Origin of the sequence: uncultured Pontibacter sp. (genome assembly GCF_947495565.1) — a bacterium.
Lineage (GTDB): Bacteria > Bacteroidota > Bacteroidia > Cytophagales > Hymenobacteraceae > Pontibacter.
The window spans coordinates 461,372-519,042 of record NZ_CANLZM010000001.1; the positions used below are offsets into that span (position 1 = coordinate 461,372).

43 protein-coding genes and 2 pseudogenes (2 of these 45 running past the window's edge) are annotated in these 57,671 nt (G+C 45.9%); 23 read left to right on the top strand and 22 right to left on the bottom strand.

Annotated features, from left to right (window positions below; translation table 11 throughout):
* Positions 1-1,047, top strand: partial view of a Na+/H+ antiporter NhaC family protein gene (locus tag Q1B04_RS01920; protein WP_299754844.1) — the 3' portion only. It extends 303 nt beyond the left edge of the window; 1,047 of the gene's 1,350 nt are visible here — the last part of the coding sequence; its start codon lies beyond the left edge, outside the window; it ends in the stop codon at positions 1,045-1,047.
* Positions 1,048-1,305: 258 nt separating this feature from the next.
* Here Q1B04_RS01920 and Q1B04_RS01925 read toward each other — a convergent pair whose 3' ends face one another.
* The 3 genes from Q1B04_RS01925 to Q1B04_RS01935 all read right to left on the bottom strand — a co-directional run bounded on the left by Q1B04_RS01925 (position 1,306) and on the right by Q1B04_RS01935 (position 4,527).
* Positions 1,306-1,974, bottom strand: coding sequence for a hypothetical protein (locus Q1B04_RS01925; RefSeq protein ID WP_299754846.1), 669 nt, complete (start codon positions 1,972-1,974; stop codon positions 1,306-1,308).
* A 246-nt stretch (positions 1,975-2,220) separates the two neighbouring features.
* On the bottom strand, positions 2,221-3,522 hold the full coding sequence (locus Q1B04_RS01930; protein ID WP_299754849.1) for an NCS2 family permease: 1,302 nt from the start codon (positions 3,520-3,522) through the stop codon (positions 2,221-2,223).
* A gap of 237 nt (positions 3,523-3,759) precedes the next feature.
* A complete protein-coding gene (locus tag Q1B04_RS01935; protein WP_299754852.1) occupies positions 3,760-4,527 on the bottom strand; it encodes a S1/P1 nuclease in 768 nt (255 codons plus the stop codon).
* A 198-nt stretch (positions 4,528-4,725) separates the two neighbouring features.
* Between Q1B04_RS01935 and Q1B04_RS01940 the strand changes: the two genes are divergently transcribed.
* A complete protein-coding gene (locus tag Q1B04_RS01940; protein WP_299754854.1) occupies positions 4,726-5,160 on the top strand; it encodes an acyl-CoA thioesterase in 435 nt (144 codons plus the stop codon).
* Between the two features lie 9 nt (positions 5,161-5,169).
* Here the strand turns inward: Q1B04_RS01940 and Q1B04_RS01945 are convergent, their stop codons facing one another.
* The gene (locus tag Q1B04_RS01945) at positions 5,170-7,596 is read right to left on the bottom strand and encodes a transglycosylase domain-containing protein (RefSeq protein WP_299754856.1); all 2,427 of its coding nucleotides are present in this window, start codon (positions 7,594-7,596) and stop codon (positions 5,170-5,172) included.
* A gap of 202 nt (positions 7,597-7,798) precedes the next feature.
* Here Q1B04_RS01945 and Q1B04_RS01950 point away from each other — a divergent pair, with 202 nt between their 5' ends.
* The 4 genes from Q1B04_RS01950 to glgX all read left to right on the top strand — a co-directional run bounded on the left by Q1B04_RS01950 (position 7,799) and on the right by glgX (position 13,403).
* A complete protein-coding gene (locus tag Q1B04_RS01950) occupies positions 7,799-8,191 on the top strand; it encodes a hypothetical protein (protein WP_299754858.1) in 393 nt (130 codons plus the stop codon).
* A gap of 396 nt (positions 8,192-8,587) precedes the next feature.
* On the top strand, positions 8,588-10,045 hold the full coding sequence (locus Q1B04_RS01955; RefSeq protein ID WP_299754860.1) for a potassium/proton antiporter: 1,458 nt from the start codon (positions 8,588-8,590) through the stop codon (positions 10,043-10,045).
* Between the two features lie 73 nt (positions 10,046-10,118).
* Positions 10,119-10,886: an oxygenase MpaB family protein gene (locus Q1B04_RS01960; RefSeq protein ID WP_299754863.1), complete on the top strand. Its 768-nt coding sequence runs from the start codon at positions 10,119-10,121 to the stop codon at positions 10,884-10,886.
* A gap of 375 nt (positions 10,887-11,261) precedes the next feature.
* Positions 11,262-13,403, top strand: a complete 2,142-nt coding sequence (gene glgX / locus Q1B04_RS01965) for a glycogen debranching protein GlgX (RefSeq protein ID WP_299754865.1) — start codon at positions 11,262-11,264, stop codon at positions 13,401-13,403.
* A gap of 161 nt (positions 13,404-13,564) precedes the next feature.
* Here the strand turns inward: glgX and Q1B04_RS01970 are convergent, their stop codons facing one another.
* Both Q1B04_RS01970 and Q1B04_RS01975 read right to left on the bottom strand, forming a co-directional pair.
* Complete coding sequence (locus Q1B04_RS01970) at positions 13,565-14,068, bottom strand: ankyrin repeat domain-containing protein (RefSeq protein WP_299754868.1); 504 nt, start codon at positions 14,066-14,068, stop codon at positions 13,565-13,567.
* A gap of 133 nt (positions 14,069-14,201) precedes the next feature.
* Positions 14,202-15,035, bottom strand: coding sequence for an alpha/beta hydrolase (locus tag Q1B04_RS01975; protein ID WP_299754870.1), 834 nt, complete (start codon positions 15,033-15,035; stop codon positions 14,202-14,204).
* Positions 15,036-15,369: 334 nt separating this feature from the next.
* Between Q1B04_RS01975 and Q1B04_RS01980 the strand changes: the two genes are divergently transcribed.
* The 3 genes from Q1B04_RS01980 to Q1B04_RS01990 all read left to right on the top strand — a co-directional run bounded on the left by Q1B04_RS01980 (position 15,370) and on the right by Q1B04_RS01990 (position 19,917).
* Positions 15,370-16,185, top strand: a complete 816-nt coding sequence (locus tag Q1B04_RS01980) for an alpha/beta hydrolase (RefSeq protein ID WP_299754873.1) — start codon at positions 15,370-15,372, stop codon at positions 16,183-16,185.
* Complete coding sequence (locus Q1B04_RS01985) at positions 16,172-18,139, top strand: PAS domain-containing hybrid sensor histidine kinase/response regulator (protein WP_299754875.1); 1,968 nt, start codon at positions 16,172-16,174, stop codon at positions 18,137-18,139. The genes Q1B04_RS01980 and Q1B04_RS01985 overlap by 14 nt, the downstream gene beginning before the upstream one ends.
* Positions 18,140-18,387: 248 nt before the next feature.
* Positions 18,388-19,917, top strand: a complete 1,530-nt coding sequence (locus Q1B04_RS01990) for a DUF3943 domain-containing protein (RefSeq protein ID WP_299754877.1) — start codon at positions 18,388-18,390, stop codon at positions 19,915-19,917.
* 91 nt (positions 19,918-20,008) lie between these two features.
* Here Q1B04_RS01990 and Q1B04_RS01995 read toward each other — a convergent pair whose 3' ends face one another.
* Positions 20,009-20,293, bottom strand: a complete 285-nt coding sequence (locus Q1B04_RS01995) for an STAS domain-containing protein (protein ID WP_299754984.1) — start codon at positions 20,291-20,293, stop codon at positions 20,009-20,011.
* Positions 20,294-20,613: 320 nt separating this feature from the next.
* On the opposite strand from Q1B04_RS01995, the gene Q1B04_RS02000 reads away from it, so the two are divergent.
* The 4 genes and pseudogenes from Q1B04_RS02000 (at position 20,614) to Q1B04_RS02015 (ending at position 23,403) form a co-directional block, all read left to right on the top strand.
* The gene (locus Q1B04_RS02000) at positions 20,614-21,096 is read left to right on the top strand and encodes a response regulator transcription factor (protein WP_299754986.1); all 483 of its coding nucleotides are present in this window, start codon (positions 20,614-20,616) and stop codon (positions 21,094-21,096) included.
* Between the two features lie 12 nt (positions 21,097-21,108).
* A pseudogene (locus Q1B04_RS02005) lies at positions 21,109-21,255 on the top strand (LuxR C-terminal-related transcriptional regulator); the annotation flags it as partial.
* 645 nt (positions 21,256-21,900) lie between these two features.
* The gene (locus Q1B04_RS02010; RefSeq protein WP_299754879.1) at positions 21,901-22,257 is read left to right on the top strand and encodes a hypothetical protein; all 357 of its coding nucleotides are present in this window, start codon (positions 21,901-21,903) and stop codon (positions 22,255-22,257) included.
* A 135-nt stretch (positions 22,258-22,392) separates the two neighbouring features.
* Positions 22,393-23,403, top strand: a pseudogene (locus Q1B04_RS02015) (chemotaxis protein CheB).
* Positions 23,404-23,510: 107 nt separating this feature from the next.
* Here Q1B04_RS02015 and Q1B04_RS02020 read toward each other — a convergent pair.
* Entirely contained in the window at positions 23,511-25,637 is a 2,127-nt protein-coding gene (locus Q1B04_RS02020; protein ID WP_299754882.1) for a PAS domain-containing sensor histidine kinase, read from the bottom strand.
* Positions 25,638-26,377: 740 nt separating this feature from the next.
* Here Q1B04_RS02020 and Q1B04_RS02025 point away from each other — a divergent pair.
* From Q1B04_RS02025 to msrA, 3 genes are all read left to right on the top strand, one after another.
* Positions 26,378-27,931: a GAF domain-containing protein gene (locus Q1B04_RS02025; protein WP_299754884.1), complete on the top strand. Its 1,554-nt coding sequence runs from the start codon at positions 26,378-26,380 to the stop codon at positions 27,929-27,931.
* A gap of 67 nt (positions 27,932-27,998) precedes the next feature.
* Complete coding sequence (locus Q1B04_RS02030; RefSeq protein WP_299754886.1) at positions 27,999-32,099, top strand: chemotaxis protein CheB; 4,101 nt, start codon at positions 27,999-28,001, stop codon at positions 32,097-32,099.
* Positions 32,100-32,261: 162 nt separating this feature from the next.
* A complete protein-coding gene (msrA, locus tag Q1B04_RS02035) occupies positions 32,262-32,795 on the top strand; it encodes a peptide-methionine (S)-S-oxide reductase MsrA (protein ID WP_299754889.1) in 534 nt (177 codons plus the stop codon).
* A gap of 169 nt (positions 32,796-32,964) precedes the next feature.
* Here the strand turns inward: msrA and Q1B04_RS02040 are convergent, their stop codons facing one another.
* The 4 genes from Q1B04_RS02040 to Q1B04_RS02055 form a co-directional block, all read right to left on the bottom strand.
* Entirely contained in the window at positions 32,965-33,231 is a 267-nt protein-coding gene (locus Q1B04_RS02040; protein WP_299754892.1) for a hypothetical protein, read from the bottom strand.
* A gap of 297 nt (positions 33,232-33,528) precedes the next feature.
* A complete protein-coding gene (locus Q1B04_RS02045; RefSeq protein ID WP_299754894.1) occupies positions 33,529-34,602 on the bottom strand; it encodes an ABC transporter permease in 1,074 nt (357 codons plus the stop codon).
* Complete coding sequence (locus Q1B04_RS02050) at positions 34,599-35,987, bottom strand: ABC transporter permease (protein ID WP_299754896.1); 1,389 nt, start codon at positions 35,985-35,987, stop codon at positions 34,599-34,601. Before Q1B04_RS02050 ends, Q1B04_RS02045 begins: the two co-directional genes overlap by 4 nt.
* Before the next feature lie 4 nt (positions 35,988-35,991).
* The gene (locus tag Q1B04_RS02055; RefSeq protein WP_299754898.1) at positions 35,992-37,722 is read right to left on the bottom strand and encodes an ABC transporter substrate-binding protein; all 1,731 of its coding nucleotides are present in this window, start codon (positions 37,720-37,722) and stop codon (positions 35,992-35,994) included.
* Positions 37,723-38,226: 504 nt separating this feature from the next.
* Here Q1B04_RS02055 and Q1B04_RS02060 point away from each other — a divergent pair.
* The 3 genes from Q1B04_RS02060 to Q1B04_RS02070 are packed head-to-tail and all read left to right on the top strand — an operon-like array spanning position 38,227 to position 42,587.
* Positions 38,227-39,705, top strand: a complete 1,479-nt coding sequence (locus tag Q1B04_RS02060) for a hypothetical protein (RefSeq protein WP_299754900.1) — start codon at positions 38,227-38,229, stop codon at positions 39,703-39,705.
* A 17-nt stretch (positions 39,706-39,722) separates the two neighbouring features.
* Positions 39,723-41,216, top strand: a complete 1,494-nt coding sequence (locus Q1B04_RS02065; protein ID WP_299754902.1) for a hypothetical protein — start codon at positions 39,723-39,725, stop codon at positions 41,214-41,216.
* Between the two features lie 36 nt (positions 41,217-41,252).
* A complete protein-coding gene (locus Q1B04_RS02070) occupies positions 41,253-42,587 on the top strand; it encodes an MFS transporter (RefSeq protein WP_299754904.1) in 1,335 nt (444 codons plus the stop codon).
* A 122-nt stretch (positions 42,588-42,709) separates the two neighbouring features.
* Here the strand turns inward: Q1B04_RS02070 and Q1B04_RS02075 are convergent, their stop codons facing one another.
* Together Q1B04_RS02075 and Q1B04_RS02080 are read right to left on the bottom strand one after the other, a co-directional pair.
* Positions 42,710-44,371 (bottom strand): amidohydrolase, encoded by a 1,662-nt coding sequence (locus Q1B04_RS02075; protein ID WP_299754906.1) that lies wholly within the window; start codon positions 44,369-44,371, stop codon positions 42,710-42,712.
* 8 nt (positions 44,372-44,379) lie between these two features.
* Positions 44,380-45,153: an AMP nucleosidase gene (locus Q1B04_RS02080; protein WP_299754908.1), complete on the bottom strand. Its 774-nt coding sequence runs from the start codon at positions 45,151-45,153 to the stop codon at positions 44,380-44,382.
* Between the two features lie 91 nt (positions 45,154-45,244).
* On the opposite strand from Q1B04_RS02080, the gene Q1B04_RS02085 reads away from it, so the two are divergent.
* Positions 45,245-45,697 carry a type I restriction enzyme HsdR N-terminal domain-containing protein gene (locus tag Q1B04_RS02085; protein WP_299754910.1) on the top strand — a complete coding sequence of 151 codons (453 nt, stop codon included), beginning with the start codon at positions 45,245-45,247 and terminating at the stop codon, positions 45,695-45,697.
* 67 nt (positions 45,698-45,764) lie between these two features.
* On the opposite strand, the gene Q1B04_RS02090 is transcribed toward Q1B04_RS02085, so the two are convergent.
* The 3 genes from Q1B04_RS02090 to Q1B04_RS02100 all read right to left on the bottom strand — a co-directional run bounded on the left by Q1B04_RS02090 (position 45,765) and on the right by Q1B04_RS02100 (position 49,903).
* Complete coding sequence (locus Q1B04_RS02090) at positions 45,765-47,639, bottom strand: LTA synthase family protein (RefSeq protein ID WP_299754911.1); 1,875 nt, start codon at positions 47,637-47,639, stop codon at positions 45,765-45,767.
* Positions 47,640-47,767: 128 nt separating this feature from the next.
* Positions 47,768-48,880, bottom strand: a complete 1,113-nt coding sequence (gene ald, locus Q1B04_RS02095) for an alanine dehydrogenase (RefSeq protein ID WP_299754913.1) — start codon at positions 48,878-48,880, stop codon at positions 47,768-47,770.
* A gap of 237 nt (positions 48,881-49,117) precedes the next feature.
* The gene (locus Q1B04_RS02100; RefSeq protein WP_299754915.1) at positions 49,118-49,903 is read right to left on the bottom strand and encodes a DUF1573 domain-containing protein; all 786 of its coding nucleotides are present in this window, start codon (positions 49,901-49,903) and stop codon (positions 49,118-49,120) included.
* A 190-nt stretch (positions 49,904-50,093) separates the two neighbouring features.
* Here Q1B04_RS02100 and Q1B04_RS02105 point away from each other — a divergent pair, with 190 nt between their 5' ends.
* Entirely contained in the window at positions 50,094-52,502 is a 2,409-nt protein-coding gene (locus tag Q1B04_RS02105) for an alpha-ketoacid dehydrogenase subunit alpha/beta (protein WP_299754918.1), read from the top strand.
* Between the two features lie 164 nt (positions 52,503-52,666).
* Here the strand turns inward: Q1B04_RS02105 and Q1B04_RS02110 are convergent, their stop codons facing one another.
* From Q1B04_RS02110 to Q1B04_RS02125, 4 genes are all read right to left on the bottom strand, one after another.
* Positions 52,667-53,035, bottom strand: coding sequence for a DUF2200 domain-containing protein (locus Q1B04_RS02110; RefSeq protein ID WP_299754921.1), 369 nt, complete (start codon positions 53,033-53,035; stop codon positions 52,667-52,669).
* A gap of 184 nt (positions 53,036-53,219) precedes the next feature.
* Positions 53,220-53,726 (bottom strand): hypothetical protein, encoded by a 507-nt coding sequence (locus tag Q1B04_RS02115; RefSeq protein ID WP_299754924.1) that lies wholly within the window; start codon positions 53,724-53,726, stop codon positions 53,220-53,222.
* A gap of 156 nt (positions 53,727-53,882) precedes the next feature.
* Positions 53,883-54,368 (bottom strand): DUF6252 family protein, encoded by a 486-nt coding sequence (locus tag Q1B04_RS02120; RefSeq protein ID WP_299754926.1) that lies wholly within the window; start codon positions 54,366-54,368, stop codon positions 53,883-53,885.
* A gap of 152 nt (positions 54,369-54,520) precedes the next feature.
* Positions 54,521-55,063 (bottom strand): hypothetical protein, encoded by a 543-nt coding sequence (locus Q1B04_RS02125; RefSeq protein ID WP_299754929.1) that lies wholly within the window; start codon positions 55,061-55,063, stop codon positions 54,521-54,523.
* 69 nt (positions 55,064-55,132) lie between these two features.
* On the opposite strand from Q1B04_RS02125, the gene Q1B04_RS02130 reads away from it, so the two are divergent.
* Both Q1B04_RS02130 and Q1B04_RS02135 read left to right on the top strand, forming a co-directional pair.
* Positions 55,133-56,128 carry an acyl transferase gene (locus Q1B04_RS02130; RefSeq protein WP_299754932.1) on the top strand — a complete coding sequence of 332 codons (996 nt, stop codon included), beginning with the start codon at positions 55,133-55,135 and terminating at the stop codon, positions 56,126-56,128.
* 34 nt (positions 56,129-56,162) lie between these two features.
* Positions 56,163-57,077: a zinc-dependent peptidase gene (locus tag Q1B04_RS02135; protein WP_299754934.1), complete on the top strand. Its 915-nt coding sequence runs from the start codon at positions 56,163-56,165 to the stop codon at positions 57,075-57,077.
* Positions 57,078-57,339: 262 nt separating this feature from the next.
* Here Q1B04_RS02135 and Q1B04_RS02140 read toward each other — a convergent pair whose 3' ends face one another.
* Positions 57,340-57,671: the 3' portion of a sigma-54 dependent transcriptional regulator gene (locus Q1B04_RS02140; RefSeq protein ID WP_299754937.1), read on the bottom strand. It continues 835 nt past the right edge of the window; the window shows 332 of its 1,167 coding nt (coding positions 836-1,167); the start codon falls outside the window, past its right edge; the stop codon is at positions 57,340-57,342.

A 57,671-nucleotide genomic window follows, 5' to 3' on the forward strand; every position in this document is an offset into this window, starting at 1 on the left:
GGGCTGAGCGTGCTGCCGGTGCAGTACCTGGGGCTGGGCGTGTTTCTGCTGGCGGCTTTCCTGTCTACGGCAACGGGCACGTCTGTAGGAGCTATTGTGGCGCTGGGGCCTATAGCGGTAGGGCTGGCAGAGCAGAGCCATACTTCGCTGCCTTTGCTGCTGGGCACTTTGCTTGGCGGTGCTATGCTAGGCGATAACCTCTCTTTTATCTCCGATACCACCATTGCCGCTACACAATCGCAGGAGTGCAGCATGCGCGACAAGTTTAAGGTGAATATACTGATTGCCGGCCCTGCTGCTCTTGTAACCATTGCTTTGCTGTTGTTTACCGGCTGGAGCACAGCGGCAAACGCAGACGCTCTTGTGCCGGAGCTTCAAATTTTTTCTTTCTGGCAGATCGTGCCTTACCTCTTGGTGATTGGGCTGGCAGTAAGCGGGGGGAATGTTTTTGCTGTGCTTATCATAGGTACGCTGGCTTCCGGCGCAGTAGGGCTGGGGCAGGGGCAGCTGGAACTGTTGCCGTTTGCCCGTAGCGTTTACGAAGGCTTTACAGGCATGACAGAGATTTTTCTGCTCTCCATGCTGACAGGCGGCTTGGCGCAGATGGTAAGCGAGGCAGGCGGCATAGCGTTTTTATTGCAAAAAGTAAGCAAGGCCACACGTGGTTTCCGCTCTGCACAAACCGGCATAATTGCGCTGGTAGGAGGCACAAACACAGCCATTGCCAACAATACTGTTTCTATTGTAGTAACAGGTCAGGTCGTAAAGGAGATCAGCAACAAATATAAAATCGATAAGCGTAAAACGGCTGCCCTGCTAGATATAGCCTCCTGCGTAGTGCAGGGAATGCTGCCTTACGGCGCGCAAATCCTTATTTTGCTCAGCTTCACGAAAGGCGATCTAAGCTTCCTGAATATATGGGCCTATAACTGGTATCTGTACTTGCTGCTGCTTTTCAGTTTGCTGTCTATCTATACTCCTTTTGTAGATCGTTACTTGGCAAGGCAAACAGCGGCAGAGCAAAGCCTGGCAGCCAAGGCCGCTTAACTTATTTTCTCTACCCTTAAAATTACCCGCGACTATTCTAACTTTACTAACCTTAACCAAACAGGGAGGGCAAGCTTTGTCTTCCCTGTTTTTATTTGTGCCAGATCATGTGTGCCTCTTCCCCCAAGCCTCGGCAAGTATGGTTTTTTAGAATGAGAGGAAGCACTTCTTTTACCGATAACCATGACGTATAAAGCAAAAGAACCGCTCAGCATTCTATAGCCAAGCGGTTCTTTTAAAGTCTTTTAAGGAGATTTCTTAAAGCTGCGGTTGCTTTCTGACAGAAGCAAGCTGCTGCTTCAGCTCCTCCACGCGGTTAAGCTCGGTCTGTAGCTCGCGCTTAATTTTTAGCTCGCGCTCGCGTGCACTCTTTTTATACTCGTTCAGCTCAAGCTCCATTTCATCGTAAGCTCTGCGTTTTTCGTTTGCTGTACTTTTGCTGGTCTTATGCTGCACCATCATAACGCCTAAAGCTATCAGTAAGGCAAGTATGATTCCGCTGTTCAGGAGCACGTAAAACTGCTTTGGCAAGTCAATTCCTAACACTGAGATATGCGTAATGTCGTGCATGCTCTGCTGTATCTCCGCCTCTTTCTGCTTCATTTCGTTCTGCATGGTCTGCAGTTGCTGCTCCTGAGCGGCTACATCTTTGCGTGCCTCCTGTAGCTTGGCGTCTGCCTCGGATTCAAAATTCTCCAGTTTCTTGTCTTTGGATGCAACAGTCTCCTGAACGGTTTTCCAGAACGAATCCAGCGTAGTGATCTTCACCACCTTGTAACCCTGCCAGGTGTTAGAGCTGCTTTTCAGCCCTTCGAATTGCTTTTCAAGTTTTGCGTTGGCTGCAGGTGCTTTTTCTGCTTTATTACCCTGTGCCTGTACAAAAGTGGCAGAGCACATGAGTGCGAGGGAGAAAAAGAGTGCCTTCATAATTTAAAGATTTGGTTTGTACTAAATTTTGTATTTCTGCTATAAGCTATTCGGGAGGTGAATATATAGAATTATATCTTTTTAAGCACCTTTACTTACAGGCTTAACCCTGCCGCGTGTCATATATTGTTTAAGATTACTAAAAAATCTGATATGGCAACATCACTACGAACAGAAATATGGCAAAATCAAGTTCACTATGGGGAAAAGTTCCACACTTTCGTCTCCGCCTGCTCCAATTTAGCGCTAAAGCAACAAGGCAAGTATGGCAAAGAAGTCTATGACCCAAAGCGCGATGCTTACCTCTTTCCGCTTGCCAGTTACCATCTTCACAGCTGTCCAGCTTAGAAAGCCCCAGATAATTCCCTGCGTTATAGAGTAGGTAAAAGGGATCAGCACCATAGCCAGAAACGCAGGAATAGCATCATCCATCTTAAACCAATCGATTTTAGTGACCGGGCGCACCATAAACGCACCTACCAGCACCAGGGCAGGGGCCGTGGCTATAGCCGGGATCATGGAGAGCAGCGGCGCCAAAAAGAGGAAAGGCAGGAAAAGCAGTGCACCCACAACCGCCGTCAATCCTGTGCGGCCGCCTGCCTCAATACCAACCGCCGACTCTACGTAAGCGGTGCCAGGGCTGGAGCCTACCAAACCGGCCAGTGTAGTGGCTACGGCATCAGTAGTCAGGGAGCGTTTTACATGGCGCGGCTCTCCGTGCTCGTCCATCAGGTCAGCAGCCTCGGCCAAGCCCACAAACGTGGAGATGCTGTCAAACATATCGGTAAATACAAAAGCGAATATGACCGGTATGATGGAGAGTTGGAAAGAATTGATCAGATCAAGCTGAAACAGCAAACTAAAGTCCGGTGCGGAGGTAATGCCTTGCCAGGTAATCAGTGGCTCTATGTCAGTAGCCCACCAGCGGCCCAGTGGATAAGAGGCTAAGGTAGTAAATAAAATGCCAAGCAAAATGCCGCCCTTCACGTTGCGCACAATCATAACGGCAGTCAGCAACAGGCCGGCCAGAAAAGTAAGCAAGGCAGGCGTCATCGGGCTGACGCCGATGATGGTGGCGGGGTTGGCTACAATAAATTTAGCGTTCGCAAAGCCAATAAGCGTGATGAATAAGCCGATGCCGGCGGCAATAGCAAACCGGAGCGGCCTCGGAATGGCTTTTACAATAAGCGTCCGCACATTAAAGACAGAGAGTATCAGGAAAACGATGCCCGACCAGAATACGGCTCCCAAAGCCACCTGCCAGGTTACCCCCATTCCCAGCACAGCCGAAAACGTGAAGAAGGCATTCAGGCCCATACCGGGTGCTACCAAAATTGGATTCCGGGCATACAGGCCCATCATTAAGCTACTGAAAAAAGAAACTAAAACAGTGGCTGTGAGCACTCCTGAAAACGGCATGCCTGCCTGGGCCAAAATGGTCGGGTTTACAACTATAATATAAGCCGTGGCCAAAAAGGAAGAGACGCCGGCGAGCACCTCCGTTTTAATATCTGTGCCGTGGTGCTTCAGGCGGAAGTATGACTCCATGTTCTGTGCAGGTTGAGGTATTGGTGTTGTGTGAAGGCTTAAAGTTAGGCCAACCTAATGTAAGAAAAAACTCGATCTTTAAAACGGCCTGGTTTTAAGAGTGGTTAAAGCAGGGGTTTCAGCCAAGGCAGCTTTATACTTTCAGTGTGCTGAGGGTAAGGTATACGGCAAAAAAAACAGCCACAGCTGCTCTACTTAAAGCATGCTGTGGCTGTTTGGTGAGTTTATACTTGCGGCTTAGCCGTAGATTTCGTTGAGTAAGCCGGCCAGGCGAACACCTGCTTGCAGCAGACGCTGCTCTACCAGGCTATAGTTCTCGTAAGCATAGCTGTAGCTGATTTTTTTGTCTTCCGGCAGGTTGTACACACGTGGGCGGTAGCTCATCGACTCGTTTGCCCAGTCCCTTACAGAATCAGACTGCCACTGTTTTACCTGCGCCTTGTCCGGCTCTCCCAGGAACCGCACAATCTCTGTGAAGCTCAGGTTTTTACCTGCAATCATGTCCGTGTCCCAAACGCGGTGCAGGTTAGATGGCTGGTAGAACCACTGTACCTTTACCTGGTTTCCGCCCTGATCATCGCCGGTGCCCACATGCAGCGGCTGATGGATATCACCCACCAAATGCACCAGGTACTTCAGGTATTCCTGCTCCTGCGCCTTAGTAAGCTTTCCGGATTTAAGAACTTTCGAGAGTTCCTCTATCTTGCCTAGTACGTCGCCGTTCGGGTTCTTTTCAGACTGCTCATAGGTTTCGCCATCCTGAATAGTCACCCAATGCCAGTCATGGGTATGGTCATAAGTGCTGTCGCTCTTTATGTCATCCATCCAAACAGAAACCTCTGCCAGCGAATTGTTCTCCAGAACCTGCATCACTTTCTTCTTCGCCTTTTTGCTCAGGTGCTGCTCTGCCACCAGCCCAACGGCACGGTGCCCATTTTGTCCCCAAGCAAACACCTGACCAGTAAGCATCAGGCACAGAAAGAAAATACTCGTTAATTTTTTCATTGATAAGTAGATGATGTGTTAATGCTAATGCAAAACAACAAAATTTATGCTAGATGCCGGACAGAGAAAATTATTTTTAAGTTAAATTCTTTGAAAAGGCCAACAGAGCCAGCATTAGTACTATAATGGAAACCTGGTTTAGGAGTTGGGTTTTGGTTAAGTGAAGCTTTTTGTAGCTTTGTGCTAAAGTATAAAACCATGGACAACAAATACGAAGGCAAAGTAATGTGGTCTCATTTAGATGCCAACATGCACATGCGCCACTCCGCTTATGCTGATTTTGCCGCACAGGCACGCATTGTGGTGCTCGATAGGCTAGGTATGGATCTGAAAGCGTTTCAGCACCTGCACATCGGGCCTATTCTGTTTAGGGAAGAGCTGGTATACTTGCGCGAAGTTGGTATAAACGAGCACCTGACCATAACGGTAGAACTGACAAAAAGCCGTGCAGACGGTTCGCGCTGGTCTATCCGGCATGAGGTTTTCCGTGCAGACGGTGTAAAGGCTGCCGTTATCAATGTGGATGGTGCCTGGCTTGATTTGCACAAGCGTAAGCTTACCAACCTGCCGGAGGTGTTGGTGGAGCAGTTTAACCGCCTCAACAAAAGCGAAGATTACCAGGAGGAGGAATAGGAGCGGAACTTAATCCCGCTTTCTTCTTTTCCTTTCCTCTTGCCGCTGTTTGCGTCGTTCTTTCCAGCTCTCTTTCCACTGTTCGTAACTTTGAGCTGCTTTTTCACCGATTTTGTCGAACACCCGCTCCAGGAAATTCTCGCGTGGGGGTTCGGCACGGAAAGACGCACAGTTGAGCGCCTCCTGTACGCGTAGAGGCAGGGGAGCAAACTGGCTATTGTAGTATCCTTTATATGCGGGGTCAAGGGCGATGCGGCGAATGTACTCGCCCCAGATTGGTAGCGCTGTACGTGAGCCCTGGCCTAACTCCAAGGTGCGAAAACGCACTTCTGGACTTTCCCCGCCCACCCAAACACCGGTTACCAGCTGAGGCGTTATACCTATGAACCAGCCATCGGTCTGCTCCTGCGTAGTGCCTGTTTTACCGGCAATGTCCATTTTAAGCCCGTAAGCGGTACGTAACTTAGCGGCACTGCCTTCTTCCACCACGCCCTGCATCAGATGTAGCATGATGGCCGCTGTTTCCTCCGAAATTACTTTTTTTGCTCCTTCACCTGCACGGTGCTCGCGCAGCACACGGCCTTCACGGTCTTCGATTTTGGCTATGTAAACCGGCTTAACCTGCAGGCCGCGGTTGGCAAAAGTGGCATAAGCCGTTACCATTTCCTGGAGCGACAGGTTGGCAGTGCCTAGTGCCAGTGAAGGGACTTCAGGTAGTTTGGATTCGATGCCCAATCGGTGCGCCATGGCTACGGTTTTTGTAACTCCCGCTTTCATGATCATCTGCGCCGATACGGTATTGACAGAGTGCGCCAGTGCTCCGCGCATACTGTACTCTCCGCCATACTGCTCTGTGGCATTGCGCGGCGACCAGTTATCATACTCCGGGTAGGTCATACGCTCGTTCGGGAAGTAATCGCAGGGCTTAAAACCTTGTTCAAGTGCAGTAGCGTAAACAATTGGTTTGAAAGTAGATCCTACCTGCCGCTTTGCTTTAACGTGATCATACTTAAATACATGGTGGTTGATGCCACCTACCCAGGCGCGCACGAAACCAGTCTGCGGCTCCACTGAAAACAAGCCCGTGTTTAGGAAGCGGGAGTAGTAAGCTAGCGAGTCCATGGGGCTCATTTCTTTTTTGCTGTTGCCGCTCCAACCATACACCTGCATCGGTACCGGCTGCTTAAAGGCTTCCAGTATTTCCGCCTCAGATTTACCCGCATCTTTCAAATGCTTATATCTGTCGGAGCGCTGCATGGCCACCTGAATTATGTCAGAATTGCGGCCCCAAGGCGAACGGCCACGCCAGTGGGCATCAAACTGCTTCTGCAGCTGCGCCATGTGCTTACGAACGGATGCCTCAGCGTGGCGCTGCATTCCGGCATCAATGGTGGTATATATTTTCAGCCCATCTTTGTAGAGGTTGTAAGGCTCTCCGTTCTTCTTCTTTTTGCTAGTTGCCCAGTCTACCAGTTCCTGCCGCAGGTGCTCCCGGAAGTATGGCGCAATGCCATCATTATGGGTAGTATAATTATACTTTAGCTTGAGCGGCAGCTGTTTTAGAGAGTCAGCTTGTGCGCTGCTGAGGTATTCATACTTTGCCATCTGGGCCAGTACCACGTTACGGCGTCTGGTGGAGCGCTTCAGGTCCAAGCGGGGGTTGTAGGTGGTGGTGGCCTTCAGCATGCCGATCAGCACGGCAGCTTCTTCGGTTTTAAGGGAGTCGGCGGAGGTGTTAAAAAAACGGCGCGAAGCACGTTCTATGCCATACAAGTTACCGCCCATCGGCACAGTGTTCAAGTATAGCTCCAGCAGCTCCTCTTTAGAGTAAATGCCTTCCAACTTACGGGCAATGATCATTTCGCGCAGCTTGTTGATGGGCATATCCCAGAACATGTAGTTTTTACGCGGGTACAGGTTTTTTGCCAGCTGCTGGCTCAGGGTGCTGCCACCGCCGGAGCTCCCGTTCTGGAGCAGCAGCGTTTTTATAAAAACACGGCCCAAACTGCGCACATCCACACCGCTGTGGTCGTAGAAGCGGGCATCCTCAGTGGCGATCAGTGCATCAATAGCGGCAGGCGAAATATTAGCATACTTCACATTGGTGCGGTCCTGAATGTAGTAGCGGCCCAGCAGCACACCATCGGCAGAATATACTTCGGAAGCCGTGTTGTTGTGCACAGACCTTAGTTCTTTGGAAGAGGGCATGCCGCCTAAAAAACCAGCGTAAACAGCAAAGTAGAACAGTACCAGGAACAGAATCCCGAAAAGGGACAGCTTCAGGAAAATGCGATACAGAAAACGGTAGTCGGAGCGGCGGCTGCTTTCCTGCCACTCTGCCCATTTTTGTTGCCAATACGTTCGGGTAAACTTAGGCTTCTGGCTTTTCCAGAAAGCGGAAAGTTCGCCGTATACCAGCCGCACGAACGGGGCCATAATCCTTGTAACTATAAATTTGAATAGCTTCTTGAGCGTAGCTCTCATGTTCTTTAGTTGGTGCTATTTGGCTTTGGCTAAAATCTGCCGCGCTGCATTCAAACGCAAATGTACAGTTTTTGATGCAACGGCTGTTGTTTAGCAAAGATTGCGCCAGTGCATTGCCCTGCCGAAAAGTTTAAATTGTGTACCTTTGCACCAGATGCTTCACACCAGAAATATACGGTGCCATTGGCTTAGGTTCCCGCTCATGTGGGTTATGCTGCTCTGGTCGCTCACACTGCCGGGCCATGAGGTGCTGGTATACAACTACCTGGTGCAGGGGTCAGTGCAGGAATCAGTAATGCGGTTTAATGCATCCGGTTTAAGGGAGGAGCATCAGGCCCTGAACCCGCAGCAGGTGCAAGCCTTTCCCGATGCCCAAACCGCGCCTGTGCTGGTGCTCAAGCAGGTGCTGCACGTGTCGCCACTGCTCTTGCTGCCGCTGTTTTCCAAAGCCTTTCCTGATGCGGCGCCCACATACGCTTCGCCGGTTTCTGTAGGGCAACTACTGCTGCAGGTTCTGCCTGTTTCGGTGCTTCCCAACGCACCTTAGTACACGCTATACATATTTCTTTTTGGCCTGCTTTTTATCAGTATAAATAGCTGTAAACCAGCTATAGGCAGACTTTCTGTTTAATTTTTTATTATAGTGTGTTTTAGCGCTGTGGCGCTGGTATGTACGCAATACAAGCCGGTGCTGCCTCCAAATTTTTGTATCCATATGGCAGATCTTGCTGTTATAGTTTCTATACTTTCCCTTTTCGGAGTTTTAATCGGTGTAATTTCCCCTAATCTTGGGCTTTGTTGGTACTATGGGAAGAGGAGTCGGTTCAACGTGATCCGTATTTACTTCCTAGTGCTCCTGTTATCGTTTCTACTATTTGCTGTTACCGAAAATATATAGTTTAAAATATAGTATATCAGTATATTAACAAGTATTATTGTAAGTATGAGTTTTACTGTTGAGGACATATTACTGGGCATCTCTATTTTACTTTTCCTGAGTATTCTGGTAAGTAAAAGCCTGGGCAGGCTGGGTGTGCCTGCGCTGGTACTTTTCCTGGGTGTGGGAATACTGGCTGGCTCAGAGGGCATCGGCGGTATCTATTTTGATGATGCGAAGACAGCGCAGTCGCTTGGTACGTTGGCGCTTACGCTCATACTTTTCTCAGGAGGATTGGATACGCGCTGGCAAAGTACGCGGCCTGTGCTCTGGCGAGGCATTACGCTCTCTACGTTGGGGGTGTTAATTACGGCTCTGTTGGTTGGGGTTTTTGCATCTTACCTGCTGGGCTTTACGCTGCTGGAGGGCATGCTGCTCGGGGCCATCGTTTCTTCTACAGATGCGGCTGCGGTGTTTTCCATACTTCGATCCCGCAACATCGGCCTTAAAAATAACCTGCGCCCCACGCTGGAGCTGGAGTCCGGGAGTAACGACCCCATGGCCTATTTCCTGACCGTAAGTTTTACGTTTCTGCTGACCAACTCGGAGGCGAGTCTGTGGGACCTGGTGCCGATGTTTTTCCTGCAGATGAGCATTGGTGCCGTAGCCGGGGTAGCGATGGGCTTTGTAATGGCCTGGACAATTAACCGCATTAATCTGGAGCAGGACGGACTGTACCCGGCCCTCACGCTGGCGATGGTGCTTTTCACGTTCTCCTTTACAAACCTGCTGAACGGTAACGGATTTCTGGCGGTTTATACTTCCAGCGTAATACTGGGCAATAAAAACTTTATACATAAGCGCAGCCTCACCCGGTTTTATGACGGCATAGCCTGGCTCATGCAGATCCTGATGTTCCTTACCCTGGGCCTTTTGGTGTTTCCGTCTCATGTGCTGCCCGTGCTGGGCGTTGGCGTTTTGGTCTCTCTTTTCCTGATATTTGTGGCCCGCCCGATCAGCGTGTTTATAAGTATGGCTTTCTTTAAATCCTCCTGGCAGGATAAAGTATACTTGTCGTGGGTTGGTTTGCGCGGAGCCGTGCCCATTGTGTTCGCCACCTACCCCTTGCTGGCCGGCCTGAACCGCTCTGACATGATCTTTAACATCGTATTCTTTATTGTGCTTACCTCTGTTATGCTGCAGGGCACCACACTTAAACTGGTGGCCGATTGGCTGGGACTGAGCCTGGTGGAGGATGCTACCAAGCGGATGCAACTAGGGGAAGATCTGGGCTATAACGCTAAAAATGAGCTCGTGGAGCTGCAGCTAGGCCCCGAAAGTTCAGGCATCGGAAAGTCACTGGTGCAGCTGCAGTTGCCAAAAACATCGCTGATTGTGCTGATAGACCGCGGTGGCAGGTTTGTAACTCCCAACGGGCAAACGGTGCTGGAGCCCTACGACAAGCTGATGGTAATGGTAGATAACGAGGCGGAGCTAAACGGGGTGCGGGAGATACTGCTTTGAGCAGGGACAAGTAGTGTGTAATTTCAAGTTCGATTCAGTAGCACGATTAAAGGTAAAAGCTTGTTACCCAAGTATGAAATATTTTGTGCAGCAAGGCTCCATTGTCCGCCAGATTTGGGGAAAGAGCGATACCATACTTTTCATATTTGCCGGCGCTTCCGCAGAGTTTGCCCTCAACAAAGCTGTGGACTGGCTGTTCTTTACCGGCCGCCTTCCTGCTGACCCCCTGGGCCGGTTATTCTCGACCGTAGGCTATGCCCGTAAAATTGTTTTCTCAGAAGAGGCAGCCGCACATCAGGCTATTGATAGTATGGCTGCCATACATGCAGGGGTGGAGGCAAAGCGTGGTCTCCGGATTCCAGATTGGGCATACCGCGATGTGCTGTTTATGCTGATTGACTATTCCATTCGCTCCTTTGAACTGCTGGAGCGGAAACTAACCGAGCAGGAGCAGGCGGAGGTGTTTGAGGTTTTTAACCGCGTAGGAGTCCGGATGGGAATCAAAGGCCTGCCCGAAAGCTTTACGGAATGGCAACTGGCGCGGGAGGAGCACCTGCAGCAAAACCTACAGAAAAGCAGCCTTACTTCTGAGCTATACCTTCAGTACAGAAAGCACCTTGGCAATGTACGTTATTGGCTGCTGCTGCAGGCACAGGTGCTGGTAGTGCCGGAGTGTGTGCGGGCACAGTTAAATTTATGGCGTGTGCCCTTGCTAAAACCAGTGCTGATAGCCTATAAACTTAGCCGCGCCCTCAGGGCAGAGTGGCTGCTCAAGGAGCTTATACTTCCACCTGCTTACAAAGCCGAGATAAAGGAGCTGGATGCATTACCGGCTAGTTAATTTCTGGGTTGGTTATTTATGTTAACTAAAGGCAGGTTTACTTTCAAAATTAAAACTGTTACTACTGAGGTAGAAGCAGCAAAGTCATTTTAGCTGCAGAAATAAAGTGCAATTGTTTACCTCCTGTTGACTAAAATCCATATCCTCAAACTTTAAGTCAGGAGGCATTACTCCGGCTAAATCTCTCAATTATTACAGTAAAGGCAGGAGCGCCTCTTAAAATTGCCTCAGTATTCGCTTTCCCAAAAAACAAATTCCTGCTATCAAAGTATAACGGTTGTGCTAATTGTAGAAACTGGTGAAGGCGTTCATAAACTTCTTAAGCCCTAGGACCCAGCAGGCACAGTTTACCTTTAATTTAAATTTCAAGAAGCTATGACGATAAAAAATTATCCCGGAAGCCCGTACCCTTTGGGCGCTACCTGGGATAGAGAAGGTGTTAATTTTGCACTTTTCTCCGAGAATGCCACAAAGGTGGAGCTTTGCCTTTATAAGAGTTCTGAAGATGAAACAGAGTATGACGTCATCAACATGACGGAGCGCACCCACCACATTTGGCATACTTACCTGCCGGAAGCTAAGCCGGGGCTGCTCTATGCTTTTAGGGTGAGCGGGCCATACGAGCCTCAGAACGGACATAGATTTAATCCTAACAAGGTTCTATTAGATCCTTATGCAAAAGCCATTACGCGCACCATTGAGTGGCACGATTCGCTTTTTGGCTATAAGTTAGGAGACCCTGACGAAGACTTTAGCTTCAGCGAAACAGACAGCGCACCCTATATTCCGAAATGCGTGGTGGTAGACCCGACGTTTGACTGGGAAGGTGTAAAAATGCCAAAGATCCCTTATCATAAAACGATCATTTATGAAACGCATGTTAAAGGATTTACCAAGCTGCACCCTGAAATTCCGGAAGATATAAGAGGTACTTATGCAGCACTAGGGCATCCGGTTACTATAAAATACCTCCAAGACTTAGGTATAACCGCCATAGAGCTAATGCCGGTGCACCACTTTATAAACGACAGGCACCTGGCAGAAAAAGGTTTGTATAACTATTGGGGTTACAATACCATTGGATATTTTGCGCCGGATGTTCGCTACGCTAGCAGTGGTACGCACGGAGATCAGGTAGTAGAGTTTAAAGAGATGGTAAAGGCCCTGCATAAGGCCGGTATAGAGGTGATACTGGATGTGGTGTATAACCATACCGCCGAAGGCAACCAGATGGGGCCGACATTATCTTTCCGGGGCATTGATAATGCCGGTTATTACCGCCTGACGCAAGACCAACGCTATTATATGGATTACACAGGCACAGGCAACACCTTAAATGCTAACCTGCCGCAAGTGCTGCGCCTTATCATGGACAGTCTGCGCTACTGGATTCTGGAGATGCATGTAGATGGTTTCCGCTTTGATTTGGCCGCAACACTGGCCCGTGAGCTGCATGAAGTGGACCAGCTGAGCGCCTTCTTCGATATCATCCATCAGGATCCAGTTATCTCGCAGGTAAAACTAATTGCCGAGCCTTGGGATATTGGTGAAGGAGGATACCAAGTAGGGAATTTCCCTCCGGGCTGGGGCGAATGGAATGGCAAGTACCGCGATTGCATCCGGGATTACTGGCGCGGAGCGGATAGTATGCTGGCGGAGTTTGCTGAGCGCTTCACAGGCAGCTCAGACCTGTACAGGGATGACTACAGAAGCCCTACCGCAAGTATAAACTTTATCACTGCCCACGATGGCTTCACCCTAAACGACCTGGTGTCTTACAATCATAAGCGCAATTCTGAGAACGGCGAAGATAACAACGACGGGGAGAGCCATAACCGTTCCTGGAACTGTGGGGTGGAAGGGCCGACTGATGACCAGGAGGTGCTGGAGCTCCGTGCAAAGCAAAAACGCAATTTCCTTACCACGCTTTTCCTCTCGCAGGGTGTACCTATGTTAGTGGCAGGTGATGAGATAAGCCGTACACAGAAAGGCAATAACAATGCCTACTGCCAGGATAATGAGATATCTTGGGTTAACTGGCAAGATGCCGACAAAGACTTGCTGGGCTTCACTCAAAAGCTTGTGAAGTTTTGTAAACACCATCCTGTGTTTAACCGCCGGGGCTGGTTTATAGGGCAGCCAATTAAAGGTGGTAAGCTTAAGGATATTGCGTGGTTTTTGCCGGAAGGTAATGAAATGACTGAGGAAAACTGGTGTCACGATTTTGCCAAATCCCTGGGAGTTTACATGAACGGTAGAGGCTTGCATGCCAAAGGATTAAAAGGCGAGCAAGTTGTAGACGACAGCTTTTATGTGATCTTTAACGCACATTACGAACCGCTGAAGTATAAACTTCCGCCAAAGAAGTACGGAGAAGTATGGTACAAAGTAATTGATACGGATACCGGTATGATGGATAAGAAGGGAGAGAAATTTTCTTATAGTAAAACAGTAGAAGTTGCTCCCCGCTCTGTGGTAGTACTGCAGCAGCCGAAAAATGATGCTCCTTCAGCTTAACCAGATCAAGTATAAATCAAAACGCCCGCTAATTAAGCGGGCGTTTTGATTTATACTTGATCTATACTTTTATGGGACTTGCTTACATATTTTAGCGTTATTCTAACCCCAGCTAAAAGGTGAAGTATGATTATACTTGCTGATACTACTTTCGACCTGATTTAATCCGCCTGCTGTTCGTGCTTTCTGAATAAATCAAGCGCCTCTTCATTACCTTGCTGCACAGCTAAGCCATAAGCCGTAAAGCCCCTTGCATCTTGAATGCTCATATCAGCGCCATACTCCAGAAGTGTTTTAACCAGTGTATTTTTGCCGAACAAAGCAGCAAACATTAGCGCAGTGCCACCATTGCCGGTTTGCTGGTCAAGTTTGGCGCCGTTTTCCAGCAGCAGCCGTGCTATATCGTCGTAGCCTTTAAAGCTGACGCCCATCAAGGCCGTGTTACCGCCGGCATCCTGGGCATTTACATTAGCCTTGGCTTCCAGCAATACTTTTACGGCCTCCGGGTGCTCATTATAACTGGCCAGAATCAGGGCAGTAAAGCCTCGTCCGTCTCTTGTCTCTAGTTCTACTCCTGATGCTATTGCTTGCTTCAGGTGCTCTACGTCTCCTTTGCGGGCGGCATCAAGAAATAAGTCTTCGGGGTGAGTTGAGTGAAAAGTCATGGTAAAGGGTTTGTTAAAAATATACATTGGGTACTACGGAGAAGTATGCCAAAAGGTGATACCCGCAAATGCTTTGGAAAATTAGCTTCCGTAAGATTTAAGGCTTTGCCCTAAAGTATAAAAGCCGGTAAACCTAGGGGGTAAAATGCGCGGCCAGTGCAGCATAAAATTCCTCCTCGTTTTGCAGCCACGGAAAATGACTGGTTTTAGGTATGGTGATATAATTGGCATATGGGTAACGCTCCCTTACATACTTTTTGCTGTCTCCGTAAATATCGTCCTCTCCGTAGGTAATTGTAAACTTAAATCCCTGGTCTATCATGGGCTCTTGTACAGGCTCTTTTAAAAGTGCCAGGTTGGTGCGGTTAATTGCTTTTGCGTTGATCCTGTCTATCATCACCGGAACCGGATCATCTACAGGGTAGCCTTTGTTGCAGTTGAGGCAGAACTGTGTAAATAGATTCTCGTACGCTTTGTCGTTACCTAAAAACCCGAGCGCGGCATTTTTGAGCATGCCAAACCATTCTGACGAGGTAGACTTATTTTTGTTAAACCTGGCTACCTCCAGCACAGTTTCTTTCCATTGGCTGCCGGTTCCGGATGCAGGACTGCACAGAAACATGCTTAGCAGCCTCTGCGGGTTCTGATAGGCATAAAGCTGCGCATACAGCCCTCCCCAGGAGTGCCCGAATAAATGGAATTGCTGCAAATCGAAGCGCTCTGCTATACTATCAATATCGGATATGTAGTCGCCGATGGTATACTTGTTAACATAACAGGGCGAGCTGAGCGTACCGCGCTGATGAAAGGTAATAACCTGAAAATAACGGTTAAGAAATTCTGCCACCGGCCCCAAGCCATCTGGCACACCCGGCCCTCCATGCAGCATAATAACAGTCTCTTTCCCATTGTTTGGGTAACTAACCGTGTATAGCCGGGTCTCTTCGTTTTTAACTAATATTTCCATAATTTTTTGATACGGGAAACAGTAGTTTAGAGTGGCTATCGTTTGAAAATCAGATGAGTAATAGCCAGGAACAGACAACCTACAGTATGTAACTTATGTATACTTTTATGTAGATATAGTTAAACTAAATTTAGTTTATTACTTGTAATTGATAAGTACATGTTAACCAAATATCTCCATGACATAAGTATAGCTAAAGATCAGGTTTACGTATTAACTATGTGATGCTGGGATCATTTAACTGTTAAAGCCTCTGTTGTTCTTTTTTAGCTCACGCTATACTCTTCATTTAAAAAGCTGTATTTCTGGGAAGCTTTATTTAAAATTCGATTTAATGGACTCACTCAAAAGATACAATGTAAAGGTTATTGGTAGGGGAGAGCAGCCTATGGTTTTTGCCCACGGCTATGGCTGCGACCAGAACATGTGGCGCTACATTACACCGGCTTTTGAAGATAACTTCAAGATTGTTCTTTTTGATTATGTGGGTGCAGGTAAATCAGATGAAAGCGCTTACAACAAAGATAAGTACAGCCATTTGCAGGGATACGCCGACGATATGCTGGAAATCTGCCATGCGCTCAAACTTCAGAATATAATTTTAGTCGGTCACTCAGTTAGTTCGATGATTGGGGTGCTGGCAGTTATCAAAGAGCCTGAGCTGTTTGATAACCTCATCATGATCAGCCCTTCTCCTTACTACATAAGCGAAGGTGATTACGTGGGTGGCTTTAGCAAAGACGACATCAAAGACTTGCTGGTGTCGCTGGATAGCAACTACCTGGGCTGGTCTAGTGCCGTGGCACCCGTTATAATGGGCAATGATGACAGGCCAGAACTGGCAGAAGAGTTGACCAACAGCTTTTGCAGAACAAACCCTGACATAGCAAAACAGTTTGCCAAAGTCACTTTTCTTTCCGATAACCGGGCCGATCTACCTCTTGTAAAGATAAGATCGCTGATACTGCAATGCACTCAGGATGCCATTGCTCCGGTTACTGTTGGAGAATTTGTGCATAAAGCAGTACCGGATAGCGAATTCGTTATGGTGGACGCATCCGGCCATTGCCCGCATATGAGTGAGCCGGAGCAAACTATTGCCGCCATCAAAAGCTTTTTAAATCAGCCTTTAAGTGGTGAAAAGAAGTGATATCATAAAGCTGGCTCAGGAGGGCCTGTTGGAAGAAAGTATAGAGGAGCTTTATGATAAAGCGCCGTGCGGCTACTTTTCTACCTTGCCAGACGGTACATTCATTAAAATCAATGATACTTTTCTGAAATGGCTAGGCTTTGAGGCTAGTGAGCTGCTGTTTGCCAAAAAGCTGCAGGACTTACTGCCTATAGGAGATAAGATTTTTTATGAAACGCATTACTACCCGCTGCTGCAGATGCAGGGCTTCATCAACGAAATTAATTTTACGCTAAAAGGGCAAGACGGCAAAGCGATTCCTGTTTTACTGAACAGCACTTTAGTGGTTGATGCAGCAGGTAAGCCAGCGCTTTGCAGGACAACCGTGTTTAACATTACCGACCGCAAAAAGTATGAAATGGAGCTGCTGAAAGCCAAAAACAAGGCTGAAGATGCGTCAAGGGTTAAAGCGGAATTTCTCTCCACCATCAGCCACGAAATCCGGACCCCCATTAATGCCATCATAGGTATCGTGCACCTGATGCGCAACACGGAGCTCACGCCGCAGCAGGTAGAGTACCTCAGTGTTTTAGGTAATTCAACTCAAAACCTGCTCAAACTAATTAATGATATACTTGATTTCAGTAAAATAGAGGCAGGCAAGGTTAGCCTTGACGTGGAGAGCGTTCATATCCGGGAATTGGTGGCGAGCGTGCTGCATGGCTTTGAAGCTAAAGCCGAGGAGAAGGGGCTGCTGCTTAGCAGCAAAGTAGCTAAAAAGATACCTAAGTACCTAGTTTTGGATTCGCTGAAGCTTGTGCAGGTGCTAAATAACCTTATCAGCAACGCCATCAAGTTTACTACCAAAGGCACAGTTACGCTGAAGTTAAAGCTCAAGAAACTAGAAGAAGGTACAGCGACTATTAAATTTGAGGTAGTAGACACAGGCATTGGAATAGCCCCAGATAAACTCGATTTGGTTTTTGAGGACTTTGCGCAGGCCAATGCTAACATCAATCGTACTTATGGCGGAACCGGTCTGGGCCTGGCCATCAGCCAAAGGTTAATTGCCTTGCATAGCAGTAAGTTAAAGGTGAAGAGTGAGCAGGGAGTAGGCTCCTGCTTTTATTTCACCTTAAAGCTTAAAGTCGGTGAAAAGCAACCTTTGGCCAAGCAGCATAAAACTGATAAACGGTCCGCAAAAGGAGTGGAGCTTTTGTTAGTAGAGGATAATAAAATCAACGTTTATGTGCTCACCCAATTCCTGAAAAGCTGGGGTGTGCGCTTCGATACAGTGGATAATGGAGAGAAAGCAGTTGAACAGATTGTGCAGCAAGATTATGATCTGGTGTTAATGGACCTCCAAATGCCTGTGATGGATGGTTATGAGGCCACCAGAAGAATTAGAAGTATGGCTGAAGAGCGTTTTAGTAACGTCCCCATATTTGCCTTAACTGCAACTGCCCAAGTAGATTATGAAAACAGATTAAAAACGTCCGGATTCAATGGCATTCTAACCAAACCTTTTAACCCGGATAAACTCTATAGCCTGATCGCTTCCTACAACTCTGCTGTTGCCGCGGCCAGTGAAATTAAGCCAGTTGATAGCCTTGCTTACAAATCAAACGCATTGTTTAACCTGACCACCTTTGATGATCTGATGTCTGATGATCCGGGAGGAATGTTGGATCTGGTTGACGTAACCATTAATGTACTGAACAATGCTTGGTGTGAACTGAAGCATGCCATCAAAGAGCAGAATAAAGACCGTTTCAGGCGTTGGGTGCAAAACATAGAGACTTGTATGGAACTGCTGCATGCAAAGCAGCTGCATACAACTTTAGAGCAAGGCGCTTCACTGCTTAACCAGGTGCCTGTTGATACGGAGCAACTGGGTTTGGTAGAGCATATCCTCTCCACGCAGTTCAGGCTGATTCTGCAGGGTTTAAAGGAGCGGCTAAGTATAAACGAATAGCTTTCAGGAGCAGAAATTGCGGTAAAATTCTCGAGCAAAGTATAAATCGGTTAGCCGGGTTTAGCTCATACTTGCTGCAATTGGCAAGAGGAAATTGAATACAAACTGCAGGTGCGGGTACGGCATCTTAACTGCCAGTTCAAGTATAAACTAACACCATAATTCCCCTTTTTACGTATGAGGTCGAAGTCTTTGCACAATTGCAGATAAGCAAACAGAAGTGCAAGCATCCGAGCTATCCCTACTATATGAATTCACCCTACAGGTTAATAATTTTCTTACTCTTCACCGTATCTTATGCCGCCTCCGGAGGTACACCTCCTGATATAAAGTATGACTCAGAACTTGAAGACCCAGTTGCCTTACAACTTGGCAGCGCAACAGAGGTGAAACGGTTTTTCATGGCACAAAAGCCTCTTGCAGCTACTCCGCTAAAATTAGCTGCTAAGGCAACTGCAGACATTGAGGTGAAGCGGCAGCCAATCTGGAAACCAGCAGTGCAGGTGCTGGGTATCAACGCTTTGTTTATGGGCTTTAACCGCTATGTGGCCAAGGCAGATTATGGCTATGTAACACTTGGCACCTGGAAGAAAAACCTAAGGTCTGAGCCAGAGTGGGACACAGATAATTTTGGGATTAACTTTATAGGCCACCCTTACCAAGGCACTTTATACTTTAATGCCGCCCGCTCTCAGGGCTATACTTACTGGCAGTCTTTGCCTTTTGCTGTAGCAGGAAGCTTAACCTGGGAGTATTTCGGGGAGAATACGCTGCCATCTTACAACGACCTGATTTACACCCCCATCAACGGCGCCGCACTTGGCGAGGTGCTGTTTCGGGTAAGCTCATTTATTTTGGATGACCGCACGCAGGGTCGCGAACGGGTAATAAGAGAAGTTGCCGCTGGTATAGTTAACCCTGTGCGTGGGCTAAACAGACTGCTGCAGGGTAAAAGCTTTGAAGTTACCGACGGCTCAGATTACGAGCAGGAGCCATTTAACGTAACACTGTTTGCAGGCATACATCGCCTCAACGATCAGCAGAACGATGTTTTCGGGGAGGGAGGGACAAATGCCATGCTCAACATTCAGCTGGATTACGGCAACCCGTTTGACAGTACGAACCATAAAAAGCCTTTCGATTTTTTCAGGCTCCGCACCGAGTTTAGTGTAGGCTCTGATACCTTGGGCAGCAAAATAAACAACGTAACCGGCTATGGTATTCTGACGGGGCGCAACATGCAGCTAGGTAAGATAAGCCTACTGACCGGCATTTTTCAATATTACGATTACTGGAACACCAGAAACTTTGAGTTGGGCGCACTTGGTTTTGGTGGTGGCGTTTTTTCAATGCTAGAGATCAAAGACCGTATCAATCTGTACACAAACGCCCATTTAGGTGTTATTCTGTTGGCAGGTAACAGCACCCGTTCTGCCCCAGAAGCACAGGGTTTACGCAATTATACATATGCCAATGGCCTGCAGAGTAAGCTAGAAAGTACCTTAACTCTTGGTGAGCGCGCAACAGTAGCTTTTATTTATTACCATTTCTGGCTTAATACTTTTGAAGGCCTCAAAGGAAGCAATTCCATTGGTATTTTAAGGCCTAGGCTCACGGTAAAGCTATTCAAGAATGTAAGTTTAGGTTATGAGCATTTTGGCTATACCACCAAACGCCGCTTTGAAGATTTTGCAGATCAGCGTTCTGCTATTACGGAGCAGAAAATATTTGTACAGCTTTTTCTGGAGGCACCCCAGCGGAGAGGTAAGTATAATTAAGTGAGCGTATGGTTTGTATGGCAGCTGTTTTATGATAATCTACAATACTGGCAAGCTTCTACAAAACTGCTCTCGATATGCAATATTGCATTCAAGCCCGCTGCCTTAGAAGTTTAGCGTGGTCTGGCTTTAAATGGTATAAAACCAGCGTTGTTCCCGCCTTTTCAGCTTCAGAGGTTTTACTAAGCAAGCATCGCATGGCAGTGGGGCTAAGTGAGGTCATGTTTTGGCAGTCCAGCAGAATGTATTTGGCTTTGCGTAAAATTTCCTCTTGGCATCGCTTTTCCAACTCCTGTACTAAATCCATATTACACACACCACCCAGGCTCATCACTCCTACATCGTCCATCCGCTGTACCACCACTTCCTTTTTCATCACATCATCTTAGCCAATTAATAAATTACTCAACAAATGTACACTACTGGTACTGTGTAAGCTATGTGTAAATACTTAAATCTTATAGTGTGAAATGCTTAAAAAGAAAGTTTAAATACTTGATTTTGTGGCAATAAAGCTTGGTGGGTGTCAGGGATTACCTAATATGAAGTTGCCCGTTTCAATATCTTACTACTTAAAAGTATAGTTATATTGTAAATAAAGTGAAGCAGCTGCACAGGTACCTATAAGTTGGCTTTTTATTCTTTCATGCTTAAACTAATCTTAAAATGACAAGATAAAGCGCTATCAAATTAATTATTACTGACGATCATGGAATTATCACGGAAAGATTGCGCTCTTTGCTGGAATGCGACAAAGAACTGCAAGTAGTAGGAGAGGCCGGAGTTAGACAGGAGCTCCTGAATTTACTGGACCATACGCCTACAGATGTTGTTTTAATGGATGTGAACATGCCTGTAATGGATGGTTTTGAGACACTGCAGCAGCTGAAAAAACTTCACCCTGAAGTAGCGGTTATTGTGCTCACCATGCTGGACAATGCGCCTACCCTGCGCAGGATGATGGAGAGCGTGGCCATTGGCTATCTGCTGAAAGATACGGGCAAAGATGAGCTTTGCTCTGCCATAAAACTGGCTGTTAAAGGTACACCGTTCATTAGTTCGGGCATGTCTATAAAAATGATGCAGAAGGTGTTGCATCCTTCTAAAGAAGATGAGGCAGAACAAACTAAAAACTCAAGGCTTTCAAAGCGGGAGCTTGAAATACTATCGCTGATATAAGAAGGATACACAGATGCCGAGATTGCAGATAAGCTTTTCACCAGCAAGCGCCCCATTGAGACACACCGGCAGAACATCCTGGAGAAGACCCAGGCTAAAAACACGCCTAATTTTATTAAATACGCTATTCAGCATAAACTCATTGGCCTGGACAGCTGAGAAGTATAAGAAAAGGAGCCACTTAGGTGCGTAAGAATTGATTTTCAGCAACGGAGATTGATGAAATAGGCTCTTTTTCTTAATAAGATTTCATGCAAGTACAAGCCAAAAATAATTGGACTCTCACAGCATAATGTTCCTTCAACAGCATTAGCAGGTAGCAATTTTAGAATTATACTTGCTTTACGGCGCCAGACTGGTAAGGTAAATTGAGTTATAGTTAATTGGTAATTTATCTCTGATAATACTGTTTTACCACGTTGCGTTAAGTATTTCGCGCAAAGGCCTTTCTTATACTAATCAATTCGTTATTCTCACTTGCCTTTTACCGCAGCGGCTGCTAAGTGTTTCTCTATATGGTGGTTTATACTTAGCGCTCTGGCATAAAACGGTATTTCAAGTTAAAAAGACCTAAAAAAGTTTAATGCTATACTTTCGATTGATTTAAAAGCGTAAACTAGCCTAAAGGTTATCTGGTAGTGCAAAAAGCAGCGCTTAACTAATTCAGTACCAGATTAGCTTCATAAAGAGTCGGAGCGGCCATACCTGTTTGGGTGCTGAGGATAGTCCTTCTTCTCTTTTTTTAGAGCTTCTCTAGGCACGTTTCCCTGATCAAAGAAAGTCAACTAATTTTAAGATGAATATATGGCAGCTAAAACAAGTCAGGAGTGTCTTGTGGTTTTAAAAATCAGTGACGAGCCAGGTAAATTTTTGACCTTTTGCTGGTCAGGATTTTCGGGGGAACAGCGCTTGCAGGCCACCAGCAGAAGCTTCGATCCCGATCACAAACATTTCCCTTCCTGCTTTATACCCGGCGCTTTTGTCCGAGTGCTGTTTTTTATTCTGCCCAGCTGCTTTCTCCATACTCTACTCCAAAATGATGCAAAGAACTATTGCTCCTTCGCCTTCTTACCTTTAGCTGATTATATGTGGAGGATATTTGTGAATAAGAAACTGCAGCATTCTAAACCTTACTTGAAACTTAGCTTTCAGCAATTTTAAATTATTGTGGTAATCGAGATAATGTATTTTAAGGTTAGTTTAACTGCAGCAATGTATGTATATAAACCTAAAGCCAAATATTTCTCCAAATAGGCTCTTTACATTAAGTCAGAAGAAAACCCTAAAGTAATAGTAATCGGAACCTCAGCGGGAGGCATGCAAGCCATGACAAGACTTGTATCCAAACTTCCTGCAGACTTACCTGCCGCTGTTTTTTTTGTGCAGCACTTAAGCAGCGACTAATCAGTTCACTTTATTGTGAAAAAGCTAAGTAGTTGTACCAGCTTAACCTGTTAAGTTGCAGAGCACGGAAAAGCCTTTTAATCGGGCACTTTATACATGGCTCCGGCGGACATGCACCTGCTACTTAATGAAAAGGAGATGCGGGTGGTAAGAGGGCCACGTAAAAATCAGTTTCGGCCTTCAATTGATCCGTTGTTCCGGTCGGCTTCTGCTTATCACGGTTCCGATGTAGTAGGCGTGATTTTGACAGGGTTTATGAGCGATGGCGTAATCGGGATGGAATGTATAAAACGCAGTGGCGGCGTAACTGTGGTGCAGCACCCGGGTAATGCTGAATTCTCGCCTTTACCAAACAACGTAATACGCCAGGTAGCGGCAGATTTTATCGAACCTTTAGATGAAATTGCTCATGTACTTATAAAGCTGGCTCACCGGCCTACTCAAAATTCAAAAGCGGTGCCTGCAGACATTAGGCAAGAGGCACTGATTGTTGAACGCATCATAACGAACAGTGCTATGACCAGTATACAAGATTTAGATGATGTAGGCGAATGTGCTGCCTACAGCTGTCCGGAATGCGGCGGCGGTTTATGGGAGCTCTCCCAAGAAGGTACTTTAAAGCGGTTCAGGTGCCACTCCGGACACGCGTACTCGCAATTATCGTTGCTGCAAAGTATGGATAACGCTTTGAAAGAGACAATATGGGTTGCCTTGCGCAGCCTGGAAGAGCGGCGGAATATTCTGATTCAGATGTTTAAGGGAGAATCCTGCAAAGTAAACCAACGTTGGGCTACCATACAGGAGGAACGCGCCGAAGAAATGAAGGTGCACATTCAGCGCCTTCGGGAGTTCCTGGCCAAGTCCACACTTTCTGACGAAGAGCAGCTAAACAGTTTAGGTTAGCTTAAATTCCATACTTTCAGGGAACTACAGGCTTTGCCAATAGTTTTCTGTTACCACCGTATCAACTTAATTTATGAGCTGTAGTACAGGAAGTGTGCAAGGCTGGTTTATACTTCTTTAGAAAAGAACACGCGGAAAGTTGTTCCCTTGCCCAGCTCGCTTTCCACCTCAATTTTGCCACCAGCGTTATCAACTATTTTCTTAACGATATACAGCCCGATGCCAGACCCTTCCACATGGTCGTGCAGGCGCTTGAACATAGAAAACATTTTCTGGACATCATCAGGGTTTAACCCAAGACCATTGTCAGCTACAGAAAGCGCCAGATAATCAGCAGTTTGCTCAGTTGAAATAAGTATGTGCGGCTTCCTTTCCGGAGATTTATACTTTATGGCATTGCTGATCAGGTTGTAAACGATGCTTCGTATATTTTTTGCTGAAAAGGAAATAGCCGCTTGCTGGGTTAGATTTGTCTCAATGATAGCGCCTGCCGATACAATAGCGGCTCTAAGGTCAAGGCATACTCCGGTTATAACTTCCTTCAAGTCGATTGCGGAGGTGTCTTCTCCGGCTTCGCGCTGGATTTTGGCTACCTCCGTCAGCTCTGTTACAACTTTTTTAAACCTGTTTATAGAGGTTTGAATATGAGCCGTCAGCTGCTGAATTTCTATTGAAGAAGCCAGTTGCGGTGGCAGGTGCTCCTGTAGTTCATGCATCAGGCCTTCAATGTTATAAATTGGGGCTTTAAGGTCATGAGAGGCAGAGTATACAAAGTTATCTAAGTCGGCATTGGTGGTCAGGAGCTGTCTGTTCATGGTTTCGATCTCCTGCCTTGCTTTTACCTGCTCACTAATGTCAATCGCTACAGCTATTATACCGGATATAAATCCATGTTCGTCGCGCAAGGGGTGGTAGACAAAGTTGAGGTAAACTGTTTCCAGCTCACCGTTTCGCTCCAGTACCAGAGGAAGTTCATTGGCTACAAAAGGAACCCCGGTTTTTAAAACTTCGTCAAGCAGTAGTTTAAAGCCTTGTTCAGTAGCTTCCGGAATCGCTTGCAGAACCGGCCTGCCCAGCACATCTTCCTGCTTAATGCGCCAAATCTCACAAACAGCAGGGTTGGCAATGTCCACAATATACTCAGGGCCTCTGAGCATTGTAATACCCACAGGGGCCTGCTGGAAAATCTCGTTCAGGTATTCCTGCTTATTCAGTATTTCCTGCCTTGCCTGAACGTTAATAATGGATGTAGCGATATGCCCAGCCAATAAACTATGGAAACCCTGATAATTTTCATTGTACTCCAACCTATCACTTAAACCCGCTATAAAAAAGCCAAGAGGCTGGATTTGGGCAGGACGAAGTATAGGAAGTATAACTGCACGCTTAGCAATTGCTGTAGTTGTATTGTTTGTTATACTATTGCTGCCAGCAGGCAAGTCTATGATGATAGGCTGCCGCGTCTGCTGCACTTCCGCCAGTGGCCATGGTTCAGGCAAGTTCAACAGGTTTATCAGGTCTGGTGTGAGTGAGGGTTGTAATTGGCCCGCTTGGGCTGTGAGCCTGGCTTCTGACCCAATAGCATTGGTTAAATATATGAGGTTGAAAGGCAGGTCGTTAGGGTTTTTATTTAAGATGGCGCAGGCAGTGCTGCTAAGCTCATCCATTGTAAGGGCCTGCGATAAGGCATCTGAAATGTCTTTTAACGTTTTGAGTCTTCTTTGCCCTAATACAAAGCTGGTTTCCTCGTTACAGGCACAAAAAATTCCTGCTACTTCTCCAGCGTCGTTAAAAGCTGGGCTGTAAGAAAACGTCCAGTAAGTTTCTTCGGCATATCCATTTCTCTCCAGGTACAGCAGCAGGTTTTCAGCGTAAAAGTCATTGCTGTTTTCTAAAATATCTTCGGTTAAACCTCCAATCTGATCCCAAACTTCAGCCCATATATCTTTTGCTTTAGCACCTAATGCAGTAGGGTGCTTTTTGCCTAAAGCGGGTAAATAGGCATCGTTATGGAACAAGAACAAATCCTTCGTCCACCAGATAAATATCGGAAACCTTGAGTTTAGCAGGAGCCTGATATTGGCTCTTAAGCTATGTGGCCACTGTTGAGGGTTACCCATCGGATGAGATTCCCAATCAAAACTGCGCATAAGGGCACCCATTTCACCGCCGCCGCTAAATATACTGGCAGTATCCGAATTGGTTGGCGCGGGTAAAGTGCTTGGCTGTGGCATTATCTGATACTATATATAAATTTCAGGTTCCCATACTTTATCCTGAAAGCTAAAGTATGGAGAGTACAAATTGTACTAAACCTAAAGGTAAAGATTTGATTTTAGAAGCAGAATAACTTTACGAAGATAAAGAAGAGGGAGACAATACAGAACTGTCATTTTTTAAGACTGATTATATTACGCTTTCTGCCTTAAAAGTATGGTTTGGCGTTTTCTGGTGAAGATAACCAGATTGTAGGCGGAAAAATTTATAGCTGACAAAGTATAAAATTATCAGTGTTGTCTGGTTGGATGCGATCATTCCGTAGATACTTCCCGCCATTGTTGGTGTTTTCACCAACAATCAAAATGCCCTTGCTGGTGAATACACGCAGCAAGGGCAGGCAGAGCAGTTTAGTAAACTCTAAACAGGCTCATGATAAGTATACCTACTTCCTGTTGCTTTTTATACTTAGTATATAACTATTTTTGTATTTTTCCTGGTAATATATGTTTTACAAAAATACTAGCTGAAAATACATGTATATTAGAGTTTTAACGCGTAAAAGAGGAGCTTCAGAAGCTTATAACATTTTTGTTAATGTTTGGTTTACAGTCTTAGCTTAGCAGCTGTATCTTAAAAGAACGGGTAAGCTTTGTATTTAGTAGGCGGCTTAGGGCTCCGGTATGAGCAGGAGTCTTGCGAATTTTTCGCTTAAAATATTTATTTGCTCTAGTCGGGCCTCATTTTATTGCAGCATATGGATAACCAAACAGCACCCATTAATATAACGATTGAAAAGAATTATGATTCGGAGTTTTGCGGAAGCATACCTCTGCACCTCGTCAATCTGATTCAACCGCATGGTGTGCTGCTGGTGCTGGATAAAAAGGAGCTACGGATTCTGCAGACCAGCGAAAACGTAAGTGATTATCTGGCCATGCCAGCCGATGAGTTGCTGAAAAAATCTCTTGCCGATTTGTTGCCGGAAAGCCAGTTTAAAGAGGTTTTAGATAAAGTAGATGCGCAGGGAGGGCATGATAAGATTCCTTTTATGCTCAACATTATCACCGAAGGGCAGGAAAAGCCTTTCTCTGCTCTCATTCTACCTCAAGATGATTACCTGCTCATGGAGCTGGAGAGAAGCGCACCTTCACCGGAAGAGTCGTTTGTTCGCCTTTACCAGCATATCAAATACATCACATCCATACTTAAGCAAGCAGGCACCCAACAGGAAATTGCCTTGCGTGCCGCCGAAGAGTTAAAGGCTTTCACTGGATTTGACAGAGTGCTTGTTTACCAGTTCGACCCGCAGTGGAATGGCATTGTTATAGGCCAAGCCAAGGAAGATGACATGGATGATTACATGGGCTTGCGCTTTCCGGCCTCAGATGTACCCAAGCAGGCACGTGATTTATACTTTAAAAACCCTTACCGCCTTATTCCTACCCGCAACTACACACCTGTTCGTCTGATTCCAATTGTAAACCCGCTAACCCAGCGATTCACGGATCTTTCGGATAGTAACCTGCGCAGTGTGGCGAGGGTACACCTGGAGTACTTGGGAAACCTGAAGATAACTGCCTCTATGTCGCTTCCCATAATTATTGAGAACAACTTATGGGGACTCATTTCTTGCCACCACAAAACAGCCAAACACCCCGGTTATGAAATGCGCTCTGCAATGGAGTTGCTATCCGGCATTCTTTCGGCACAGTTGGAGGTAAAGCAAAGAGAAGATAACATGGCACGGAGGGTGCGCCTGCGCAGCATACACGTAAAGCTTGTGGAGCAGCTATACACCACCCCACACTTTGCTGACGGAGTGCTTGAAGGCGAGGCAAGTATAAAAGAGCTGCTTTCGTTAACCGGTGCCGCCGTAATGTATGAAGGCAATCTGTGGGTAAGCGGAGCTACTCCAAGTGATCAGGAGATAAAAGAGCTCAGCTCGTGGCTGCGCCGCAATAAAAGCAGCGGCTTGTTCGCTTCTGATACATTACCCCACGATTATCCGCACAGTAAAAGTTACAAAGACATAGCAAGCGGAATAATCGCTCTGCCCATCAATGCTGATCAGGGGGAGTTTATACTTGGGTTCAGGCCTGAGGTAACGCAGACGGTAGAGTGGGGAGGAAACCCGGATAATGCCATACAAATGGAGGCAGACGGCAAGTCGTATCATCCGCGCAATTCATTTGCCACTTACAAAAATGTTGTCAAAAACACTTCGATGCCTTGGCTGCAAGAGGAGATAGAGGCTGCCGAATCACTTCGGAATGCTGTAATAGAAAAGATTATCAAAGAAAGGCATTGATACTTCTTTGCAAAGTAAGCATCGAGTGGAAGTAAGATGTTAAGCGCCAGGAATACGGATTGTATACATGATATCATTGGAACCAGTATCTAAAAAGGAAAACATAAAAGCCGCAACAGATCATTACTTAATAGGTATTGGAGCTTCTGCGGGTGGCTTAGAGGCGATTCATTTACTCTTTGATCATTTTCCTAATAACTCCAGCTACTCATTCGTCATTATCCAGCACCTCTCCCCGGACCACAAAAGTCTGATGGCGGAGCTGTTGTCTAAGCATACACAGATGCAGGTGCAGGAGGCCGAAAACGATATGTATACCAGGCCGAACTGCATCTATGTGCTGCCAAGCGGCAAACAGCTGACGATAGAGCATGGGCGCCTGCGCCTGGAAGACAAAGCCCGCAGCCGTGAGCCTAACTTTGCAATCGACTTATTTTTTGAGTCTATGGCCAAGAGCAGAGGCAAGCTTGCAATAGGCATTGTGCTGTCGGGTACTGGTACAGACGGGACAAAGGGCGTGAAAGCCATAAAAAATGCAGGTGGTATGGTGGTGGTGCAGGACCCTGCCACTGCCAAATTCGATGGGATGCCACGCAGTGCCATAGATGCGGGTGCTGTAGATTTTGTGCTCGCACCTGAAAATATGCCGCAGGAAATAATAGAATACACCCGCAAAATCCCGCTAGTTAAAAGCCTGATAGAGCAGAATGAGCAGAAAGAAGAACAGGTGCTAAAAGAAATACTGGATCTGGTTTGTACGCATACACAAACAGATTTCACTAATTATAAGGAAGCTACCCTTAACAGGCGGATACGCAAACGGATGGATCATCTGCAAGTGAAGGATATGGCGGCTTATCTCAATTACCTTCACGAAAATCCAGCTGAAATAAAGAAGCTTTGCCAGGAGTTCTTCATCAATGTCACCAACTTTTTCCGGGACCCGGAAGCGTTTGAGGTACTGGAGCAGGAGATAATTCCCCGTATCTTATCTGGGAAAGCTGAAAACGAACCCGTTAAAGTATGGGTGGCTGCCTGCAGTACCGGCGAAGAAGTATACGCCATAGCTATACTTTTTCAGGAGGCTTTTGATAAGTTGGGCCGTGAACCGAATGTGAAGCTTTTTGCTACCGATATAGATCAGCAAGCCATTACACTTGCCTCTAAAGGCAATTATCCGCTGTCTATCACCAAGCATGTATCCTCCGAAAGGCTGGAAAAGTATTTCCTTCAAAAAGGAAATCGCTACATAGTTAAGGACGAGATCAGGAAACTGGTAGTTTTTGCGCAGCACGATCTGCAGAAAGACCCGCCTTACAGCCGCATTGACTTGGCTACGTGCCGAAATATGCTCATCTACCTGAATCAGGATTTGCAAAACAAGGTGCTGGCGCTTTTTCCGTATGCCCTAAATCTGGGAGGCTACCTGTTCCTGGGGTCAAGCGAACACATTGGTGCTATGAAATCCTACTTTTATGAAGAGAACCGTAAGTGGAAGATTTTCAGGAAAATAAAAGAAAGCACAGGTATTAAGCAAAGCTACGGCATAACAGATTATACGAGCAATAACAGCCAATCCGGAAAAATGCCGAGTCATAAAAACTTGCCTGAAGTACGCTACAACGACTCTTTTATGGATGCCGTGTCAGAGGATTTTAAAATGACAGGCCTTTACATAGATGAAAACTACCAGCTGCTGCACGGCATCGGTGATATAAGCCGGTTTTTGAAGTTTCCGGACCGGCGCCTCCATTTTAACTTGCTTAAAATGGTGCCCGAAGAGTTAGCTGTTGCGCTTAGTGTGGGAGTCCGGAAGGCGCTGAAGCAGGACCGAAAAGTTGTGGCCAGGCAGGTAGCCGTTAAGATGGGCAAAAAAGAGCAGATGGTGCATATGTCTATCCGTCCTTTAAGCCTGGATAAGGGGCAGTCTAAAGTTATACTTGTGCTGCTGCAGGAGATGGGTGAGGTGGCTCCGCTTCCTAAAGTATCGGATTTAACGTATGTTTCTGACTCTGATTATTACCAGCAGCTTACATCACTGGAGATGGAACTGAAAGAGGCGCGCGAAGGCTTGCAGCTTACCGTGCAGGACCTGAGCACAGCTAACGAGGAGCTGCAGAGCACCAACGAAGAGCTGATGTCATCCAACGAGGAACTGCAAAGCTCTAATGAGGAAATGCAATCGCTGAACGAGGAACTGCATACCGTAAACTCTGAGCATCAGCTTAAAATAAAAGAGCTGCAGGAGCTAAACGAAGACCTGGATAACTATATCCGCAGCTCAAACATAGGGCAGCTGTTCCTGGACCATCACCTAGTCATTCGTAAATTCAGCCCTTCCATAGAAGGTTTGATCAATATAATTGACAGTGATCTAGGACGGCCGATACACCATTTATCGCATAACCTGAAGTACTCCCGCCTGCGAGAGGATATCCAGCAGGTAAACAACACCTCCACGGAAATTGAGCAGGAAGTGGAGACCGTTAATGGTAAATTTTACCTGATGCGCATCATCCCTTACCTCAAGCACGATGGCAACAAAGATGGCGTTGTGATAAGTTTTGTAGATGTAACCACTTTAAAAACACTTACAAATGTGGTGCAGGGTGTGCTCAACAGCTCCCTGAACAGCATCATGGCTTTTAGGGCGGTACGTGACGAAAAGCTGGAGCTAACCGACTTTGCCTGGACACTGCTCAACAAAAAAACGGAAAGTATGGTGGGGCAATCGCAGGGGGAGTTGCTGAACACCAGCGTGCTTGCCGCAATGCCTTTCCTGAAGAAGAGTGGGCTATACCGCAAGTTTGTGCAAGTGATTGATACCGAGCAGGCAATTCATATTGAGCAGCAGCTGGAGATAAAAGGCAAGAAGACATGGTACGAGATTGCAGCTGTTAAAATGGGCGACGGTGTAACCGTGACGATGGCCGATATCACAGAAAAGAAAAACAGCGAAGATAAGGTGCTGATGGCTTACGAGGAGCTGAAGTTAGCCGAGGAAAATCTTATTAAGCTCAATAATGAACTGGAGAAGCGGGTGGCAGAACGTACCCAAGAACTTGCTTCTAGCGAAGAGCGCTTCCGGATGGTGTCGATGGCTACCAATGATGTTATCTGGGACTGGGATATTGTGAATAACGACGTTTGGTGGAGCGACAGCTTGAAAGCTATGCTGGGCTACGATGCAGAGGAAATGGGCAAAGGTGTAGACGCTTGGTTCATGCTGGTTCACCCGAAGGACAGGCAAGAGGTTGAAAAAAGTGTAAATAAAGCCATAAATGCAGGCAAAGAGCAGTGGTCAGGCGAGTATAGACTTAAAAAGCAGGATGGCTCCTATGCTTACGTATCTAACCGCGCGCACATCATGCTCAATGAGTACCAGATGCCTTACCGTGTGCTGGGCTCGTTTATTGACCTTACTAACCTAAAGCAAACCCAAGAGCAGCTGCAGGAAACCAATGAGCACCTGCTGCGCGTGATAGAGGACCTGGATACATTTGTCTACACGGCATCGCATGACCTAAAAGCGCCAATCGGTAATATTGAAGGACTGATGCTGTTGCTGGAAGAGCAGATTAACTCCGCCGGCCCTTTGCCCGGAGAGCCGACACAGCCAGTTTTTGATATGATGAAAGGGGCTATAAGCCGCTTTAAAAACGTGATCAAAGACCTGACTGATATTGTAAAGGTGCAGCGTGACCTGGACGGTAAACCGGAGCAGGTAGAGCTGAAGGAGATTTTTGAGGAGGTTAAGGAGAACATGCAGGAGTTCATTAAAAGTGAAAACGCGCAGTTAGAGGTAAACTTTGATAAGGCTCCGCATATCAGTTTTTCAAAAAAGAACCTGCACAGTGTCTTATATAACCTAATCAGTAATGCTATAAAGTATAAATCAAAGGGACGTGACCCGGAGGTTGTCATAAAATCTGAAAGGGTTGACGGGCATGTGCTGTTAACGGTGGCAGATAACGGATTAGGTATCAGCGAAGATAATATCACCAAGCTGTTCACACTTTTCAAACGCTTTCACTCTCATGTAGATGGCACGGGCATGGGGCTTTACATTGTAAAAAGATTGGTAGAGAACGCCAATGGCTTTATACAGGTAAACAGTCAGGAAGGGCAGGGAACCACATTTAAGTTATACTTTAAAGTATCAGAATAAACCTAACGCCCTTGAATTTATAGGTACTTTTGGAAGCTGTGAGGCAATAACAAGCACCTACAAAGCAAACACTTTAACGTATTAGAAGTTTACTAACCGGATAAGCTGTGGCAGTTTTGCTCCTAAGCTTATCCGTTTGTTTTATATCAATTTATCATACTTATGGAAACAGCAACTTTTGGGAATGGGTGCTTCTGGTGTACAGAGGCGGTTTTTCAGGAATTAAAGGGGGTAGAAAAGGTGATGTCCGGCTACGCGGGTGGCCATGTGGAGAACCCCACATACAAGCAAGTATGCTCTGCCACTACAGGCCATGCAGAAGTGCTTCAAATCACTTACGACCCGCAGCAGATAAACTATCAGGAGCTACTAGAGGTTTTCTGGAGCACCCACGACCCGACCACGCCTAACAGGCAAGGCAATGATGTGGGGCCGCAATACCGCTCCATTATCTTTTACCATAACGAGGCGCAAAAACAGCTGGCGGAAAAGTATAAGCAGGAGTTAGATGCTTCCGGTGCTTTTGATAACCCAATCGTGACCAAAATAGAGCCGCTGGAGAAGTTTTACCCGGCAGAGGGTTACCACATGAATTACTTTAAGACGCATGGGCATGAGCCGTACTGCAGCTTTGTTATCCGTCCGAAGCTTGATAAGTTTAGAAAGGTATTTGCAGGCAAATTAAAGTCAGCTTAACATAAAAGTGCAGGCGAGGCTAAAATCATTATCAGTATAACTTTTATACCTCCTATAAAAGAGCAAAAGCCCTGTAGGGGGGAACTACAGGGCTTGCTTAAACTAAACACAAACAACCAACAAAATTTAATAAATTAAAGGGTAATTAGGGGTTTAAATACCGCTAAGCTTAGTAGCGCACAAATGGCGTCATACTAAAAGATTCATAGTTTTCCGTAAGGCCCACAAAGTAATCTCCTATAAAGATACCTGCACCATTGCTTACTGCGCTGGATCCGGCGTGGTAGGTTACCACGTTGCCGTCTATAGTCGCGTAGCCAGCCGGTTCATCAATTTGAAGCGCAGCCTTTGGTGAATTAAAATTTGGCGAATGCGTAGCCTGTACAGGGCAGGACTCAGCCATTTTTCTGGGCGAAGGGTTTAAAGTCAAATTCATGTGACGATGGGGTTTTGGGTTCTAACACGTTACAAGTATAAGCTTGTGCCCTCTTTCGGAACAGGAATGTTAAATTAGGAAAGTAACATGTTTATTTAGAGGTTTCGGTTATGATTTTAGAAGGATGTTATAACTGTATATATTTCTTGAAGTCTTGTTAAATAAATTTTTGAAGTATAAATAAATGGTATTTAGGGTGTTATTGATGTGGATAGGATTGGTTTACGCTTTAGGATTTTCTCTAATGTATAGAAATATGTAACAGATATAGCTAAGAGATGCGGGAAAGGTAACACTTTAGCGCCTGCCTTTTTGGCTAAATACCTGTGTGAAATAGTAGCTGCAAGTATAAAGCGCCATGATGGTAAGGCTCAACAGCCCTCCCGGAAATACCACTAGCCACCAGGCAGATGTGTTGCTTCTTATACCTGAGATGGTGCGGCCCCAACTTACCAAACTTGTAGGCACACCGATATTGAGAAAGGAAAGGGTAGACTCTAAAGTTAGTAAGCCTCCTAAGCCGAATGTAAAAGCTATAAGAATTGGGCCGGCAAGGTTAGGCAAAGCATGCCTCCAGATCAGCTGAAAAGGTCTGTTTCCGATGCTACAGGCCGCTTCAAAGTATGGCAGCTGTTTTATACGCAGCATTTCAGCGCGAGAAAGCCTGGCAGTGGCAGGCCATATGGTAAAAATCAGAAGCAACGACAACATGAATAGGGAAGGAGGTATGAAAGAGGCCAACGCCAATATCAGCACAAAGCGCGGTATACTTGTTAAAGCCTCTGTCAACCGCATCACCACTTTATCTATGGGGATGGCCATTTTCAGCTTTAAGAAAGGAACAAAGCGCTGCAGTGCGTTTAGCAGAAGCCACATGAGTAGCAGCCAACCTGTAAGTGCGGCCACGGGAAGTATGATATAAGTTAGCTCCATCTCCAACTGGTACACCTGCAGCGGCAGGTAAACCGCAAAGTATAAAACTGCTGGAAAACTAAGTAGCCAAAACAATACGCTGTATCTCGGCTGTTGCAAACTGTCGTTTCCGAAGAAACCGGCTGTAGTGCCCAGTAACATCCCAATTGCCGTTGCGAAGAGCATAACAGGCACACTTATCATAAAGGAGGTTCGGGCACCGTAAAGCACATTCGAAAGCAAGTCCCGGCCTAAACCATCGGTACCTAACGGGTGAACAATGTCCTTAAAAGGGGGGAGGTAAGGATGCGCTAAATCCAGGTAATTTGGAGGGTAAGGCAAGGGGAGCCAAGGCAAAGAAAGCGCTAGCAGCAATAGCAGCATCAGGTATGCCGCTGCTGCTTTAAAGCCTGGTTTAGCCTCCCATAAGTGAAGTATGCTTTGCCAGAACTGCCTCATGCCGTCTTTTGCTTCATACGAGGATCGGCCCAAAAATAAGCTGCGTCAGCCAATGCGTAAGCAACCATCCGCAGCAAAAGCACAAACAGAATAATCGCTACCAGCACAGGGTAATCCCGCGCCATAACCGACTCCACAAGCAAACGGCCAACGCCAGGGATAGCATAAATTGTTTCGATCAGTATAGAGCCGCTGACCAAAGCCGGAATAAAATCAGACACAATTGTGATGATTGGCAGAAGCGCGTTGCGTAAAGCATGCCTTCTGATAACGAGGTGTTCGGGCAGACCTTTGGCTCTGGCCGTGCGGGTGTAATCAGCTTGCAAAGATGCTTGAAGCGAAGTATAGATTTGATTTGTAATGTACGGTAGATTTACGAGCACCAACGCAATAAGAGGCAAGGCCATAAACTGCAACCGCATACTCAGGTTCTGCCAAAAGCTAAGGTTAATAGGTTGGTAATAGCCCATGCCATACACCGGAAACAGCTGTATAAAATCAGGGTTTGCCAATAGCACCAGCAGCAAAATGGCCAGCACCAGCATGGGGATACTATCTATTGCAAAAAGTGCAGGCAGCAGCAGCCGTCTTAGCCACTGCAATTTTTTTTTAGCCATCAGTATACTTAGCTCCAAAGCTAGTATTAGCGTAACGACCATGCTGCACAGCAGGAGCAAGAAAGTGTTTCCGATGCCTTCCAGAATCATTTCCAACACAGGCTGGGAGGTGCGGTAAGAAGTGCTGAAATCTCCGGTAAGTATGCCAACCAGCCAATGATGGTACTGGTTAACTGTGCCGTTCCAGGTTATGCGGGGCACAAGATAAGTATAAGAACTTTGGTTGATATTCAGTGCCTCAATTTTTTCTGAGACTGCTACAGCTAAAGAAGCTACAGCTGGAGATGTACCTAATTTAGATAGTTTATTAATCGCCTTTTGGAGGTCGCTGATGTTGGTACTGTAACGTAAGTCCTGTAAGCTTTTAGATGCGCCTTTTGCGGGATATATTTCTAAAGCCTTAACTAACTTCTCTACCTGCAGGTCAAACGCGGAAATGGCTGGCCAATTACCGTATTTGATGGCAAGTTGCTGTAGTTGTTCCTTTCTGGCGCTTGGCTGCACATTTTGGAGGGTATCTGGTAAGGCGGCAGAAGAGATGCTAAAGTAGAAGAGAGGGAGGTGTTGCCCGGTTTTCTGCTGGAGTTGCTCCCAAGCTGCTTCCCGACTGCTTTGGCTGCTCTTACTGTAAAATCCTGCTTCGGGGTTTAAAAAACGCTCCTCCCCAAACGAGCCCGGAAGCGTTCTGCTCAAGAGAAACACTGCTGTACCCAGCAGCCAAAGTATGGGTATCGCTAAAAGCAGTTTCTTGAGCAGGTGCAGGAGCATAGGTTTACTCTTCTACTTTAAGCGTGAAGGCGCTAACATCATAATTGGGTTTCAGGCCAGAAATCTTGGCATTTGTAAACCGGCGATGAATAGCAATCCGCTCCTTAATGTAGTACATAGGTATGAAAGCGGCCTCTTCGTGCATGATTTCCTGCAGGCGCTTCAGCAGGCTTGCCATTTCTTGGCGTGAGGTGACAGTGCCGTTCACTTTATCTAAAATGCGGTCGCTTTCGTGTGTGCCGAAGCCTGTATAGTTTAAGCCTCCTTCATTTGCATAAGCAGTATGCAGGAGCGGCTTGAAGTTAAATACAAACGGATTGCCGCCAAGCGAGCGGAAAAACAGGTCAAAATCGTGTTGCTTGGACTTGCTTGATAATAGGCTGCTTTCCATGCCCTGCACTTGCACCGGAATACCAATTTGCGATGCGTTTTGCTGCAGTATATTTGCCGCGTTCTCATAGCTGATGCTTCCAGCGCGGTAAATTACATTGATTGTGAGCTGCTCTTTTTTGCCACTGATAATTTTAAACCACCCTTCCTGCTCCTGCTGCCACCCGGCTGCTCGAAGTAGATTAGCTGCTTTGGCAAGGTCAAGGGAATAAGGTTGTATGCTGTTGTTGTAGAATTCTGAAACAGAAGGGGGGATCAGGCCAGCAGTCTGCGTAGCGTAGTTGTCCTGTGTTACTTTCATAGCACTTTTAGCATCCAGAAGGTAAGCAATAGCCTGGCGCGTGCGCTTATCGGATAATTTTGGTTGCCTGGTATTGATTCCGGCGTACACAAACTCATACGCATCGGGGGTGTGCAGCGCATAGTCTTTCAAAAACGCGCTTTGTTGCTTTAGCTGCTTAAATTCGGCAGTTGGTATACTTTCCAGTACATCAATTTGCCTGTTTTTGAGAGCAAGCAGGGCAGTTGTAATATCGGGTATTACCTGAAAGCTGACGCGCTGTGGAATAGCTGTTAGATGTTGTGTGTTAGATGTGTTATTTCCCCACCAGTCTCTTTTGCGCGTCAGCGTCAGGTATTTTCCGTTTTCCCAGTTTTCTAAAGTATAGCCGCCGCTACCCTGCAGTAGTTTCGGGTCTCGCCCAAAGTTGGGAGAGTTATACTTGGCTGCGAATGTTTTTAGTTTTTTATCGTTTTCCAGCTCGGAAATATCTCCGCTCAAAGCAGACACTTGTATGTGCTGCAACAGGTTTTCAGGGTCATACAGATAAGCCGGCAGTATAAAAAAATCACCGGTCAGTAATTCCATTTCGGAAGCATACCCGCTGCACACAAATGTAAAGCGCCGTGGGTTATCTGAATCAATCCTGATATCCTGTATAAACTCTAACTGCGGTTTAAGGCTCTCGTTGTTGAGCAACGGAGCTTTGGCAACCTTCAGCGTAAAAGCGACATCTACGGCTGTTACAGGACTGCCGTTTGTCCACTCCGCTTCCTCCCTTATAGTATAGGTATAAAGCGTGATAGAATCCTGTCGCTCAATAGTAGGCATTTCCTCAGCCAAGAATGGCTTTATTTCATCTGTGCCCAAGTCTGTGCTTAGCAAACTCTGGAACAGTAGATTAACGATCTGTAGGGCGCCGGCATTGCTGTAGCTTACTGGGCTCAGCGTTTCAGGGTCAGCTGCCAGCCTCACCCGCACCTCTTCAGGCGCCCGTTCCGGCTGGCTACAGAAAGTAAGAAACAGAAATAAGAAGCAGGTTAATGCCGTGTAGATTTTTCTCATATACTTGCCCTTTTGCTAAAAGCATTTTAGGGGCAAGATAGGGAAAAGCAAGGATATTACTTGTCAACCCAGGTACTTGTGCCGCCAAAAGCTGAAAGAGTTTCAGTTTGTTCTGCTTGTGTAGCTGTGTTATTTGAACTAGCTGTTGTTGGTGTAGTAGGGTTTACAAATGCTAGAAGAATGGTGATCAATAGCTCTATCATAATTCATTAATTTAAGTGATATGCAAATATTGAGGTATTACAAAATATTAAAAAGGAAGGTTTGTTAAATAAAGTAACTTAGGTGCAATTTATTATGGTTTATATCTTTTTATGATCTTATATCATAACTCTATTTTTGTCAACTATATTGGCTACTAAGCATTTTGTTAAAAATGCTTAAAGTAACTAAATAGGAACAGACATTATCAATTATTTAGGAAATATAGTTAAGATACACTTACTTTATAAAGTATAGTTTAATGAATTTAGTAACTGTGATTTTTAGTATAAATTATATAATTTGGAAGAGCTAATTCAATTGGTTGATGTCTTAAAGAAGAGTTATAATCAAGAGAACTTTTTTAAAAAAGGACGCAAAGATAGCAAAGAGGCAAAGTTTATCTCCTTAATCTCTAGAGGTATGTGTAAGAGTGATAAAATTGCTGCCCGAGAGCTTTATAACTCTTCTCCTAACGATTTTAGGTACAAAATGCTTAAGCATAGAGTTAAAAGCAAATTGTATGATTTATTACTTTTATATGAGTACGAAGACAATGAAGATAATTTGGTTTATAGAAAAGAGCAGCATTGCCAGCAAATCTTATTAAAAGCGAATATACTATTTCGTAATCAAAAATTTCTTCTTGCGGCAGGTTTAGCTAACAAAGTAGTTGTCATTTCAGGGCAATTTTCATTTACAAATCAGCAAATCTTGGCTTACGAGATCATCTTAGCATCTCTAGCATTTACTGGCAAGCAAAGTTCTTATGAAAACCAGTTGGCAGTTTACAACGATTTACTGCAAAAGAAGTTCTCAGAAAGAAAAGCACAAAGTATCTATCAATCCGTAAGAGCCTCTATTTTTAAAAATATAAAAAGCAGAAAGAATACAGTTGAAAGCTTAAAACCAAAGGTTTATGAAGTAAAGAAATTATGGGAGATGGCAGGAACCTATGAGTCGTTTAATTCTTACTATAAATTATCAATGCTCTATTATGAGTTGATAGGGGATTTCGATAAAATCTTGCAGCTGACTTTTTATTCTGAAAATTTACTGATGAATGGTTCTGTTAACCATTATAGATTTGATAGCCTTTATAATAAGTTTATACTAGTTTATGCCCACCTTCGTCTTAAGAAGTATAATTCAGGATTGAATTATGCTAAGGATTTTATTAGATATTTTGATGAAAAAAGTATTAACTGGTTTTCATTTCAAGAAAACTTCTTTTTACTTGCAGTTCACAGTAAAAATTATGAACTGGCAGAAGTTATATTATTTCAGGTTTTTAATAACAGCTATATAGACAAATTATCTGTCTCAACTAAAGAAAGATGGAAAATATATCAAGCCTACTATTTAATGCTAACTCAAAGCTATGTCAATTCTTCTAACTTACTCAATCCCTTTTTACTGTCTCTCCCAGAATATAGTAAAGACAAACAAGGTTTTAATGTTGCCATTCTAATCCTGCAGTTTATTTATTACCTACAAAGGAAAGAATCAGAGGCACTTCTTTACCGTATTGAGAGCTTAAAAAAATATATTCTGGCGCATCTAAAAGAGAACTTCAGCCTCCGGAGTAAATTGTTCTTAAAGCTGCTTATACTTATTGTTACAGAAGATTATGACGCAGAAAGTAGCCGTAAGAAAGGTAAAAAACTATTTCAGAAATTAGCTGATACGCCAATACCGGGCGATGCTTTTGCTGAGATAGAAATTGTGCCTTATGAGCATTTATGGGAACACATACTTGATACTTTACAAACGCACTATTAGTATAGCAAACTTATTTTATGAAGGAGTTACAAAGGCTTGTTAGGATCGTTGACAAATTTAGCCTGCAGCCCAACCCGCTTATTAATCTTCAGAATGAGTCTACACTTGAAACAAAATTATTTCATTTATTGAAATGTGAAGCCGTCTGTTCAGATGAATATGTAGCGAAGCAGTTATATGGCGATGAAAAGCTTTCCAGTAGCTTCAGAACTTTAAAGTCACGCTTCAGAAAAAAAATATTCAATCATTTACATTTTTTAGAACTTGCTCCTGAAGGAGAAAAAGGCTCAAATGAGTTATTATACCAGTGTATGTCCCTCTTAACAGAGGCATATGCATTAAGTATGAATTCTGAAGTTAAACTATCGCTTAAAGTTTATGATCAAGTTTTAAATATTACGAATTCACATGATTTAAATGAGATAAAAATTAAAGCATTAGAAGGTAAAAAGAGAGTTCTGCTAAATCTTGCAAAGGAAAAAGAGTTTTTTGCTTGCGATGAAGCCTTGTACAAATGTTATGAAATTCAACGTATGGAGCGTAGAGCGATATCTCTTTATGAAAGTGTTATGTTGGCGCTGCGAGGACCAATTAAGTATAAATTTAGAAGTTTAGAATATCTGCCAGCTATCCTGGATGAGTTACAACAACTTTATGATGAATCAAACTCATCACTCATTATGTACCATCGGCATATTCTAAATATATCGATGCTTGAACAATCTGGTAAATATTCAGAAATTGTTGATGCAATTGAGCAAATAGAGCATCTAATTGCATCCCATAACATTGATACCAGCTGGTTTAATAAAAAGTATAATTCCTTTACTAAAGTTTATGCTCTGTTGCAAACCAAGCAATTCGGCGAAGGTTTAGATTTAGCAGCTATAAGCTTACCCTTATTCACTGATTACTCTGTAAATTGGTTTGCTTTTATGGAAAATTATGTCCTGTTGGCTATCCACAGCAGGAACTATAGATTAGCCCGTCAGTTATTAAATAAAGTAATTAATAGCGGGCATGTGGAAAAACTAAATGACAGTAGCATAGAACGTTGGGAGTTATACAGGAGGTATTTCGTTTTTCTGTTGCAGTTTAATACAGATGAGCCTCAGGAAAATAATTATTCCGTAATTACCTCAGAGCTTCTTATTCTCCCTAAAGATAAAGCTGGTTTTAACCTGGCGCTGCTGGTGTTGGATGTGCTGGAGAAGATGGCAGAAGAACAAACCGACGACCTGGAAGTGCAGATTGAACGCGTGCGAAAGTATACACAGAAGTACCTGAAAGGTGAAAAGGCCGAGCGTCCGCGCCTGTTTATGCGCCTGCTGCTGTTGGCACTCACAAAGCAAAATGCGCAAGAAGCCCAAGAGCAGGGGCAGAAGCTGCTGGAGAAGCTACAGGTTGCCCCCCTGCCCGGAGACGCCTTTACGGAGATTGAAATCGTGCCTTACGAACATCTCTGGGAGCTGGCGCTACAGCTACTGCAGAAACCAATGCGGGCGCAGTAATCATTCCAGCTATAGATATTTTTATTACTTTTCGGGATGGAAAAAAACAATCCCACCGTTACCCGGGCCTGGTGTTTTTATGACTGGGCAAATTCTGTGTATTCACTGGTAATCACCTCCACAATATTTCCGATCTACTTTAGCGCAGTATCCAGGCAGGCTGATGGGACTTCAATTGTGGGGTTTCTGGGATTTCAGCTAGATAGTTCGGTGCTGTTTACCTACGCCATTTCTGCCGCTTTTTTGATTATTGCTTTCCTGAGCCCGTTTCTTACAGCCATAGCCGACTACAGCGGGCGTAAAAAAATGTTCCTGCAGTTGTTCTGTTACCTGGGATCTTTTTCATGTGCTGGATTATACTTTTTTACAGCAGAAACCTTTACGCTATCAGTAATCCTGTTTGTGCTGGCTACCATTGGCTTTAGCGGAAGCATAGTTTTCTACAACGCCTATCTACCCGAAATCGCTACCGAAGATCAATATGACCGTCTTAGTGCGCGCGGCTTTTCAATGGGGTACATTGGCAGCGTGATCCTCCTGATTTTTAATCTGGCCATGATAATGCAGCCGCAATGGTTTGGCATAGTAGCAGGTAATACCTCGCTGCCTCCACGCATCGCCTTCCTAAGCACGGGCATCTGGTGGCTGGGCTTTGCGCAGTATACTTTTTATCACCTGCCGGGCAACGTGTACCAACGCAAACCGAAAGGCAGCTGGATTTTGAACGGTTTTAAAGAACTGAACAAGGTGCTGGTACAGGTGAAAGGCCTTCCTATGCTGAAGCGTTTCCTGCTTGCATACTTTTTCTATAACATGGGGGTGCAGACAGTAATGTACCTGGCCGCAATTTTCGGGGAGGTGGAGCTGCGTCTGCCAAGCGAGGTTTTGATTATAACCATCCTGATTATACAACTTGTAGCTATTGCCGGAGCTTATGCTTTTGCCAGGCTATCTGAAAAATTCGGCAACATACAGGCGCTTATTTTAGCAGTGCTTGTATGGGTTGGCATCTGTGTTGGAGCTTATTTTACGCAAGGGGAGCTGCAGTTTTATGCCTTAGCCGCAGTAGTTGGCTCTGTTATGGGCGGTATTCAGTCGCTGTCTCGATCTACATACTCCAAGCTTATACCTGCAACTACCTTAGATCATGCTTCCTACTTTAGCTTTTACGATGTTACCGAGAAGGTTTCGATTGTATTAGGTACGCTGGCGTATGGACTAATTACGCAACTAACCGGCTCTATGCGCAACAGTATTCTGGCGCTTATTACTTTTTTTGTGCTCGGGCTGATCTTCCTGTTTCTGATGCGGGGTAAAAGATTGCTGGCTGAGCAGCCGGAAAACGCACGTGCCGTCATGGGCAATCAGTAATATTTATTCTTACCAGTAAAAACAGAAAGTCCGCTGAAGTATAAGTTCAGCGGACTTTCTGTTATGTAAAGTATGAAATTCTTATTAATTCTATACTTTCAAGTCTAGACTAGGGGTATAGCTTATTTTTTGTAAACAAGCTTTCCGTTGAGGTAGGTTCTTAGCACTTGCGTCTGGCGCAGTTTCTCAGGTTTTACCGTCATCAGGTCCTGGTCTACAAGTATAAAATCTGCGAACTTGCCTGCTTCTATACTTCCTTTTTCGTGTTCTTCAAAGTTAGACTTGGCAGCCCAGATAGTCATGCCTCTCAGCGCTTGTTCGCGGCTCAGCGCGTTCTCCATCTGGAAACCACCTTCTGGCCAATCTTTCGCATCCTGTCGTGCCACTGCTGAGTGAAACGTAAAGAACGGGTTGATACTCTCTACCGGAAAGTCAGTGCCCAGCGGAATATAGCCGTTCTGGTCCAGTAGTTGTTTGAAAGGGTAAGCATGCTTTACACGCTCAGTGCCCAAACGGTCGCCGGCCCAGTACATATCCGAAGTAGCGTGCGTTGGCTGCACCGAAGGCACAATGCTATACTTGCCAAACTTGTTCATATCGGCAGGGTTGATGATTTGCGAGTGCTCTATGCGCCAGCGCTTGTCATTTTCTCCACCCAGTACTTCGCCGTAAATATCCAGGAGCAGGCGGTTGGCCGAGTCTCCGATGGCGTGGGTATTCATCTGAAAACCATGTTTGTGCAGGTTAGCAGCTATATCTCTGAACTCTTTTTCTGAGGCTAGCAAAAAACCAAAATGGTTGTGCTTATCCGCGTAAGGCTTCAGCAAACTAGCGCCTCTGGAACCCAGCGCTCCATCAGAGTAAATCTTGAAAGACCTCACATTCAACCTGTCGGTTTTGTAGGGGCCGTTCTTAAAGTAATAGTCCTGGTTCTCCTGCGATGGGTTTAGCATAGCGTATACGCGCATCTGCAGTTCCCCCTTCTTGTGCATGTCATCAATCAGGTCTACGGTAGATTTATCCAGCCCGGCATCATCTACAGTGGTGAGACCCACGGCAAAAGTATTGGCCTCCGCGTTTTTCAGCGCCTCACGGCTCTCTGCATCAGATGGAGCCGGAATTTTGGCAGACACCAAATCAATGGCATTATCTACCAGTATGCCAGTCATTTTACCGTTCTCAACTTCTACCAGGCCTCCCACCATTTTAGTCTGCGGGGTAATGCCTGCCAGGTCAAGAGCCTTTTGGTTGGCCAATGCAGCATGTCCGTCGATGCGGGTAAGTATGACAGGAGTATCCGGGAAGAGCATATCCAGCGTATCCTTGGTCGGAAACTCCTTCACAGCCCAATCGTTCTGGTCCCAGCCACGGCCGGTAATCCACTCTGTGTCTGGGTATTTTTCGCGCTGCTCGGTTACTTTCTGCACCACCTCCTTAAAAGACTCCGTATCTACCAGGTCAGCAGAAACAAGCGACAGACCATAGCGGAAGAAGTGAGCGTGGGCATCAATCAGACCCGGGTAAACAGTCTTACCCTCGGCGTTTAATTCTTCCGAAGCTTTATACTTGCTCCGGATTTCTTCTGAAGTGCCTACAGCCAATATTTTACCGTCTTTTACGGCAAAGGCTTCGACTTTATCAAAATTCTTATTTACAGTGTACACGTTGCCGTTGTACACGATAAGGTCGGCTGCCTCTGAGCCTGTCTGGGTGCTGGTGCAGCTGCCCAGCAAGGTGCCGCCCAACAGCAGGGCAGCCGCAAGGGTGCGGAGTTTCTTTGTCATGTTACAGTTTATTCGAAGCGCATATGCTTAACGGATTCTCCTGAGTCAATCAGCTCTTGCAGCGAGTCGATGCCAATGCTCAGGTGTTTCTCTACATAATTGGTAGTCACTAGTTTATCGCTTTCAGATGTTTTCACACCTTCCGGAATCATCGGGTTGTCAGATACTAGCAGCAGCGCCCCGTGCGGAATCTCATTTATAAAGCCGACCGTGAAGATGGTAGCTGTCTCCATATCGATGCCCATGGCACGAATTTGGCGCAGGTAATCCTTAAAGTCTTCATCATGCTCCCAAACACGGCGGTTGGTAGTATAAACCGTCCCTGTCCAGTAGTCCATCTCGTGTTTTTTGATCATGGATGATACGGCACGTTGCAGGCGGAAAGACGGCAGTGCAGGGATTTCCGGCGGAAGGTAATCGTCTGAGGTACCTTCGCCCCGAATGGCTGCGATCGGAAGTATAAGGTCGCCGATCTGGGTTTTGCGCTTCAGGCCTCCGCACTTGCCCAGAAACAGGGCAGCCTTTGGCTTGATAGCTGATAAAAGATCCATTACCGTTGCAGCCATGGCACTACCCATCCCGAAGTTGATAATGGTGATGTTGTTGGCCGTGGCCGTTTGCATGGGTTTATCAAGACCTCTGATTTCTGCGTCAAATCTATCGGCAAACATGCGTACATAATTGATAAAATTGGTGAGCAGGATGTATTCGCCAAATTCATCTAATGGCACACCCGTGTAGCGAGGCAGCCAGTCTTTTACTATTTCGTCTTTAGTTTTCATGGATTATAACAAGTAGTTAGGTACAAAAAAACCGCCTTGGCAGCAGGAGCTACTGGGGCGGAAGGCGTAGGAAAAATGGCTAAATTGCGGCATGGATGCTCTCAACTTACCACCATTTGATTACAAAGTTACAAAATCTGACGCTAATTATCTGATTTTCGACATACTTCGGCGCAAAAACGTAGTGCTGACGCCGGAAGAGTGGGTGCGGCAGCATTTTGTGCACTACCTGATCAATTCGCTAGGCTATCCTAAAAGCCTGATAAGCATTGAGCGCGGCACTAACTATAATAAGCTGCAGAAGCGCACCGATCTGTGCATCTATAACAAAGATGGCAAGCCGCACCTGCTGCTAGAGTGCAAAGCTGCGCATGTGCATATTACGCAGGAGGTGGTCAAGCAGGTATCCACCTACAATCAAACAATCCAAGCAAAGTATGTGGTTATCTCTAACGGATTGCAGCACTTCTGCTGGCAAGTAGATTTTGAAACCCGTAAATACCAGCCGCTAGCAGAGGTGCCGAGGTTTAAAGAAGCGCTTTGACAAGTATAAATGTTGATCTCTCAGTACTTAAAGTAATCACTTACTTCTGAGTTGTTGATTAAAATAATCACTCATTCCCAACATATAACCTGTTGCCTACCATGCCATTCCGGAAGTACTGCACCTGTGCTTTCAGCAGCTGCCCTGCCTCGGGGGCCGGAGAGGCAGCGGGAGCAAAATCAGGGAAAGTATAAAAGCTGAGTTCGTCGTTCTGCTTCAGTTCACTTACCACCTGTGGCTGCACCAGCAAATAGGCATTGCCGTTAAAGAAGATAGCTCGCCCCATACTTGCTGAGTCGAGGAGAGAGTGACCGAAAGGCAGCAGCTTGTCGGTTGGCAGATTCAGGTAGTCAACCACGGTGGCCGGTATATCAGCATGTTGGGCTACTTTGGCAGCGTTTATACTTGGCAAACTCTTGCCGGGGTGGAAAAGCAGCAGCGGCACCCTAAAATGCCCCAGTTCATTCTGATAGTTTGGTTTTATACTTTTCTGCGTATGGTCAGCGGTCAGTATAAACAGCGTATTGTCATACCAAGGCTGCTTGGAAGCTGACGCAAAAAATTGCCGCAAAGCATAGTCTGCATACCCAATCGACTCATGTATCTCCAATTCACCTTTCGGGAAGCGGTTTTTGTATTTGCTGGGAATGGTGTAGGGCTGATGAGAGCTCAATGTGAAAAGTGTCGCCATAAACGGCTGCTCAAATTCGGCCAGTTTCCCGGAAACATACTGCAGGTACGGCTCGTCAAAAATACCCCATTGTCCGTCAAAATCCTGTTTACGCAACGCGTCCGGGTATTCATCAAGGCCATAATATTCCTGCACACCGGCGCGGCTAGCAAAATCGTTAAAGCCCATAGAGCCATTGGCGGCCCCATGAAACATAGCAGTTCTATAGCCTGCTTCCTGCAGCAGCGTACCTAAGCCAATAAGCTTGTTTGCTTGGTAAGGAGAGGTAATGAATGGATCAGGCATCAGCGATGGCACTCCGGCAAGTATGGATGGCAGGGACTCGATAGACTTTCGGCCATTAGCAAAGCCATGCTGAAACATGATGCCCTCGCTGGCCAGAGAATCCAGGAAAGGAGTGTAACCTTCTCCGTTATTCAGTGCTCCTACATACTCAGCAGCAAAGCTTTCCAAAATAAGGATGACCACATTGTCTTTTATCGGCGGTTCATCAGGCTGCTTATACTTCTGCGGGTCAAACTGCAGTGCCGCCAGCAGCTCTTCCTCTGAGTTAAAGTATTTCTTTTCTTCCAGAGACGTTTTACCGATGCCTTTGATAAAAGTGAAGGGGCTGTTGAGGGTAAGATGGCCTAAAGCGGCTGGCTCAAGTATAAAAGCGTGGCTCGGGCGGAGTGGTTTTAGCTGCAATCCACCACGTATTCCCAGCACTATGAAACCTGCTACCAGCAGCAGGCGCAAAGCTCGCAGCCATACTTTAGGTGCAGGTTCGGGAAGGGGAGGAGCCTTGGGGAATGCTTTTGCCAGCCCGATTACCAGTATCACAAAGCCTAACGCCAGGTACCAGTAGTAACCTAAAAGCTGCACCAGCTGGTCGGTTATGTCGCCGGTAATGGACAGAAGTTCGTTACTGGTGCGGCGGCCAATAAACTTAAAGAATTCGATGTCAACAACTGCCAAAGCTATAAAGGGCGCGTTGCAAAGTATAAATGCCCACTTGAGCGTGCGCTGGTAAGCTGGGTGCAGTGTATTTCCTACCGGAAACAGCGAGAGCAGAATGAATAAGGCGTTAATAGCAAGTATAGCCGCCATATCAAAGCGCACACCATGAGCAAAAGCATATACAACTTTCTCAGCTCCGGCTTCGGCAAACTCAGGATAGTTGAAAATAAGAAACAACAGACGCAGCAACGTGTATAGCGCTAGCAAAAGACCTAACCGGCGCAGCATCAGCTTAATTGTTGTATCAAACATTAGCGTTATCTAAAGGAAGTATAAATCAGCTTCGGACTTGATACTGTTAGTCGCTTGCTGTAGGTCAAAAATAAGGGCGCCTTTCTGACAATGTCAAAAAGGCGCCCTTATTTATATTAGTTTGGCTGTTACAGCACGTTTTCAGCAGGAACGAATTCCAGTCCGAACGCTTGGGCAACACCTTCATAAACTACCTTGCCCTGCACTACGTTCAGGCCTTTCAGTAGCTCCGCGTTGTCGGCACAAGCTTTTTTCCAGCCTTTGTTGGCAATCTGCAGCGCGTAAGGAAGTGTAGCGTTAGTAAGCGCCAGCGTAGAAGTATAAGGCACGGCACCTGGCATGTTAGCCACGCAGTAATGCACTACATCATCAATAATGTAGGTCGGATCTTCATGCGTAGTTGGCTTACATGTTTCAATACAGCCACCCTGGTCTACGGCAACGTCTACCAATACAGTACCTGGGCGCATTTCCTTCAGCATGTCTCTGGTGATCAGGTGAGGAGCCTTAGCACCCGGGATCAGCACAGCACCAATGATCAGGTCGTGCGTTGAAAGCAGCTCGCGGATGTTATATTCATTGGACATGAACGTGTTCACGTTGGCAGGCATGATATCATCCAGGTAGCGCAGGCGCTGCAGGTTGTTATCCATGATCGTAACGTCGGCACCCATACCGGCAGCCATTTTGGCCGCGTTGGTACCTACTACACCACCACCCAGAATCATAACTTTGGCAGGACGCACACCTGGTACGCCGCCCAGCAGAATACCGCGGCCTTTCAGCGGTTTCTCCAGGTACTTGGCACCTTCCTGCACCGACATACGGCCGGCAACCTCAGACATAGGTACTAGCAAAGGCAGGCTTCTGTCTGCTTTCTCTACGGTTTCATAAGCAAGGCAAACAGCCTTTTGCTTAATCATAGCATGGGTAAGCGGCTCGTAAGAGGCAAAGTGGAAATATGTAAACAGCAACTGGTCTTCCTTAATCAGGTTGTACTCAGACTCAATTGGCTCTTTTACTTTGATGATCATCTCCGCGATACCGTAAACCTCCTCAATGCTTGGAAGGATAGTAGCACCGGCAGCCGTGTAATCATCGTCCATAAAGCCGCTGCCTTCACCGGCAGTAGACTGTACGTAAACGGTGTGGCCATTGCGCACCAATTCAATCACACCGGCAGGAGTTACGCCTACACGGTTTTCGTTATTCTTGATCTCCTTAGGAACACCAATTATCATGTTGCGATTAGTTTAGAAAGTAACAAGTCTTAAATTTAGCTGCGCAAAGATACTATTAGTTTACAGAAATAAAATACTTCTGTAGTTACGCAGTATAAGAGGTTGATTTATAGCGTGTAAATATAGTAAAACTGTGCAGCGGCGGCAGCCGTACAAGCGGAATGCGGCAGGGCCAGAAATGAAAAAAGGCAGCGATAGAATCACTGCCATTAGTACAAAATAAAACTATGAAAAAAACTATCTGAAAGGTGTCGGCTTAGCGCCTTCCCTTAACATATCTTTAGATGCCTTGGCTTCCGTAACATTTGCTTTAAGCGTCAGTTTCAGGCTTGGCATTATTAAATCATTTGAAAAAACAGTTACTATCTCGTTTTGCTCACCTAACAACGCCGGAATATACCTTAGTTCCAAAGTGGCCACCTCGCCGGGTTTTATTTCGGCTGCGGAGGTGCGATAGTTAATGCAGTTGCACGGGCTCTTTACTCCCTGTATCACCAAAGGCTTGCGGCCGGTGTTGCGAATCAAGAACTTAGCCACAGCTTTTTGTCCTTTTTCAAGTTTGCCGAAGCTGTAGTTCGTACTTCCGACAGCCAAACGCGGCGATAGCGCCTTTTGTTCCGGAGTGGGTCCAGAAATTAAATCTTTTGGCCCTACCTCACCTTTAATGTACAAAACATGCCTCGGAAGCACCGAGTTGTTAGAAAGAACAGTTATGTTCTTGTGAAACGGGCCCGGCCGGCCTGTTGAGTTATATACAGCTGTAATCGTGCCAGTTTTACCTGGTAAAATCGGTTCTTTGGTCCAGGTAGGGGTGGTGCACCCGCAGGAGGCCTGCACATTAGGTATAACCACCGGCTCATTTCCCTCGTTTCTGACTTTGAAAACGTACGTGGCTTGTGTGCCTTCAGCTATAGTGCCGAAATCATGGGTTTCCTTTTCAAATACAAGTTTCCCCTGTGCCTGAACCGTATAGCACACAAATATAAAACACAGCAGCGTTAATAGGAATAGCTTTCTTTTCATAAAATAAAGGAAACAGAAACGGCCGCTCAAATTGGCTTATTTTCCGTGAAAACAAATATACTAATTTCTTTTTTCAAACATATAGTTTCCCCTGCGCCGGCACCCTCCAAGGAGCTGCGGCTAATTTGAATTTAGGGGAATCTTCTGTACTTTTGAATGGAAAAATCACTATTGGTTTAATCGAGACAACATGCAAACTGCTGAAGCATCTATAACTCAAAGACTAACCTCCGAAGAAATACTAAACGATTACCGCATAGCCTGTGAAAGCCGCCAAGCCAGCCTTGCCGGCCGTAAAGAAGTATTTATGGGCAAGGCCAAATTCGGCATTTTTGGAGATGGCAAAGAAGTGGCGCAGCTGGCGATGGCTAAGTTCTTCCAGAACGGCGACTTCCGCTCCGGCTACTACCGCGACCAGACTTTTATGTTTGCCATAGGCGAGCTGACGCTGCAGCAGTACTTTGCCCAGTTATATGCCCATACAGATGTGGACGCTGAGCCTTCTACCGCTGGCCGCGCCATGAACGGCCACTTTGGCACCCGCTCTCTGGATGACGAAGGTAATTGGAAAAACCTGATGGAGCAGAAAAACTCCAGCTCAGACATATCGCCTACGGCAGCTCAAATGCCACGCCTGGTAGGGTTGGCCTACGCCTCAAAGCTTTACCGCCAGAATCCTGCCCTGCAGGGTATGAACAACTTTTCCATGAACGGAAATGAGGTGGCATTCGGTACAATTGGTAATGCATCTACCTCGGAAGGTATGTTTTTCGAGGCTATAAATGCTGGAGGCGTGTTGCAGGTGCCTATGCTGGTATCTGTTTGGGATGACGCTTACGGCATTTCGGTGCCAGCAGAGTACCAGACAACCAAGGGCAGCATTTCTGAAATACTGGCAGGCTTCCAGCGCAATGCAGAAGGAGAGCAAGGCTACGAAATTTTTAAAGTGAAAGGCTGGAGTTATGGCGCCCTGTGTGAGGCTTATGAAGCAGCCGTGCGCGTTTGCCGTGAGCAGCATGTGCCGGTGTTGGTGCACGTAGAGGAGCTGACACAGCCGCAGGGGCACTCTACTTCCGGCTCGCATGAGCGGTATAAGTCGAAGGAGCGCCTGGAGTGGGAAGCGGACTACGACTGCCTCAAAAAAATGCGTGAGTGGATTCTGGACAGTGAGATTGCCTCGACAGAGCAGCTCGACCAGATTGAGGCTGAGGCTAAAGAAGCTGTTAAAGTGGCTCGTACTGCTGCCTGGAAAGCTTTTGCCGATGATATCAAGGCAAACCATGAAGAGTCGTTACAGCTGCTGGACGGCTTGGCCAAGGCAAGCGAGCATATTACAGAAGTAGCTACCATTGCCGAGGAGCTGCGCAAAACCCTAAATCCTATCCGTAGCGATGCAGTTAGAGCCGTACGCAAAGCCCTGCGCTATGTGCGCGACGAGCAGAACCAGGCCAAGCGGGAATTGATAGGTTGGCTGGAGCAAACCTTAGGAGAAAACTCTGATCGCTATAATTCATACTTATACAGCCAGTCGGAAGAGGCGGCGCTGCAGGTAGAGGAAATAAAACCAGAATTTGACGAGAACTCTCCGGTAGTGGATGGCCGCGAGGTGCTGCAGGCCTGTTTTGATAACATACTTGCCCGCGACCCGCGCGTGTTTGCTATTGGTGAAGACGTAGGATTTATTGGTGATGTAAACCAGGCTTTTGCCGGCCTGCAGGAGAAGCACGGTGAGCTGCGTGTAACCGATACTGGTATCCGTGAATGTACTATCATTGGCCAGGGTATAGGTGCTGCCTTGCGCGGCCTGCGCCCGATCACGGAAATTCAGTACCTGGACTACCTGCTCTATGCTATCCAGATTCTGTCTGATGATGTGGCTTGTCTGCAGTACCGTACCAAAGGAGGCCAGAAAGCTCCTCTTATTGTACGTACACGCGGTCACCGCCTGGAAGGTATCTGGCACTCAGGTTCACCTATCGGCATGATTCTGCACAGCATTCGTGGTATGCATGTACTGGTGCCGCGCGACATGACACAGGCTGCAGGCTTCTACAACACACTTTTAAAAGCGGATGAACCGGCCATAATTATTGAGTGCCTCAACGGCTATCGCCTGAAGGAGCGCATACCAAACAATATCGGTGAGTTTACGGTGCCTCTTGGTAAACCGGAAGTGCTGAGAGCAGGAACTGACATTACTATTGTAACCTACGGCTCTATGTGCCGCATTGTAATGGAAGCCGCAAAGCAACTTGAGGAGTTTGGCATATCTGCCGAGGTAATAGATGTGCAGACGCTGCTGCCTTTCGATGTGGACCACCTGATCACTGATTCTATTCGTAAGACAAACCGTGTATTGTTTGCAGATGAGGACGTACCAGGCGGAGCATCAGCTTATATGATGCAGCAGGTAGTGGACGAGCAAGGCGCCTGGAGATGGCTGGACTCTAAGCCGCAGTGCCTTTCTGCGCAGGCCCACCGACCTCCTTATGGCTCCGACGGAGACTATTTCTCTAAGCCAAATCCGGAAGACGTGTTTGAAACCGTGTATGATATCCTGCACGAGGCAGACCCTAAATCATACCCGAGTATCTACTAAGTATAAAATAATACTTGATAAAAAATCCCCGGTAGCTGTGGCTGCCGGGGATTTTCATTTTATGGTTTTAACTCCGAAGAGAAATTATAACTAAGTATAAAAAATGGAACAGGGCAGGTAGTTTAACCTCAGGTGTTCTCTTCTGACATATTGCATAATTAGCTTCACTCTCTACGACCTAAGTATTTTTCCATTTTTCGACCTATCGCCAACTCATCTACTAACTTATCTAAAAACCTAACTTGTTGCGTTAGAGGACTCTTAACTTCTTCTACCCGGTAGCCGCATATTACACCCTTAATTAGCTGAGCGTTAGGGTTTATACTTGCTTTTTGGAAGAAAGCTTTAAAAGTTATTTGTTCAGTAATGAGCTCTAGTAGTTTATTTTCGTCAAAACCGGTCAGCCACTCTATCACTTGCTGCAACTCCTCTTTCGTTCTACCTTTCTTCTCCACCTTTGCCAGATAATGGGGGTAAACTGATGTAAAAGTCATTTTTGCTATTCTCTCATCCTGATTAAGTGTTGTCTTCATTACTAAATTGTGTTAAGGACTTTTTGGCTGCTTTTCTAAAACGGCTTGTGCAGAAATGCGCGGATTGGTCTGCTTACGTGTTATTTATACTTGCTGTAAAGTTAAGGTTTTACTTGTGCTGCGCCTGTGCGGCTTCTCTCGTTTTCAATAATAGTTAAATGAGAGCCATTTGAAATTGAATCTGCTATACTTCCTTTACTTCATAAACTGTATTCAGCTTAGCTGATAAAAGCTTGGCGGCCTCCATTGCTGGCTCTTTAGCCGAATAAAAAAATGAAAATTCAGGTGTGGGGCTTTCAGAGTATAAGAGGACTTTATGATCTGTTACAGTTCCTGACCATGTGGGGCTAACACCGTTTCGGGTATTAGTAGCTTTGTAGTTGATGGTAACAACTGCTACTTTATTGATAGTTGGCAAGCTAGCCCATTCACCAACTTGATAACCCAAAACAGCATAGTAATCTTTTACCATTTTATTATTAAAATCTATCCTAGTACCTCCATAGCATGATACAAGGATAAACCCTAAAATTATAGCTATTGCGCCAACAACAAGAGACTTCTCCAAGGATGTGTCACTTCTGAAAACGGCAGGACTCACGACTGAAAACAAACCCGCAGCTATAACTATAAGGCCCAGCAAATGTGTGCCGGAATAAAGTCTCCTTCTTTTGAAATTGAATTTTTCCATAGTAAGGCTGATAAGGAGATTACCTGGTTTAGGAGCTAAGCCTCTGTTAGACTTAGCTTTACTTCTGTATAGTGGAGGATAAGCGTAGCAAGGATTTGAGCTGGAAAAGGGTATGTGCTTTTGTTCTCACTTTGTACTACTTCATCAGTTACAGGTTTAGTATATAAAGTAAATTACATCGAACCGACCATCCTCTATTTCAACTTGTTCCGATCCCTTAGCCTCTCCTCCGGTAAAGGAAAAGGTACCAGTGACGATACGGTTTACTTGATCTACTTTCGTGATGATGACTTTACCCGTGTGCTCACTACCTGAATGATACTCCCTTCTTAAAGTAGGTTCAATGCGAATGAACTCAGCATAGGAGCCACCTCCATCCAAATAATACGTTCCAATTTGCAGAGGAAAGTTCTGAATTACAATTAGCATTTTCTCAGTAGTGGTATCGCCACTCCTAGATGCGAATATTTTCAGTTTCTTGTCCGATTGTATATATTGTGCACTTAGCGTATTGGCTTTGAAGTCCTTACTGTAATGCTTCCAGACACTACCATCTACATAGCAGGCAAACACATTTCTTCCATCACCTGTAACTGCAGGAAGAGGGTCTTCTTTCTTACAAGAAAGGCTAAGGAAGAGCAAAAGTATAAATAGGAGCCGACTATGAGTCATATGATTATCTTCATTTACTTAATTTATCTTTGCTCTTAATAATGTTCACCAATTGCGCATAACTCCTCTATAAACGCAAACATACGCTTAGCTGCACTATGGGTAAAGTATGGGAAAAGAAGTTACTGCCCTTGGTAAAGGATAATATCGTCGGTATAAACAATATTGCTTTGATTCAGAGCTCTATCGTAAATATAAACTTCAAAGCGCACTGTATCACGGAAGGGATAGCTTTCGGTGGTGAAGCTGGTGATAGTATAACGGATTTCGCCCTCCAGGGCTTCCGGCTTGTCATCTCTGGATAGTCTCGGGAAACGCCCGTTAAAGTTAATGGGACGCGGCTCATACGTATTACCACGCTTAACCTGCATGTTAACTATAAAATTGTCGTAAAAAGGAGAACCAGGCTCGAAAGGAGGCTCAAAGTCAGGCCCGCTTTGTGATCCGCCTTCGCCGCGGCTTAGACCCAGGTCCCCATCCCCATCCTGGTAATCAACTACCACAACCAAGGAGTCAAAAGTTACGCGGTTTTTGGTGGTAGTATATTGCTCTACGCGGTCAAACGTGATGGACGGGATATCGCTGTAGCTTGGCTCTTCGCGGCAGCTGCTCAGTGCCAAAACCAATACCAGAAGCAGGAGGCTATACTTTAGCATGTATTTCATGTGGAGTATCAGAAAATGAAGCTAAATTTACTAAATCAAACGCAGGAAATATAGCAATTGTTGTATTCAATGGATTTTAAAACCCACCACGCCAGCTTACTGTGTCAGCAGGAGCCTTTCGATTTTACTTCTACGGCTTTGGAACTGTTCCGTTTCCAGGCTCAGCATAATAAAGTATACCGCCAATACCTGGATAATCTGCACATAGACCTGCAAAAGGTACAGACGCTGGAGCAGATTCCTTTTTTACCGATAGAGTTCTTTAAAGAGCAGCAGGTAACCACCGGAGAGTTTGAGCCGGAGATGGTTTTCTATAGCAGCGGCACTACCATGCAGGCGCGAAGCAAGCATTTGGTTTCCAGTCTAGAGTTGTATTACCACATATCGCAGCGCATTTTTGAGAGCTTTTACGGCCCGTTGCAAGGTTATGTGGTGCTGGCGCTGTTGCCATCTTACCTGGAGCAGGGCGGCTCATCTTTAGTGGCCATGGTAGACTATTTTATAAAAGAAACAGGCCAGCAGGAAGAGGGTTTTTACCTGCGCAACCACACGCAGCTCTTGCAGGCGCTTCAGCAGGCCAGAGGGCGAGGCAAAAAAGTGCTTTTGATCGGTGTTTCTTACGCCCTGCTAGACCTGGCCGAGGAGCTGCAGGGGCAGCAGGATTTTACGGATGTTGTGGTGATGGAGACAGGCGGCATGAAAGGCCGTCGGCGCGAGATGATCCGTGAGGAGATGCATGCCCAACTGAAGCAAGGGTTTAACGTAACTGCCATTCACTCAGAGTACGGCATGACAGAACTGCTCTCGCAGGGGTACTCGCAGGGAGAGGGCATATTCTGGCCTGGCTATACCATGCGTGTGCTGCTCCGAGACCTGAATGACCCTTTCGATATGAGCGGCAACGTGCGGAGCGGCGGCATCAACGTCATCGACCTGGCCAATGTGGATTCCTGTGCCTTTATAGAGACAAAAGATATCGGCAGATGGCATACAAACGGAAGTTTTGAAGTGCTGGGCCGGTTTGACAATTCTGATATTCGGGGCTGTAATTTGTTAGTGAGCTAACATCTTTCCTATAACAACTGCGTTTAAGGTGCCCATGGGATATATCGCATTTATACTTTTTGTAGCCATTATCGGGGTGGTTTTCTACCGCTGGGCTACACGCCGCAAAAGGCACCGCAAACAAGTGCTGGCTTCTGAGTTTCCGGCGGAGTGGCGTAAAATCCTGCAAGACCGCATAGGCTTTTATCATACTTTAAAATCTGAGGAGGAGAGGCGGCGTTTTGAAAAGATGCTGCAGCTGTTTCTGTCTGAGAAGCGCATTACGGGCATTGACATACAGGTAGATGACCTGACAAAAGTGCTGGTAGCATCTAGCGCCATCATACCTATCTTTGGCTTCCGTGATTGGGAGTACCGTAACCTGGGCGAGGTGCTAGTGTTTCCGGGAAGTATAAAAAAGTATAAAGATCAGAAAAGCGAGGCTGTAAGTGAAGTGTTGGGGCGGGTAAATCCGTTTCAGAACGATCACTACGTTACCCTCTCCAAACCCGCCCTGGAGCAGGGCTTTAACGACATGGCCGACCGCAAAAATGTTGGGATACACGAATTTGCGCACATGCTGGACCAAGCTGACGGGGAGATTGACGGTACGCCGGCTGCCTATCTTCCGGAGGAGCTGGTGCAGCCATGGCAGGAGCTGATGTACCGTAAAATCGAAAAGATACAACAGGGCAAATCAGACATTGATAGTTACGGCGCCACTAGTGAGGCGGAGTTTTTTGCCGTAGTCACGGAGTACTTTTTTGAGAAGCCAGAGCAGCTATCCGAAAAGCATCCGAAGCTGTATCAAATGCTGACCAAGATTTTTGAGCAGAACCCTAAGCGCCGTTTCCGCCTTAACTTCAGGGAGCTGCTGAACCCTTATGGCAAGCGCCTGGGCCGCAACGAACCTTGCCCTTGTGGGAGTGGCCAAAAGTATAAGCACTGCTGCAGAATGAAACGAAAGTAAATCCAGCAGAATTTAAACTTCAATCTTCTATAAAGTGTAAATTTTTGCTGCAGTTATAAACGATGCCTCAAACAACTGCGAGAGAGGTTCTTAGCAACATCCGCAGACGGAGTTCTTTCTAAATATAACTAACAATAAAGCACACAAGCTCCGACTGCCAGCTTAGTTTATACTTGCAATCGGAGCTTGTGTGGAAGTAATATGAATACAAAAGTCAAAGTATGATTGATTTAAAAAATCTTCAAACTTTGACTTTTGTGTTTTAAGCTACTACAGGTCGTGCATAAGCTTTAGCGTCTTCCTGCGTAATCTCTGGGCCGCTCATAATAACGAGGCGTTCCACCACGTTACGCAGTTCCCGCACGTTGCCGCGCCAATCCAGGCCTTTTAAGTATTCCAGTGCCTCTGGCGTAATGGTCTTGGGTTTGTTACCATAATCATTGGCGATGTCGTTCAAGAACTTCTGCACCAGGTCCGGTATGTCTTCGCGGCGGTCGTTTAGCGCCGGCACATGTATCAGTATAACTCCCAGCCGGTGATACAAATCTTCACGGAAGTTCTTCTGCTCAATCTCGTCCAGCAGGTTTTTATTTG

Coding starts and splice junctions, on each gene's coding strand:
- Q1B04_RS01925 (WP_299754846.1), bottom strand. CDS start 1,974: ATGAAGGCACTCTTTTTCTCCCTCGCACTCATGTGCTCTGCCACTTTT.
- Q1B04_RS01930 (WP_299754849.1), bottom strand. CDS start 3,522: ATGGAGTCATACTTCCGCCTGAAGCACCACGGCACAGATATTAAAACG.
- Q1B04_RS01935 (WP_299754852.1), bottom strand. CDS start 4,527: ATGAAAAAATTAACGAGTATTTTCTTTCTGTGCCTGATGCTTACTGGT.
- Q1B04_RS01940 (WP_299754854.1), top strand. CDS start 4,726: ATGGACAACAAATACGAAGGCAAAGTAATGTGGTCTCATTTAGATGCC.
- Q1B04_RS01945 (WP_299754856.1), bottom strand. CDS start 7,596: ATGGCCCCGTTCGTGCGGCTGGTATACGGCGAACTTTCCGCTTTCTGG.
- Q1B04_RS01950 (WP_299754858.1), top strand. CDS start 7,799: ATGCTTCACACCAGAAATATACGGTGCCATTGGCTTAGGTTCCCGCTC.
- Q1B04_RS01955 (WP_299754860.1), top strand. CDS start 8,588: ATGAGTTTTACTGTTGAGGACATATTACTGGGCATCTCTATTTTACTT.
- Q1B04_RS01960 (WP_299754863.1), top strand. CDS start 10,119: ATGAAATATTTTGTGCAGCAAGGCTCCATTGTCCGCCAGATTTGGGGA.
- glgX (WP_299754865.1), top strand. CDS start 11,262: ATGACGATAAAAAATTATCCCGGAAGCCCGTACCCTTTGGGCGCTACC.
- Q1B04_RS01970 (WP_299754868.1), bottom strand. CDS start 14,068: ATGACTTTTCACTCAACTCACCCCGAAGACTTATTTCTTGATGCCGCC.
- Q1B04_RS01975 (WP_299754870.1), bottom strand. CDS start 15,035: ATGGAAATATTAGTTAAAAACGAAGAGACCCGGCTATACACGGTTAGT.
- Q1B04_RS01980 (WP_299754873.1), top strand. CDS start 15,370: ATGGACTCACTCAAAAGATACAATGTAAAGGTTATTGGTAGGGGAGAG.
- Q1B04_RS01990 (WP_299754877.1), top strand. CDS start 18,388: ATGAATTCACCCTACAGGTTAATAATTTTCTTACTCTTCACCGTATCT.
- Q1B04_RS01995 (WP_299754984.1), bottom strand. CDS start 20,293: ATGAAAAAGGAAGTGGTGGTACAGCGGATGGACGATGTAGGAGTGATG.
- Q1B04_RS02010 (WP_299754879.1), top strand. CDS start 21,901: ATGGCAGCTAAAACAAGTCAGGAGTGTCTTGTGGTTTTAAAAATCAGT.
- Q1B04_RS02020 (WP_299754882.1), bottom strand. CDS start 25,637: ATGCCACAGCCAAGCACTTTACCCGCGCCAACCAATTCGGATACTGCC.
- Q1B04_RS02025 (WP_299754884.1), top strand. CDS start 26,378: ATGGATAACCAAACAGCACCCATTAATATAACGATTGAAAAGAATTAT.
- Q1B04_RS02030 (WP_299754886.1), top strand. CDS start 27,999: ATGATATCATTGGAACCAGTATCTAAAAAGGAAAACATAAAAGCCGCA.
- msrA (WP_299754889.1), top strand. CDS start 32,262: ATGGAAACAGCAACTTTTGGGAATGGGTGCTTCTGGTGTACAGAGGCG.
- Q1B04_RS02040 (WP_299754892.1), bottom strand. CDS start 33,231: ATGAATTTGACTTTAAACCCTTCGCCCAGAAAAATGGCTGAGTCCTGC.
- Q1B04_RS02045 (WP_299754894.1), bottom strand. CDS start 34,602: ATGAGGCAGTTCTGGCAAAGCATACTTCACTTATGGGAGGCTAAACCA.
- Q1B04_RS02050 (WP_299754896.1), bottom strand. CDS start 35,987: ATGCTCCTGCACCTGCTCAAGAAACTGCTTTTAGCGATACCCATACTT.
- Q1B04_RS02055 (WP_299754898.1), bottom strand. CDS start 37,722: ATGAGAAAAATCTACACGGCATTAACCTGCTTCTTATTTCTGTTTCTT.
- Q1B04_RS02065 (WP_299754902.1), top strand. CDS start 39,723: ATGAAGGAGTTACAAAGGCTTGTTAGGATCGTTGACAAATTTAGCCTG.
- Q1B04_RS02070 (WP_299754904.1), top strand. CDS start 41,253: ATGGAAAAAAACAATCCCACCGTTACCCGGGCCTGGTGTTTTTATGAC.
- Q1B04_RS02075 (WP_299754906.1), bottom strand. CDS start 44,371: ATGACAAAGAAACTCCGCACCCTTGCGGCTGCCCTGCTGTTGGGCGGC.
- Q1B04_RS02080 (WP_299754908.1), bottom strand. CDS start 45,153: ATGAAAACTAAAGACGAAATAGTAAAAGACTGGCTGCCTCGCTACACG.
- Q1B04_RS02085 (WP_299754910.1), top strand. CDS start 45,245: ATGGATGCTCTCAACTTACCACCATTTGATTACAAAGTTACAAAATCT.
- Q1B04_RS02090 (WP_299754911.1), bottom strand. CDS start 47,639: ATGTTTGATACAACAATTAAGCTGATGCTGCGCCGGTTAGGTCTTTTG.
- ald (WP_299754913.1), bottom strand. CDS start 48,880: ATGATAATTGGTGTTCCTAAGGAGATCAAGAATAACGAAAACCGTGTA.
- Q1B04_RS02100 (WP_299754915.1), bottom strand. CDS start 49,903: ATGAAAAGAAAGCTATTCCTATTAACGCTGCTGTGTTTTATATTTGTG.
- Q1B04_RS02105 (WP_299754918.1), top strand. CDS start 50,094: ATGCAAACTGCTGAAGCATCTATAACTCAAAGACTAACCTCCGAAGAA.
- Q1B04_RS02110 (WP_299754921.1), bottom strand. CDS start 53,035: ATGAAGACAACACTTAATCAGGATGAGAGAATAGCAAAAATGACTTTT.
- Q1B04_RS02115 (WP_299754924.1), bottom strand. CDS start 53,726: ATGGAAAAATTCAATTTCAAAAGAAGGAGACTTTATTCCGGCACACAT.
- Q1B04_RS02125 (WP_299754929.1), bottom strand. CDS start 55,063: ATGAAATACATGCTAAAGTATAGCCTCCTGCTTCTGGTATTGGTTTTG.
- Q1B04_RS02130 (WP_299754932.1), top strand. CDS start 55,133: ATGGATTTTAAAACCCACCACGCCAGCTTACTGTGTCAGCAGGAGCCT.
- Q1B04_RS02135 (WP_299754934.1), top strand. CDS start 56,163: ATGGGATATATCGCATTTATACTTTTTGTAGCCATTATCGGGGTGGTT.